Genomic DNA, 57,671 nt, shown 5'->3' with positions numbered 1-57,671 from the left:
ATAATTCGAGAACACCAATTCCTTATGTATTACCTCCCGGAGTGCAAAGAGAACAATTAAATAATAATAATACTATAATTCGTCAGAATGAACAGTCCTTATCATTCAAAGTCGAGAATCTTGAGCCTCAGGACTCCCGGGGTGTGTTTAAAAATGTAAACATTGATATCCGACAATACAAAAGGTTAAAAATGTTTTTACATGCCGAAAAGATTGTGGATTCTGATTACTTGGATGATGATATACCTTTGGTGGCATTTCTAAGGATTGGTACAGATTTCTCAGAGAATTTTTATCAAATTGAAGTCCCTTTAGAATTTACACCATTTGGATCTACAACTGCGGAAGAAATTTGGCCCGCAATAAATGAAATGGATATTGCCCTGAGTGACCTCACTAAAATTAAATCTCAAGGTATTGCCGACCAATCCCTGAGTGAAATCAGTTTTTATGAAATAATTGATGGTGAAGTTGTTTCTGTTGATGAATTTGCTCCCAGAGTATTAGGGCAGATTAGGTATGGAATCAGAGGAAACCCCTCTTTGGGTACCTTGCGGAGTGCCATGCTGGGAATAAAAAATATTGATAATCTTCCAGCACGTGGTGAAGTTTGGTTTAACGAATTGCGAATGGCTGGTTTAGATAATAACGGTGGCTGGGCCGCACTGGCAGCGGTTGATGCAAACATAGCTGATTTTGCTAACGTCACTGCCACGGGAGGTAAAAGTACGCCTGGATTTGGTTCAGTTGATCAAAGGCCAAATGAACGTTCCAGGGAGGATGCAGTAGCCTACGATATAGTAACTAATGTGTCTATTGGACAACTTCTTCCTAAAAAGTGGAATGTTCAAATTCCTTTTAATTTTGGAATTTCGGAGCAATTAATAACCCCCGAATTTGATCCGGTTTATGACGATTTAAAGCTAAAAGACAGGATAGATGCTGCAAATACTCAGGCCGAAGAAGAAGACATAAGAGAACAGGCAGAAGACTATACTAAAAGAAGAAGTGTCAACTTTATAGGAGTGCGTAAGAATCGGGGTCCTGAAGCAAAACCCCATATTTATGATATTGAAAATTTTACTTTTAATTATTCTTATAACCAGACAGATCATAGAGATTTTGAAGTTGCGAGATTAAAGGATCAGGATGTAAAGACAGGCTTTGTCTACAATTATAATTTCAAGCCCGCATCAGTAGCACCTTTTGAAAAAAAGGATTCTTTATTTACCGGGAGCTACTTAAAATTGTTGAAAGACATAAATTTTAATCTATTGCCCACCAGTTTATCAGTTCAGTCTGATTACAATCGTCAATTCAACCAGCAGCGGTTTAGAGATGTCCTGGAACCTGGAGTCGAAAAACTTGCATTGCCATTGCTCCAGCAAAGAAACTATCTTTTTAATTGGCAATATGCCCTAAACTATAGTTTGTCCAAATCATTGCGTCTAAATATCACGACCTCCAACAATAATATTGTACGAAACTATTTTGAAGAGGATGGCAACCCTAATTCAGATATTAACGAAAACCTGAATCTTTGGAATGGCTTCTTTGATATCGGAGAACCCAACAGGCATGCCCAGCAGTTTCAGTTGAATTATGATATTCCACTTAACAAAATACCTATCCTGGATTTTATTAATGCGCAATATACTTACACAAGTAATTTTGATTGGCAACGAGGTGGCGACGCCGTAAATGAAGTGGTTCAGGACGCCCTTGGCGATCCTAATGCTGTTATTAACACTGTTCAAAATGCCAATACACATACGATTACCACTGCTCTAAGCATGCAACGTTTTTATGATCAAATAGGCCTTAAAAGGAGAGATGGCAAGGGCAATGTTGGGAATGCTCCTGTTCGCCGTGATAAAGCCGGAAACCCGGCGGCTGGGGAGGAAAAAACAAAAAAGAAAAGTAGTGCTGCGTTCAACACTTTTGTTGATATAATTACAATGGTAAAACGTATTAACGTAAACTACAGAGAGAATAACGGTACGGTTTTGCCCGGATATACCCAGTCTATTGGATTTATTGGAACTACAAGACCATCATTGGGCTTTGTCTTCGGAAGCCAGAAGGATGTACGTTATGAAGCAGCCCGTAATGGATGGCTTACCCCCTATAATGAGTTTAACGAACAATTTATAAAACGAACTAACAAACAGCTGAATATTACCGCCACAGCGCAACCTGTTCGCGATTTGACCATTGATTTATTGGCAGACAGGCAATTTTCTAGCAGTTTACAGGAGAATTTTGAGATCAACGCAGGTGAGTATATACCCCAAACACCTAACACTTTTGGAAACTTCAGTATTTCAACAATAATGATTGGTACAACATTTAGTAAAAGTGATGAATTTGAATCAAAGAATTTTGAAACTTTCAAAAATAATAGGATAGTTGTTGCAGATAGGTTGCAATCAGACAGGTCGAGTCCGGATGAAGGCGTAGATGAGAATGGATATCCTTTAAGATATGGCCCAACAAGCCAGGATGTGATTTTACCGGCTTTCTTTGCCGCCTACACCGGCCAGGACGTAAACAGGGTTAATTTAGATGCTTTTAGAGATATTCCCATACCCAACTGGAATATTAAGTATACCGGGTTAATGCGGATTAAATCCTTTAAAAAGAAGTTCAAACGTTTTTCATTGAGCAATGGTTACCGGTCTGCTTATAGTATAAATACTTTTCAAACCAATTTAGAAAGATCCCAGCTTGTCAATGATAATCTTCCGCCAATTAATCCGGAAACACAGGATAATCTTCCGGAAAACGTTATTAATAATGTTGTTCTTACAGACCAGTTTAATCCTTTAATTAGAGTAGATTTTGAAATGCAAAATTCGCTAAGTGTCCTGGCAGAAGTAGGTACAGACAGAGCCTATTCTTTTAGCTTCGACAATAATTTGCTTACAGAGATTATTGGTCAGGATTATACTCTGGGACTGGGATATCGTTTTAAGGATGTAAAATTTGTAACAAACATTGGTGGCCAGAAGCAACGCTTGAAAGGCGATTTAAACCTAAAATTAGATTTTACGCTAAGAGATAATCTTACTATTATTAGAAATCTCAGCTTAGAAAATAATCAAATAACTGCAGGGCAGAATTTATTGTCTACTAAATTTACCGCAGACTATGCCCTAAGTAAAAACCTGAACGCTTTATTCTTTTTTGACTATTCATTCTCACAGTTCGCTGTTTCTACGGCATTTCCTCAGACAACTATCAATACAGGGTTTACCATTCGATATAATTTCGGAAACTAAAGACATTTTGAATATTTATTAGAAAAGGAGTCCAAATAATATTTTTTTGGATATTGTTTTCATAAGTTATCCGCGCATTTAAGGATTTAGCCTCTTATCCGGCCTGTTTTTTTTGAAAACCAACAGATTATCTACTACATTTGCGGGCAAAACAAAATGAAATAAAATGAATATACCATCCGAATTAAAGTACACCAAAGATCACGAATGGATAAGGATTGATGGCGATATCGCCACCGTTGGCATTACAGATTTTGCACAGGGGGAACTTGGCGATATAGTTTATCTTGAAGTTGAGACTCTGGATGAAACTTTAGAAAAGGATGAGGTTTTTGGGACTGTTGAGGCCGTAAAGACTGTTTCTGATCTTTTTCTGCCACTAAGCGGTGAGATCATTAAATTAAACGAATTACTGGAGGATGAACCGGAAAAAGTAAATACTGATCCCTATGGCGATGGTTGGATGATCAAAATAAAGATAAATGATGCCTCGGAGATCGACAGTCTTATGAGTGAAGCAGATTATAAGGAGCTTATTGGTGTTTAAACGTTATAGTTTTACTATTGGCTTTATCTGCTGGATTGTAATTATTACTGTACTTAGCCTATCCTCATTTGAAGACTTTGACACCCAGGGTATAAACATCCCTCACCTGGATAAATTGGTTCATTTCTTTTTCTATTTTGTTGCTGCTATCCTGGGAGTACTGTTAATTAGGGAACAGACTAAAGGCCATCTAAACTTATACAGATCTATTATTATTTCTACCTTATTCGTTATTGTTTATGGTATAGTTATTGAAGTAATTCAAAGTACTTTTATCCAGTATAGAAGTGGAGAATCATTTGATGTCCTTGCCAATAGCATTGGTGCATTTTTTGGCGCAGGCTTAATAATTATACTTTTTTCTGGTAAAACGCCGTTAAAATGGAAAGATTAATTGCTTTTTAATCAAATTAATAGTTAAATTAGCGAATATTAAAATTTTAGAAGATGGAACTAAAAAAGAATCCAAAAGCCGATTTAAGAAAAAATAGCGGACTCTATTTTGTTTTAGGATTGGCAGTTGTTATGTTAATTGTATGGGGTGCATTTGAGTGGAAAACTTACGATAAAACTAGTGAATATGACATTTCTTTGAATGTTGAGGATACTATAGATGAGGAAGTTCCCATGACGGAACAGATCAAAACACCTCCGCCACCTCCGCCACCATCTGCTCCTGAAGTAATTGAAGTTGTAGAAGATGAGGAAGAAGTAGAAGAAACTGTTATTGAATCAACAGAGACGAGCCAGGAAGAAGAGGTTATAGAAGTTGAGGATGTTGATGTTGATGAAATGGAGGAAGACGTGGATGTTCCTTTTGCCGTAATTGAAGATGTGCCAATATTTCCAGGTTGTGAGGGAGCCAGCGATAAAAGAGCATGTTTTAATGAAATGATGCAAAAACATATTCGCAAAAACTTCCGTTATCCGGAAATAGCTCAGGAAATGGGTATTCAGGGTAGAGTAAATGTTATGTTTACAATTCAAAAAGATGGAAGTATAGGAAATATCAGATACAGAGGTCCGGATAAGAACCTTGAAGCAGAAGCACTCCGAATTATTGAAAAACTTCCCAAAATGACGCCTGGTAAGCAGAGGGGAAGAGCGGTTAGGGTACCTTTTAGTATTCCAATTACCTTTAAATTACAATAAGCTCAAAAACCAGAGATATATTTAAACCCTGACCAGTTAATGGCAGGGTTTTTTTTGCTCTAAATTATTGGCTCTTTAAACTCTTATAAAAGGTCTCCCGCATGACTTCTGGCTTAATATAGCCATTGCCATGAGTGCTATCATAGGCCACACTGATGCTGGTGTCGGATTTTATTTCTTCAAGGCTTTTTCCTGCCTCAATAGCAGCCAGAATACTTGTCTTTATATCTTCTAACATAGCAACATAAATTTCCAGCTCTTTTTTTGTGGAATGCCTTCCATGACCCGGAATTATTTTTGTCTCATTACCTATTATCATTAGTACTTTTTTATGAGCATCAATATAACCCTGTAAACTACCACCACTATTCAGATCAATATAGGGATACCTCCCGGCAAAATAAGTATCTCCCATATGTATAACATCATTATTAACAAAATAGACTATGGCATCGCCATCTGTGTGGGCATTGTGAACATGAAATGCCATGATAGTTTCATCTTGGTCATAAAAGGTTATATCCTCCGAAAAGGTAACTTCCGGCAGCATTTTATCATAATACTCTTTGGTAATCTTTTTATCCTCTAATTTTTTTTGCTGACCTGCCATAACTCGTTTTCGTACATTATTATGCGCTACCAGAGTGGTAAGGTCTGTGTTAAAACTTGCATTACCTCCGGTATGGTCACCGTGCATATGTGTATTAAATAGAAATGTAATGGGCTTATCAGTAAGTGATTCAATTGCAGCCTTTATTTTATTACTCAAACGATCAAATTGGTCATCAATCATAATGACATTTTTCTGGCCTATGTAGATACCTATGTTACCGCCTTGCCCTATAAGCATATAAACGTTGTCTGAAAGTCTCTCGATGCTAATAACCACTTCCTGGTCTTGTGCAGATAACAAAGAAATACAAAATGTTGAAATGAAGATCAGAAGCTTAACTTTAGTTTTATAAAAAGCCATAGATTTATATATTTATTAGCGAGGGCTTTAAAGATAATATAAACAAACATAATTCGTTGCAGGGATATGTAATGGGTCTTATCTTTGCCACCTCATAAAAGCGAACATTTTACTTCGCTTTCTATACATTAACGATTTCAAATGAAGACGGCTGTAGGAACGGCAAACAATACAAAAAGCTTATTGACTTTTGCTGATTTTAAGGAGATTACCAAATCGAGACTCGCACTTAGCGTTGTCTTTTCATCTTTGGCCGGCTATCTTTTAGGGGCCTATGAGGTTAACCCTTTATCACTTCTTTTGTTGGCATTTGGAGGTTACTGCATGGTAGGTGCGTCAAATGCTTTTAATCAGGTTATTGAAAAAGACCTCGATGCTCTGATGAATAGGACAAGGAACAGGCCTATTCCGGCAGGTAGGATGTCTAGCAATAAAGCCATGATCCTGGCCATACTGATGACAATTTTTGGGGTGGTTAGCCTATATATACTCAACCCCAAAACGGCTATGTTTGGGGCCATATCAATATTCATTTATACTAGTGTTTATACTCCTTTAAAAACAAAAACACCTTTATCGGTTTTTATTGGTGCAATTCCTGGAGCAATTCCATTTATGCTCGGCTGGGTTGCTGCTACTGATAACTTCGGAATAGAACCGGGAACACTTTTCATGATCCAATTTTTCTGGCAATTTCCTCACTTTTGGGCGTTAGCCTGGATGCTGGATGAAGATTATAAAAAGGGAGGGTTTAAATTGTTACCTACCGGGAAAAAGGATAAGGGTACCGCAATTCAGATAATAATGTATACAATTTGGATGATAATTATTTCCGTAATTCCGGTTTTTGGAATAACAGGGAGATTACATTTATCTATTCCGGCTGCCATAATAATCCTTATAATGGGATTAGTAATGTTGGTTTTTGGCTTTAGATTATTTGAAAAAAGAGATAATAAATCGGCCAGGAAACTTATGTTAGTAAGTGTAAGCTATATTACTCTTATGCAGTTGGTTTATGTTATTGATAAATTTTTATAATTCATATGGATCTTACACAAGGGACAAGGAAAGAAAAGAATGCCAGGGCAAAGAAAATGATGCTGTGGTTTGGAATAGTGAGTCTGCTAATGGGATTTGCAGGATGGACCAGCGCATATATCGTTAGTAGTTCCCGTCCAGATTGGCTTAAAGGCTTTGAACTCCCATCGGCTTTTTTATATAGTACTGTAATTATTATACTTAGCAGTGTTACTTACATCCTGGCAAGTAAAGCGATTAAAGCAAATAAGAGCAGCCTGGGCACCAAATGGTTGCTGCTTACACTGCTGCTCGGCATTGCATTTATTTTTATTCAGTTCTCAGGATTTTCACAACTGATTAACCAGGGTTACTATTTTACCGGTCCTGCCAGCAATATTACAATGTCCTACATTTTTTTAATTGCGGCTGTTCACATTGTTCATGTCATTGCAGGACTTATTTCACTTTTAGTAGTATTGTACAATAACATTAAGAATAAATACTCCGATACTAACATGTTGGGAGTTGAACTAGGGGCAACTTTTTGGCATTTTTTAGACCTGTTATGGGTCTATCTTATACTGTTTTTTTATTTCTTTAGATAATAAATGAATACAAAACTAGATTTGTATCCTAATTGGGCTTTTCTAGTGTTGAAAAAAATGTAAATTTGCCTTTATTCTTATAACACGATATATTTGTTTATGGATTCAACGGTAGCAACGAGTACAGAAGAAAGCGTTTGGGGGGGTGGGAACCGACCTTTAGGAGCAAGTTATGGAAAACTAATGATGTGGTTCTTTATAGTTTCCGATGCTTTGACGTTTTCGGGATTTTTAGCCTCTTATGGTTTTTCTAGATTTAAGTTTATAGAAACTTGGCCAATAGCCGACGAGGTATTTACTCATGTTCCATTTTTTCATGGAAATTACCCAATGTATTATGTTGCATTTATGACATTTATATTAATTATGTCATCAGTAACAATGGTACTTGCAGTTGATGCTGGCCACAAGATGATGAAGAATAAGGCCATTATCTATATGTTCCTTACCATTATCGGAGGGGCCATCTTTGTGGGCTCGCAGGCATGGGAATGGGCTACATTCATAAAAGGCGATTATGGTGCGATAGAAACAAGAGGTGGAAGAATTTTGCAATTTGTAAAGGCAGACTCCGGTGAAAGGGCTGCACTATCAGATTTTGCCAAAACATTGCCATCTGAACGTGTTGATCACGAAATGAAAAATGGAATATGGTTTTACCAGGGTGAAGCGCTTCCCTCTTATTCCGTTAATGAAGTTATGGAAGGATTAAAATCAAATCCAAATATCCTGATCAGAACGGAAACTATAGATTCAGAAGGAGAAAAAACACTCTTGACAAGAGAAGAATCGTTAAATAAGATCAAAGATGCAGAATTAGTAGTTGAGGGAGCTAATTTAATTAGGAACGAATATGGTAGTCGACTTTTTGCTGATTTCTTTTTCTTTATTACAGGCTTTCACGGATTCCATGTATTTTCAGGTGTAGTTATCAATATCATAATTTTCTTTAATATTATCCTGGGCACCTATGAGAGAAGAGGTCATTATGAAATGGTTGAAAAAGTAGGGCTTTATTGGCATTTTGTAGATTTGGTTTGGGTATTTGTTTTCACCTTTTTCTATCTGGTTTAATAAAAACAAATAAAGAAGTAATAAAAGAATATCATAAATAATATAACATAATTTAAAATGGCACACGCGCACAAGCTGGAGATTTTTAGAGGACTAATAAAATTTAAATCCAACACTCAAAAGATTTGGGGAGTATTGGTCTTTCTGACCATAGTTACCGGAATAGAAGTAGCACTGGGGATTTCGAAACCACATATTCTGGTGGCCAATACTTTTTTAGGGATGAAAATTCTAAATTGGATTTTTATAATCCTAACCCTGGTTAAGGCTTACTATATTGCCTGGGATTTTATGCATTTGCGTGATGAGAAAAGTTCCTTGCGAAGGGCTATCGTGTGGACACCAATTTTTTTGGTAGCCTATCTTATTTTTATACTCTTGTTCGAAGCAGACTATATTTACAATGTCTTTAAAGATGGATACGTAAGATGGGATTTCTAACAAGGAATTAACAGAGCTTAAAGACGGTATAACAGCCGTCTTTTTTATTTTTGTAATGTCTAAATAATGACCAATGAAAAAGACATTCGTCTTAGTGGTACTTTTTATCTTGCCATTGGTTGCCTATTTGTTTTTTGCATCAGGGGTAAACAATTTTGGGAAACTCCCTATTCTAACCGAGGGGGTTTTAGATATTCCTGAAAATATAGATAAAATTACCTTCAAGGATAAGATTACTGTTTTGGGTTTTTTGGGAAATAATGTTGAACTTAAAAAAGGCAATGCATTTAATCTGAATCAAAAAATTTACAAGCCATTCTATGAGTTTAATGACTACCAAATGCTTATGATTATGCCTATCGGAACTGAGGACAAAATTGATGAATTAAAGGCAGAACTAGGTAATTTGGTTGATATTAAGAACTGGAAATTTATATTTCTTGAAGATGAAGAAATTAAGTCTGTTTTCAATTCATTAATGACAAATCTTAGTCTTGATGAAAACTTAGGCACCGATTATGTTTTTATTATTGACAAGAAGAAAAATCTCAGGGGCAGAACAGACGATGAAGAGGAGGTTACAAAGTACGGCTTTAAGGCCACCTCTGTTGCGGAGCTTAATAATAAAATGGAGGATGACGTCAAAATCATTTTAGCGGAGTACCGTATGGCCCTTAAGAAGAACAATGCAGATAGATCTAATCAATGAGAAATAAATACACTTATGTCTGGGTATCACTTGTTATCCTGGTTTTTGGGATCATTTTTATTCCCAAAATCATTGAGCGAATAAAGACAGGTACAATTACACAACATGATCGTATGAATCTTGCCGGCAACGATGAAGCACTTGGTTTTATCTATTTGAATAATGAGAAAAGAAAGGTTCCAACTTTTGCATTTCTAAATCAGGATAGTCTGTTAATTTCTCAAGAAGACTACGAGGGAAAAGTATATGTAGTTGAGTTTTTCTTCACAACTTGTCCTACAATTTGTCCGGTTATGAATTCGAATCTGGTTGAAATTCAGGAAGAATTCAGGAATTTTGATGATTTTGGCGTTGCCTCCTTTACAATTAATCCAGAATACGATACGCCAAGGGTGTTGAAAGAGTATGCCGAAAAATATGGTATAAATGATATGGATTGGCACTTAATGACCGGGGACCGTCAGGAAATATATGACCTTGCAAATATTGGCTTTAATATTTTTGCTGCGGAAAATTCAGGAGTCCCGGGTGGATTTGAACATTCCGGCTTATTTGCGCTAGTAGATAAAAATGGATATCTCCGCTCAAGAACTGATGATTTTGGAAACCCAATTATTTATTACCGAGGAACAATAAGCGAATCTCAGGGAGAAAATGCTGAGGGAGAAAAACAAGAAATTAGTATTTTAAAGGAAGACATAAAAAAACTTCTAAGTGAATAAACTAAACAAAACGGTAAAGGAGAGGAAGTTTAACAAGATAATTACCATAATATCAATTTTGGTTCCTTTGGTGGTAGCGGTTTTATTTGGTGTTAAAATCCCAAATTCTGAACCTTTAGAATTTCTGCCTCCTATTTACGCCTCCATTAATGGACTTACAGCAGTCTTACTTATTTATGCCGTTTGGGCTATTAAGAACGGTAATAGAGTTTTGCATCAGAATATTATGAGTGCTTGTATTATCTTGTCTATACTATTCTTACTCATGTATATTGCTTATCATATGACCGCAGATTCAACATCTTATGGAGGCGTGGGTGTAATTAAGTATGTTTATTATTTTATTCTTATTTCGCATATAATTTTATCTATTGTTATTATACCCCTTGTTCTTAAGACTTATGCCCGGGCATACTTAAAAGATTTTGAACGCCACCGTCAACTTGCTAGAATTACATTCCCTATCTGGTTATATGTGGCCGTTACCGGAGTCATTGTTTATTTAATGATTTCACCATATTATGATTATTAGAAGTTTTATTATAATAGTACCTTAATATAATAAAATAGTAAATTGAAAATTAAAGACCTTATACTCGCAATTCTAATCTTTGTGCTACCATGGCTGTCAACAGCTCAATGTGCAATGTGCAGGGCGGTTCTGGAAAGTCAGGAAGACAATTCTATGGCTGAAGGTATTAATAATGGGATTGTTTATTTAATGGCGCTTCCTTACATTTTGTTAGGTGTGATTTTTTACTTTGTTTACAGGAAAATGAGATCATAAAACTATAGGTTCAACTTTAACAATATTTTACGGTTCTCACTGTAACAATTCCGTATTCTGGTAGTCTTATTTATTAGAAGTTTAAACTTTAATCAACCAACTCCATGTTCGATCTCGAAAGATGGCAGGAAATTTTTGACACGATCCGTAAAAACAAATTACGGACCTTCCTTACTGGTCTGTCTGTGGCCTCTGGAATTTTTATACTGGTAATTTTATTGGGTTTTGGTCAGGGGATGCAAAACGGCATTGCCAATGAATTTGAGCAAGATGCGGCTACCAGTGTATGGGTTTGGCCCGGAGTTACATCTAAAGAGTTTAAAGGACTTAATCCGGGTAGGAGTATTCAACTGAAAAATGAAAATTATGAGTCTTCCCTGGCCTTGTTTGGAGATGAAGTTGAATACAAATCACCTCGGGTATTTGTTCGTAATGTACAGGTTAATTACGGAAAAGAGGCCCTGGTTTATGGTATACAGGGAGTTTCCTACGATTTTCAGTTTATTGAAAATGCAAAAATGTCAGAGGGACGTTTTTTGAACTATCAGGATGTAGTAAGTACAGCTAAGGTCGCTATTATAGGAAATAAAATTAAACACGACGTATTTAATGATGTAGAAACCCCTCTGGGTGAGTTTATTAATATATCCGGCGTATTGTTTAAAATCGTCGGGATATTTTCAGAGAGAGAGGATCGGGAAGAAGAGCGAATATATATCCCTGTAACTGCCGCTCAGCAAGTATTTAACGGTGGAGACCGAATTAATAATATGAGCTACACTATGCCAGTAACGGAAAACTTTGACGAGGCGGTGGTTCAGGCTGTAGCTTTTAAGGAAAATTTACAGGCGCACCTTCAGAAGGCTCATACAGTGGCACCTGATGATACCGGGGCAATACATGTATGGAGCGCCTTGGAAGAAGCGAAGCGCTATTATAGTCTAACAGGAAATATTAAATTCTTTTTCTGGTTTGTAGGGATCTGTACGATCATAGCCGGGGTAGTGGGCGTAAGTAACATTATGCTGATTGTTGTGAAGGAAAGAACAAGAGAAATAGGAATCCGTAAAGCCTTAGGAGCAAAACCTTGGTCGATTGTAGGAATGATTTTGCATGAGTCTATTTTTGTAACAGCCATTTCCGGCTTTGCAGGACTTATATTTAGTATGGGGCTTTTGGAAATAGTTGGGCCATATATAGAAGTGGATTACATCCTTAACCCTTCGGTTAATTTTAATGTTGCTATTTCTACTGTTCTGGTTCTGATTTTTGCAGGAGCAGTTGCAGGATTTTTCCCTGCATGGCGGGCGGCAAGTATTCATACTATCGAGGCCTTAAAAGACGAATAATATATTGAGCATATGTTTAATAGAGATCGTTGGAAAGAAATTTTAGAAGTACTGACCACTAATTGGTTCAGAACTCTGCTTACCGCTTTTGGCGTTTTCTGGGGCATACTAATATTAATTATTTTACTTTCTGCAGGAAAAGGCCTGGAAAATGGTATAAAAGCTGATTTTGGAGATATTGCTACAAATACCATGTTTATGTGGACACGCAGTACAACAAAAGCGCACATGGGCTTACCAATTGGAAGAAGATTTCGATTTAAAGTAGAAGATGTAAAGAGCATAAGTGATAATATTCCCAATCTGCGGTTTATATCACCCAGAAATCAATTAGGGGGCTTCGGGAATGACAATAATGTGGTAAGAGGTTTAAATACCGGAGCATATAACGTATATGGAGACTATCCTGAGATAATCAACCAGGATCCCATGACCATTACAGAAGGACGTTTTATAAATCAGAATGATATAAGGGAAAAACGGAAAATAGCAATTATTGGAGCCGGAGTTAGAAATGAACTTTATGATAAAGGTGAGGCAATAATGGGAAGTTATATTAAGATTCAGGGGGTAAATTTTATGGTAGTGGGTACCTATAAGAAGAAGAGTAGTGATGGTGATGGGGAAGAGGGCCAAAAAGAAATATATGTACCCTTTACTTCTTTTTCACAGGCATTTAATATGGGAAATGACGTGGGTTGGATGGCTATTACAGCCCACGATGGAACCTCAATTTCCAGTTTAAAAGAAGATATTGTTAATTTAATGAAAACCAAACACAAAATAAATCCTGAAGATACAAGGGCAGTTGGTTATTTTGATCTATATGAACAGTATAACAGAGTAGAAAGCTTATTCGGAGCAATGAGTTTTATCGCTTATTTCGTGGGAATTTTAGTCTTATTATCCGGAATTATCGGAGTGAGTAATATTATGTTGATTGTGGTTAAGGAAAGGACCAAGGAAATAGGAATACGCAGGGCATTAGGTGAGGATCCCTGGTCTATTAAAAAGCAGATTCTTTTGGAGTCAATTTTTCTTACAATTATATCCGGTATGGCGGGAATTATTATTGGAGCTTTATTTATTTATGGTGTTAATGCCTTATTAGATGCTAATGGCCCTGTGGATATGTTTTTAAATCCCAGCGTCAGCTTAGGAGTAGTTACTGTGGCCCTATTCATTCTGATATTGTCAGGATTACTTGCAGGTTTTATTCCAGCTCAAAGTGCTATAAAAGTAAAGCCAATAGATGCTTTAAGAACAGAATAAATTTGAAACATCAATCATTTAAACTATAAAAAATGAAAAAATCAGTAACGATTATCATTCTAATAGCCATTTTTTTGGCTTTCGGAGGTTCTATGTATTACCTCTATCAAAAGAATGAACAAGATCCAATTGTATACGAAACCGAAAAACCTTCTACCCAGACCATTATCAAAAAAACAGTGGCTACCGGCAGCATATTACCATTAGAAGAAGTCCTGATAAAACCCAATATTTCGGGCGTTATTGAGGAAATATTTGTCGAGGGGGGAGATTTCGTAAAATCTGGTGACTTACTGGCAAAAATAAAAGTTGTGCCAAACCTTAATGCACTTAATGATGCTAAAAATAGTATTGATGAGGCTAAAATTTCATTGGATAACGAAAGGCGAAATTTTGATAGGCAAAGTAGTCTTTTTAACAAAGGGGTAATCTCAAAAGTTGATCTGGAAAGAGCACAGCTAAGTTTTGACCAGGCTAAACAAGCCTATAGTGCGTCAAATAAAAGATATGATATCGTTAAAACAGGAACTACCAAAGGTTATGGTAATGCCGCAAACACCTTGATAAGGTCTACTGTTACCGGAATGGTTTTGGAAGTACCTGTAGAAGTAGGTAATCAGATTATTGAAAGCAATAATTTTAATGAGGGAACCACTATTGCAGCTATTGCTGACGTAAATAAGATGATTTTTGAAGGAAAGGTAGATGAATCTGAGGTGGGAAAGATAAAGGAAAACCTGCCATTGGAAATTACTGTTGGAGCACTTGAAAATGTAACTTTTGACGCTATTTTGGATTATATAGCTCCAAAGGGGAATGAGGAAAATGGAGCTATTCAATTTGAAATTAAAGGAACCTTAAAGAAACAGGATTCAGTATTTATTAGGGCGGGTCTAAGTGCAAATGCATCAATAATACTGGGTAGAGCAGATAGTGTTCTTTCTATAAAAGAAGCGCTGGTCCAATTTGACCCGGAAACCAAAAAACCATTTCTGGAAATTGCTACCGGGGAACAGCAATTCGAAAGAAGAGACATAGAATTGGGAATTAGTGATGGAATTTATGTAGAAGTGAAGTCTGGATTGGAAAAAGAAGATGAGATAAAAGTATGGAATGAGGTGAAACCCGATGAATTTGAAGGATAGCTTTTTAACAAAATATTTGGAAGATTATTTGTAACATTTTTACAACTTACCTGTCCTATTAACGGATTTGAATTATTATAACTTAAGACACTAACCATGATTGAAATAAAAGATTTACACAAATCCTATAAGATGGGCAGCAATGTCCTGCATGTTTTAAAAGGAATAAATTTTTCTGTTAAAGAAGGCGAATTGGTTGCAATTATGGGCTCATCCGGTTCTGGAAAATCTACCTTGTTGAATATTCTTGGGATGTTGGATGTAGCTGATTCTGGTGAATACACCTTGGATGGTGTCCCTATAAAAAATCTTAATGAGACTAAAGCTGCCAATTACAGGAATAAATTTTTGGGCTTTATTTTTCAATCTTTTAATCTTATAAATTATAAAAGCGCACTTGAGAATGTGGCTTTACCCCTTTATTATCAGCGAGTTCCCCGAAAGGAACGGCAGGCGAAAGCGATGAACTATTTGGAGCAAGTGGGGTTAAAGGAATGGTCGCACCATTTGCCAAGTGAACTTTCAGGGGGTCAAAAACAGCGGGTAGCAATTGCCCGCGCCATGGTTGCTGAACCCAAAGTCTTACTGGCCGATGAGCTTACCGGAGCGTTGGACAGTACTACATCTTATGAAGTCATGGACCTAATTCAGAAAATTAACGATCAGGGAAATACCATTTTGGTAGTAACCCATGAAGATGATATTGCGCATATGTGTAAAAGGATCGTATATCTGAAGGATGGAGTTATAATGAAAGACGAAAAAGTAAAACAGATTAAGGCATCAGCGTATGTTTAGCCGGGACACCTGGAACGAGATATTTGAAACTATTCAAAAAAATAAACTTAGGACCTTCCTTTCAGGTTTTACAGTAGCCCTGGGGATTTTAATTTTTGTTTCTCTTTTTGGTCTGGGAAACGGCCTGATTAACACTTTTGACAAATTTTTCCAGGAAGACGCCACCAATGTACTCTATTTATTTCCCGGAAAAACGACACTCCCATATAAAGGGTATAAATCATCGAGGCGAATTGAATTTGAAAATAGCGACCTAGCCGACATTAAAAAAAATTTCCCAATGTTTCTTGAATATGTAACCCCCAGAATTACAAGAAACAAATTGGTAAAATTCAAGGAAGAATCTGACAATTATAATATTACCGGGGTAGATTGGGGCTACCAATTTGCTGAGAAGACAATTATCATGAAAGGCCGGTACTTAAATGTGGAGGATATTAAGAACAAGACAAAGTATGCAGTGATTGGACGTTTAGTGGAACAGGACTTATTTGGATCTAAAAATGCGATAGGTAAATATTTGGATGTTGGTGGAAGTGTTTTTAAAGTCATTGGCGTTTTTCAGGACGATGGAGGTGACAGGGAAGAACGAGGAATTTATATTCCTTATAGGACGCTTCAACTAATTGAAAAAAACACAGATAAAATAGACCAGATGGTTGTGGCCTTTAAACCTGAAATGGGATATATGGGAGCCATGGCCTTCGAACGTAGTTTGGATAAGTTCTTTAAAGACAAGAAATTCATAAACCCGGAAGATCAAAATGGAATTTTCATCAGAAACGTTGCAGATCAATTACAGCAAAATCAACAATTTGCAAGGGTACTGCAAATTATAGTAGCTTTTGTAGCTTTTGGGACCATAATTGCAGGTATCATAGGTATAAGCAATATCATGGTCTTTGTCGTTAAGGAACGTACTAAAGAACTGGGCATACGAAAAGCTTTGGGTGCCACTCCAAAAGCAGTTATCAGCACTATTTTATTGGAGTCGGTTTTTATTACAACCATATCAGGCTTTACGGGAATGCTAATTGGAATTGCACTCCTTAGTTCCTTAGGAGAGAGTTTGGCGGAAGACTATTTTATCACCAATCCATTTATTAATACGGGTGTGGCTATTTCTGCAACCCTACTTTTGATAATTTTTGGTGCAATTGCGGGCTATATTCCGGCTAAAAGGGCAGGCCGTATTAAACCTATAATAGCTTTACAAGATGAATAGTATTCGTTTTCTATTTGATAAAAATACCTGGCAGGAAATTTTCGGATCTATCGGAAAGAATAAAACCAGGACTATAATTACTGTTATAGGAGTGCTATGGGGAATTTTTATCTATATCGCTCTGGCTGGGGCCGCAAAAGGAATGGATAACGGATTTGAAAAAAACTTCGAAACTGTTGCCAAAAATAGTATCTGGGCCTGGTCTCAAAGTACGAGTATACCTTATGCCGGGTTTAAAACTGGTAGGCAGTTGCGACTAAAAGTCCAAGATGCTATTGTCTTGAAAAACCGAATTCCTGAAATACAATATATAGCACCGGTAAATACAAAAGGAGCATTTGGAGGAGCATCCGCTTTAACAGTAAGGGGAATTAAATCCAATAGCTATGCGGTATATGGCTATTTTCCCGAAATAGCGAAGATTGCTACGCAAAAAATTTATGACAACGGAAGATTTATAAATGATGAAGACATCGCTCAGGCGAGAAAAGTTTGTGTTATTGGTGATCGCACCCAGCAAGAGTTATTTGATAAAGAGGAGGATCCTATAGGCGGTTATATAAGGGTTGAAAATATTTATTTTCAGGTAGTTGGGGTACATAAATTTACACAGACTACGCCATTTGGCACAGACGGAGATATCTTTATTCCCTTTACAACTTTCAAAAAACTGTATAATACAGGGGATGATTCTCAGTTTTTCACAATAGCGGCATATGACGATGCCGATGTTGTTCAGGTGGAAAAAGATATTAAAGCTGTTTTACGAAGTATTCATAAAGTTCACCCGGAAGATGAGCGTGCATTTGGGGCCTTTAATCTTGGAGAAATATTTAATAAGATTATGGGCTTTGCCGACGGGATAACCTTTTTATCCTTAATTGTTGGAATTGCCACCATCTTGGCAGGAGTAATTGGAATTGGTAATATCCTGCTAATATCTGTTAAAGAGCGTACCAAGGAATTAGGAATTCGCCGGGCTTTAGGCGCAACACCAAGGGAAGTGCGTTCTTTGATTATTTTGGAATCTGTATTTCTTACTATGATTGCCGGGGTTATAGGTATTATACTTGGGGCAGGGGTTTTAAGTTTGATCAATAACCTCACCAAGGATATTAATTTTCCATATACGAATCCAACAGTTCCTATACCATATGTACTTGGAGCTTTAGCCATAATGATAATATTGGGAACTCTAATAGGTTCAATTCCTGCACAGCGGGCTGTGAGTATTAAGCCCATAGATGCTTTAAGAGAAGAATAAAAAAACCATTAACTATAACTAACACATTAGATTAAGATGAATAAAATTGTAAAATATGTATTGATTGGGATTGTAGGGCTCGGAGCATTGTGGGCTGCTGCTTTTTTTATAAAATCCAATAGCAAATCAGCCATAACATACGAAACAAAAAAACCATTTACTTCAAATATTGAGAAGAAAACGGTAGCAACAGGTAAAGTAATCCCTGAGGATGAGATTGAGATCAAACCTCAAATATCTGGAATTATTGAAACCATTTACCTGGAAGAAGGCGCTCAGGTTAAGGCGGGCGATTTAATTGCCGTAATAAAAGTGGTACCCAATGAGCAATCCTTGAATCAGGCCCGTGGAAGAGTAAGAAATGCAGAGATTGAATTAAGTAATTCCGAAATTGAATATAAACGGAATAAGGCCATATTTGATAAAGGGGTTATTTCCAGCCAGGACTTTAACATCTTGCAATTAAGATATGATCAGGCCACTCAGGAATTGGGTAATGCCCGTGCAGATTATCAGATTATCAGAAGAGGCTCTGCCGGAGGTTCTTCAAGTGCGAATACTAACATTCGGGCGACGGTTGCCGGCACATTGTTGGAAATTCCGGTAAGGGAAGGAGATCAGGTAATTCAGAGCAATAACTTTAACGATGGAACAACCATTGCTACAATTGCCGATTTGGGTAAGATGATTTTTGAAGGAAAGGTTGATGAAGGGGAAGTAGGGAAACTAGAGCTAGGTATGCCACTTGAAATTAGTTTGGGAGCCATAGAAGATGAAAAATTTGAGGCAAAGTTAAAGTTCATCGCACCAAAAGGAATAGAAGAGTCAGGTGCGGTACAATTCAAAATAGAAGGCGATGTGGTTGTGGAAGGAGATTTTATGATCAGGGCGGGATATAGTGCTAATGCATCGCTGGTTCTTGAGAAGAAAGACAGTGTTATGGTAATACCCGAAGCACTCCTGCAATTTGATAAGGAAACAGATGAGCCCTATGTGGAAGTTGCCGTTGGTGATCAGAAATTTGAGCGCAGAGAAGTTGAAATAGGAATTTCCGATGGGGTTAACGTAGAAATTATCTCGGGCATAACCGAAGAAGATGAAGTAAAAGTCTGGAATAAAACCGAGCCGATTAAAAAAGGTGAAGACGAAGAGGAGGAAAGTGAAGAAGAAGATTAATTAACCTAAATACGAATAGTCAATCAATTATAATTATCAAAAAACGACAGATGAAATTTAAAGTTACAGCACTGTTATTCCTGTTTTGTATTGGAATGGTAATGGCACAGAAAAAGATATGGACCCTTGAAGAATGCGTTACTTACGCGGTAGAAAATAACCTCTCCATTCAGCAATTCGAGTTGGACCTGGAAAATGCTACAATTGACAAATCGGATGCCATTGGCGCCTTTCTTCCCGATTTAAATGGGGCGCTGAATGGTCAAAGGAATACTGGTCTCTCGTTTGACCCAACAAATAGTCAACCGGTAAATACGACACAAATAACCTCTTCCGGAAGTGTTACCTCCTCAGTACTTTTATTTGATGGAGTTAGAAATATACACAGGCTTAACCGGGCCAAACTTAACGCAATTGCAAATCAATACCGTTTGGATAACCTGGTAAATGATATACGTTTAAATGTGGCCATAAACTATTTAAGTATTTTGTCTAATAAGGAAGCGGCTAAAGTTGCTAAAGCATTGTATGCCGTTACTGAACAGGATTTAAATAAAACCAGGGAATTAGTTGAGTCAGGTGTCGTCGCCAAAGGAGACTTGTTGGAAATAGAGGCCACTGCAGCAACCCGTGAACAACAAATTATAAATGCCGAAAACGACGTGCTCATATCACGTATTAATTTGGCCCAATTACTTCAGATTACAGACTACGAAAATTTTGATATTTCTGATGCAGAATTTGAGGTGCCTGCTGCAGACATATTGAAGAATTCACCCAGGGTTATTTTTGATAAAGCCATGTCTTACTGGTATGAGACCAAATTTTTTGAGACCAATGTGGAATTGGCTGAAAAAGATTTATCCCTGGCTAAAGGGGCATCTTATCCAACACTTAGTGCATTTTTTAACTACAATACTCGCTACTCGGATCAGTTTTTTGATCCAATAACAGGGCAGGTAATCCCTTTTAAAGATCAATTATGGATAAATGATGGTATTGCTTTTGGGGCACAAATTAGTGTACCTGTCTTTAATGGTTGGAGTACGAGAAACAATATTAAACGATCACAAATTAATGTCAAAAAGGCCGAACTAGACCTGGAGCAGAATAAATTGGATCTGGAAACAAATATAAACCAGGCCTATGTGGATGTAGTTAATAGCTCAAAAGCCTATGAAGCCGCCCTTAAGACAAGGGAAGCGAGGGCATTGGCTCTGGAATACTCTAGAGAAAGATTTGATGTTGGTATTTTGAATTCATTTGATTATAGTCAGGCACAGGCCAGGGTAGACAATGCAGAGGCTGAAGTGATACGCACTAAATACGACTATGTTTTTAGAATTAAAGTACTGGAATTCTACTTTGGACTGCCTATAGTAATTGATTAAAGAAAAAATATATTTTAGTTTAGACCTGTTGAGTTGTTTATACCTAACAGGTCTTTTTATATTTGCTGCACAGTTATGGCAATAATTTTAAATATTGAGACTGCGACAACCAATTGTTCTGTAAGCATTGGTAAAGATGGTCGCACGATTTCATTAAGGGAACAGAATAGTGCTTCCTATTCCCATTCTGAAGACTTACACTTTTTTATAAAGCAAGCTCTAAAGGAGGCTTCCCTCACTACTGATGATCTCGATGCGATAGCCGTTAGTAAAGGCCCGGGTTCTTATACCGGATTGCGGATAGGAGTTTCTGCGGCAAAAGGACTTTGTTTTGCCTTAGACCTTCCTCTTATTGGGATCTCCACTTTAGAAAGTATGGCATCTCAGCTTAAAATAAAGGATGGCGTTGTGATTCCTGTTCTGGATGCAAGACGCCTGGAAGTGTATTCTGCAGTATATAATTCCAATTATGACAGAATAAGGGAAACCAGGATAGAGGAGATAAAACCAAATTCATTTGCACAATTTGCGTCGCAGGGAAAGGTATATATTATTGGAAGCGGAGCTGTTAAATGCAGGGAAATATTGGAACACCCGAATTTTGTATTTGACGATTCCACAGTGCCTTCGGCCCAAGAAATGAGTCAACTGTCCTACATGAAATTTAGGGCGAATAAGTTTGAAAACACCGCTTATTTTGAACCGGATTATTTAAAGGATTTTGTTAGTCAGCAAAGCAAGAAGTAAAAATCTTTCTCAGAACTAATGCTTAACAAAATTGAATGTCGATTCTAATCCGGATTATGAACCACTCTTTGTGGAAATGGAATTTCGATTTTTGCTTCATCAAATCTTCTTTTGAGCTCTTCGATTACAAAAAAATGAGCTGCCCAAAAATCTTCATTTTTAGCCCAAAAACGCAAAGTTAGATTTACAGAACTATCACCCAATTCGCCGACAAATACTTGTGGCTCAGGTTCTTTTATTATTGTAGCTTGCTCCGCGCATATTTCAAGTAAAATGTCCTTAGCTTTTTTAATATTGGAACTATATCCTATGCCAACATCAATTTTATCCCTTCTTGTTTCTTCCGCATTGTAATTAATAATGTTATTGTTAGAGAGTTGTCCGTTTGGAATAATAGCCACCTGATTTCCAAATGTATTAAGTTTGGTAGTGAAAATGGAGATTTCCTTTACCGTACCGTCTACACCCTGGGCGGAAATAAAATCCCCTATTTTAAAGGGTTTGAAAAATAATATTAAAATTCCACCTGCAAAGTTGGCTAAGGAACCCTGCAGTGCAAGGCCTATAGCAAGTCCGGCAGATCCTAAAACAGCAAGCAGGGAAGAAGATGCCACTCCTAACTGTGTAACGACCACAACAAAAAGAATGACCTTTAGCCCTACATTAATCAATTGCATAAGAAAAGACTCCAGCGCGATGTCATAATCTTTACGCTCGAAAAATCTTCGTGTTAAGCGGTTAATAAATTTAATAAGCCATATACCAACTATTAAAATAATTAGTGCAGTAATCATATCTGGTAAAACATCCCATAACCAGTTTATGGCATTTTCCACGTGTTTGTTATAATTAGATAAATCTTTCATGGGTTCTTTTATTTAGAGTAACAAAATTAAGACATTCCTAATACTAAGCAATGCGGTGAAAAAAAATATTGAGAAATTAGTAATTCTATTTAAGCTGATTTAATACATGCTTAATATCTTCAGTTGGTAACTTGCAGGACCCATGTTCACAGAGGTAAATAAGAGTACTATTTGCCACAAATCTGTTTTGAATTAATGACAACTTGCTCTCTTCTTTAGCACCTGCAAATACCGCGTTGGGTAAATAGGATTTCTGCATTGTACTGGCTGTTTTCATATAGTCTTTCCCTACTATACTTATTTCATAAAAAGGTTTTTGAAAATACAATACCAGATGAAGCCAATTGGCATAACTGGCCGTGTCTTGCTCAAAACTTTGCTGCAGATTCATGACCATTTGTTGTGCAATGTTTTCATAATTCTCATCCGGAAAATATCTGGATAATTTAAATAGATTTTTAGCCATAATTGAGTTTGATGACGGAATAACGTTATCTGCCTTTTCTATGGTTCTCCTAATAATAAATGAATCTTGTTTTGGAGTAAAGAAAAACAAACCACTGTTATCATCGGTAAAATTGGTAATACAATAATCCGACAATTTTTTTGCCTCATTAAGCCAGCCTTCTTCAAAGGTAATTTCATAGAGTCCAATAAATCCATCTATCACCGAAGCATAATCTTCCAGATAACCATTGATGGTGCTTTTACCATCTTTATGATTATGGTAAAGGCTGCCATCTTTCCTTATAAATGTTTCCTTAATAAATGTGGCATTTTTTAAAGCCAGATCCAGATAACTATCATTTTTAATAAACCTGTAGGCATCTGTCAATCCCTTTAGCATTAATCCATTCCAGGAACAAAGGATTTTATCATCTAATCTGGGGCGATTTCTATTTTCCCGGAGTTTATTTAATATTTCTTTACACTCTGAAATAATTTCATTGACTTCAGAAACAGAAAGTTTGTGTTTTTTAGCTATTGTCTCGTCTGATTCATCCCTTATTAATACGTAGTTACCATGCTCCCAAAGCCCAAAATCGTTTATGTTGTAATAGTCCTTGAAAAGCTCAAATTTATCAGCAAGAAGGGATTGTAATTCCGATTTTTGCCAAACGTAATATGCCCCTTCTTCCAATTCCCCGGTTTCATTCAGGCTATCGGCATCCAGTGAAGCGTAAAAAGCATTGGTGCTGTCCATAAGCTCCGAGGTAATAAATGCGATAGTTTCTTCCACTACTTTCTTGTATAATGGGTTTTGAGTTACGGCATATGCTTTGGAATATAAACTTATTAATTGACCATTGTCATATAACATTTTTTCAAAATGGGGGACATGCCATTTCCCGTCTACAGAGTATCTCGAAAAACCACCTGCCAAGTGATCGAAAATTCCTCCATAAGCCATTTTCGTTAGTGTCAAATTTACATATTCCAGGAGGTCATCATTTTTTCTTGTAATGGCATAATGCAATATAAAATCCAGGTTACCGGGCATCATAAATTTTGGAGCCCGGTTATAACCCCCATAATTATGATCAAAATAGCGAGACCACTTTTTAACCGAATCATCTAATTGATCTTCAGTTAAAATCTGGGAATTTGCACCAACTTCTACAAGATTAATTGCCTTAATCCCTTCAGCGAGATCTTTGGCATATCCATTTATTTTATCGGGTTGTTCCTGGTAAAGCCTTGTGAGTTCTTTTAAAACCTTCATCCAATCATCTTTCTTCACATAAGTCGCTCCCCAAAATGGACGTCCGTCTGGCAAGGCAACTACATTTAATGGCCATCCGCCTCTTCCAGTCATCATTTGAACTGCATCCATATAAAGATGGTCAATATCCGGACGCTCTTCCCTATCTATTTTTATATTTATATAATGTTTGTTCATTAAATTTGCCACTTCTTCATCTTCAAAGCATTCTTTTTCCATAACATGGCACCAATGACAGGCTGCATAACCTATACTTATAAGAACTAATTTATTTTCATTTTTGGCTTTTTCCAGAGCATCTTCACTCCAGGGTTCCCAGTTTACCGGATTATGAGCATGTTGCAACAGATAAGGGCTGCTTTCATTTATAAGAGCATTGGTATGTTTATATGACATGGTTTCTTTTTTTTGAGAGCAACCATTTAAGGTAACTAATACTAAAAGTAAAGTGTACTTAAACTTAGACATATTCAAAGTTACTACTAATTAAAGAGCATAAAAAAAGCGCCTTTATGGCGCTTTTAATTTTTTCAGACAGATTACTTAACTTCAAAAGTGATTTTAACATTAACCCGATAGTCGTCTATTTTACCATCTTTCACTGTAGCACTTTGTTCATTTACATATACCGAACGTATATTATTTACGGATTTGGATGCATGAGCAACTGCTTTTTTGGTAGCGTCTTCCCAATTTTCATTGGAATTTGCCATTACTTCAATAACTTTTAAAACTGACATAATACTTCTTTTTAGTGTTACGTTAAGGTAGCAAATAAAAAGGGAAGGGACAATAATTTAATGCGAAATTATCCGTTCAGCGCGACCACTTCGGATACCTTATCTCCCAACATATTTTTCAGCATTGTCTCTATACCATTTTTCAAAGTATAAGTAGAAGAAGGACAACCACTACATGCACCCTGTAGAATAACATTTACTGTTTTGCTTTCTTTCTCATAAGACTGAAAAAGTATATTACCGCCATCACTGGCAACCGCTGGTTTTACATATTCTTCAAGAATGTTAATGATCTCCTGCGAAGTACTATCTAATGTTTCGTTCTCTGTTTGTGGATTAGATGTGGATACAGATTTAACAGCAACTTCTTCACTGGAGATTACTTCATTTCCATCGGCAATAAAATTCCGGATTAATTCACGGAGTTCCATGGTAATCTCATCCCAAGTGGCGACTTCATATTTAGTGACGGAAACATAGTTTTCATCCATAAAAACCTCTTTAACATAAGGAAGGTGAAATAACTTTTTAGCCAGATCAGAACCTTTTGCTTCATCAAGATTTTTAAATTCAAACATGGCAGGAACTATTTTTCTATTTCCTACGAATTTCATTACAGCCGGATTTGGCGTAATTTCTGCATATATGGTAATGGCTACTTTCTTAGTATCATCCTCTTCATCAACAATAGGTTCCCCGGAGTTTAAGTATTCAACCAACTGTTGTGCTACCTCGTCCTTAACTGATGGCCAATCTATTATATCAAAGCGTTCCAGAGCTATGAAATTCCCTGAAATATATACCGTTTTTATAAATGGAAGGTAAAACAATTGCTGAGCCAGAGGAGATTTTTTGGCATCATCTATATTACTGAATTCGAAATTACTCCCATTTGTTAGAAAATGATTAGTCTCAAATTTTAAAATGGCCGGGTTGTTTGTTTCCACTACTGTAATAACGTATTCTTTCATCGTATTTGTTTTCAGCAAAAATACAACCATTTTCCATTCCTATGCATATATAATAATGTTGTATTTCATCCGTTATACTTTATATTTGAAAGAAACTGCATTAAACACGCCCTATTCTTAGATGAGAAAACTCCTGTTGATTTTGTTTACATATGTAGCTTTTTCCAGCTCTTTAACCGCACAGGAGGGTATTCCTGTGTATTTTGATTATTTGGCGGACAATTACTATTTGGTATTCCCCTCTATGGCAGGTATTAGCGAAGGCGGTAAAATAAGACTTACGGCCAGAAAGCAATGGTTTAGTGTGGACGAGGCTCCAAGTTTGCAGACACTTAGCGCAAACTACAGGATTCCTGAGAGTTCAAGTGGGGTAGGTATTATCATATTTAACGATGCCAATGGTTATCACTCTCAAACCGGCGCAAAGCTAACATACGCCCATCATTTACAGTTAGGACCTGAAATAAGAATATTAAATCAGTTGTCATTTGGGCTGAGTGCAGGCTTTATTCAGAGTAGTCTTGATGAAACAGAATTCAGGTCGGTTATCCCGGATCCAATTATTACAGGAGGGAAAAATAGTGTTGGCTATTTTAATATAGACTTAGGGATGTCCTATAACTACATGGAATTCTATGTAAATTTCGCAGCCTTAAATATTTTGGGTACCGGACGGGACCTTTATACAGCTATAGAATTTGATAATTTAAGGAGGTATTTAATTAATGCTGGTTATATATTTGGAAAAGGATTGTGGAAGATTGAACCTTCTATTCTTTTTCAGTTGACAGAATTTACTGAAGAGAAAACAGTAGACTTTAATGCCAAAGTGTATAGAGAAATGGGTTGGGGTACCCTTTGGGCAGGTCTCTCTTACAGAAGGAGTTTTGATGGTGCCCAATTCCAGGTTGATGGTACTTTTGGTGAACAGAGACTTCAATTGTTTACTCCAATCGTAGGCATTAATTATAACCGGTTTATGTTCTCCTATAATTATTCATATCAATCCGGAGATATTAGATTAGACAATGGTGGGTTTCACCAGATTACCCTGGGTTATGATTTTGGACCCACTCGGGAAAACAGATACGACTGTTTCTGTCCAAGCGCAAACTAAAAATGGGCTTAACAAGTTTTATTGTTAAACCCACTTCTAATAGAACTACAATTTATGTTTATTCCCATGTAAACTTTTTTACGGCAGCCTGTCTTTTTATAGCTTTTAGCATAGCATTTTCAAGCTCTCCTTTTTCCTGTTGGGCATGTTCGCTAATATAGATCTCCCGTTTGGCATTTTGTTGCTGTATTTCCTTTTGTATCCTTGTTCTTTCGGCCTTTTTCTCACCTATAAATGCAGTAAGCTCTGCCTGAGACTTATCTCTTAATGCTTTGGGTAATTCCTCTTTTTTTACTGCTGCCACATCAAATTCATCATCTTCAGCTGCATCTATAAGATCCCATGAAGAATTCTTATACATCCCGGAACTTTTACTAACTGCCCGTTTCACAGCTACAGCCTCTTCCAATTCCATGGCGTTGTTGTCTTGTTGGGACTGTAATTCCAGTTTTTTACTTCCCATGGCGCCATATGAAATATAGGTGCTGTTCAATTTTGAATTTAGTTTAATGATAACATCATCATAAGGAGTATTTATATGAACAATCTGCTTATTATGATCTATCGCCATATATTCTCCTCCGGTTAGGGTAGCACCCTTTTTCCAATCTGTGTTAATGCCTTGCTGATAGTTACCGCAAAATATGGTATTTACAATGATCTCTTTTTCTCTGGCATTAGTCACTGCGTCCCTGTAATTAAGCTTCCCCTGAGTAAAAGGCTCATTTCCTGCAATAAATATCATTTTTAAATTATCAGGGTTTTTACCCCAGTCTAACTGACGTAAAGAAGTTTGAATAACTTCCCCGCAATATTCTTCCCCGCCATTTGTGCTGAGTGAAAAAAGTTTTTCAGAAATCTCATCCAGATCGCTGCTGAATCCGATAACCTGTTGAATATAACCTTCCCTTGAAGATAGTCCGTCATTTCCATATTGGTACAAGGCAATTTGCAAACCAGGCCTGTGTCCGTTTCCACATTTTGCATAAGAGAACTGATTCACAATATCCCATAGCTGAGCTTTGGCCTGATTAATTAACCCGTCCATACTATTACTTGTATCTAACAGTAGTGCGATTTTTACAGTGTTGTTGTCCTTATTTTTTTTGCCAATTAAAAATTTTTCCGTCTGGGAGTTATTTATTTCCTCCTTGCTTTGTGGGACATAACCGAATGCCGTTCCAAGAGTCAGACCTAAAAGAATAAGACCAAAAGTGTGTTTTAAATTTTTCATAATGTTATTTTTTTAATGATAATTATTCACTAAAAGTAGGTCTGAACTTTTTAACAAAAAATGAGGAATGAGCCAAATGACCCCCTGATTGAGTGAAATGGTACAATGATTGCGTAAAGCCTGCTATTCAGGGATAAACAGACCAGGATTTGAAATAGTTGTATTTTTTAATACCGTATAAATCAAGTAAGTTTATCCTTATAAATGCAAATCATGCAAAAGAATAGGTACCTGTTTATAGCTTTTTATCTTGTCCTTTTTGTTGGCTTTTCTCAGGCTCAGAAGAAGGCTGAAGATTCAGGGGAAACTTCCTATGCGGTTTATTTAGATTCAGCCAAATTTTATAAGAAAGCCAATATTGCGAAAAGCATTGATTTTATCGCACAGGCTATTGGAAGTCTCGGGCAAAATGCTAATAAGCAGGAACTTGCTTTGGCACTTACAAATTTGGGAGAGGTGTATCAATATCATAAGCAATACGATCTTGCTATTTCTAATTTTAAGGATGCTCAGGAAGCCAATAAAACATCCAGTACAACTTTGCTACTGGGGAAGGCCTACATTCAAACAAAGGATTACAAAAATGCCGCAGCTGTATTACATCCTCTTGAGGACATAAAAGGTTTGGTGCCCTATCAAAGAATTGAATTATATGAATTATTAGGCGATGCGTACAAGGGGTTTGGTGAAACTAATAAGGCAATAGCCTACTATGAAGAAGGTTTGAAAATTGCTAAAAAAAATCAGGTTAGCCCAAAAATGCCCGATTTAAATTCTAAAATAGCGGATGCCTATGCCCAGGATAACAGGCTGGCGGAAGCAGAAAGTTATTACGGCAATTCATTAGAGCTTTCTAGTCAGCAGGCTCCCCAAAGAGCTATTCAGGAAAAAGAAAAAGTCGCGGATTTCTACAATAAAAAAAATCAGTATGACGATGAAATAAAATTGAGAAAGAAAAGCCTGAATGAATTACAGTCACTGCCCAGGGTTTCTGCAAAAACAGCCGGAGCTCCTATTGAAGCAGATTCAATAACAGCACAAAGTATTAATTTCAAAATTGCCAATGCTTATGTCGCTCAGGATAAATACGATGAAGCCATACCCTATTTGGAAGAGAGTATTAAGGAAGCAAATATTGAAGATGACCTGATTGTTCAAAAAGATGCTACTCGTAAACTTTCTGAGGTATACAGGGATAAAGGTGATTATTCAAAAGCCTTTGAAACCTATCAGAAATACGTTGCTATCGTGGATACTCTTTATCTTCGAAAAGAGCAGGAAATATCTCAGGCTTCCAGATTTAACAGAGAAATTGCTGCCAGTCAGGGCAGAATTACCGGCCTGGAAAAGGAAAGGGAACTTACACAGAGTAAATACGATCTGGCAGTAACGGAACAACAATTGGCCCTGGAAAGTAATAAAAGGCAAAAATGGATAATTTATTCACTTGTACTTGGAATGTTGCTTACTGCCCTGGCTGCCTACTTTTTTTACAGGAGTAACAGGCAACAGCAATTGGCTAATAATTTATTGGCGCTAAAGTCATTGCGTTCCCAAATGAATCCGCACTTTATCTTTAACGCCCTGAATTCTGTAAATAATTACATAGCTAAAAATGATGAACGTAGTGCTAATAGGTATTTAAGCGAATTCTCCACATTAATGAGAGCCGTTTTAGAGAATTCCGAAGAAGATTTTATTTCACTTTCCAGGGAATTGGAGCTATTGGAACTTTATGTGAAATTAGAACATTCGCGTTTTCCGGAGAAGTTTGATTATAACATAAATTTGGATGAACAGATTGATACGGAGGCCTTCCAAATCCCTCCCATGTTACTACAGCCTTATATAGAAAATGCCATTTGGCACGGACTTAGATATAAGGAAGAAAAGGGATTCTTAAACATTGAAATAACGCAGGAAGAATCAGATGTAATTCAAATTCGTATTACGGACAATGGGATAGGAAGAAAAAGATCCCGGGAAATAAAAACAACTAATCAGAAAAACCAAAGTTCTAAGGGCATGGGAAATATTAAAAAACGAATCGCTATTCTCAATACCATGTATAAGGATAAAGTGACAGTTTCCGTGCAAGACCTGAACGAAGATGCGACTGGTACCAGTGTGATCTTAAATTTAAGAAAGGTGGTATGATACTAAAGGCAGTTATTATTGAGGACGAAAGCAGCAGCAGGGAAATTTTATGTAATTACCTGGCCAAATATTGCAAAAATGTAAATGTACTTGGTGAGGCAGCCAGTGTGAAGGAGGGGTTGGAGCTTCTTTCGGGGACACAGCCGGATGTTGTGTTTTTGGATGTGGAAATGCCTTATGGAAATGCTTTTGATCTATTGGATCAAATGCCCGAAAGATCTTTTGAAACCGTATTTGTAACGGCTTATAATACCTATGCTCTGGAAGCATTAAACAATCATGCAGCTTATTATTTAATGAAACCTATAAATATTGATGAGCTTATTAAATCGATTTCTTATGTAACTGAGATAAAAGAAAAGGAAAATGCCCTGGAGGACCGGATTCTTAAATCAAAATTGAATAAGGCCGAAGGCAAAATAACACTGCCGCAACAAGATGGATTTTTGGTATTAAATATATCTGATATCCTCTATTGTAAGGCTGATGATAATTACACTGAAATTTACCTCGAAAACAAAAAATTACTGGTAAGCAAGACTTTGAAGTATTTTGAAGAGGCTCTTGCCGATTATCCTTTTGCCCGTATCCATAAATCTTACCTGGTAAACGTAAATGAGGTAATAAAATATAGAAAAGGAAAAGGGGGTAGTGTGATAGTTTCCAACGGAAAAGAATTATTGGTTTCCGCTTCTAAAAAGAAACAATTATTATCGTATTTTGAGTAACTTTCGGGCCCTTGTAGGTTTCTAAAAATTTCATCTTATTATGATTATTAAAACTGTAAATGGTAAAACACCACAGATAGGAGACGATTGTTTTATCGCAGAAAATGCTACCATTGTGGGCGAAGTCACCATGGGAGATCAATGCAGCATTTGGTTTAACGCCGTGGTTAGGGGTGATGTGAATTATATCACCATGGGGAACAAAGTTAACGTGCAGGATGGAGCCGTTATTCACGGCACTTATCAAAAATTTGCCACGACCATAGGAAACAATGTTTCAATAGGTCATAATGCCCTGGTACATGGTTGCACCATAAAGGATAACGTATTAATAGGCATGGGCAGTATAGTCATGGATGGTTGTGTGGTAGAAAGCAATAGCATTATTGCAGCAGGTGCTGTAGTAACCGCGGGAACACATGTACCGGCAGGATCTGTTTTTGCCGGAATGCCTGCTAAAAAGATCAAGGAGATCAGTGTGGAACTGAGTTCTGGTGAGATAGACAGGATTGCAAATAATTACGTGAAATATTCAGCTTGGTTTAAAGAAGACTAGTTTTTAGAACGCAATTATGATTATTTTTGCTAACGAAAAAATTGATTAAAATGAATGCATTTATTTTCCCCGGGCAAGGGGCGCAGTTTTCCGGAATGGGTCTCGATATGTATGAAAAGTACCCTTTGGCGCAGCAGCTATTTGAAGAAGCCAATGAGATACTTAAATTCAACATTACCGATATCATGTTTGAGGGTACTGCCGAGGACCTAAAACAAACAAAAGTTACACAACCGGCTATTTTTTTACACTCAGTAATTTTGGGTAAAATAATGGGAAAAGATTTTAAGCCCGATATGGTTGCCGGGCATTCATTAGGTGAATTTTCTGCATTGGTATCCAATGGTGCCTTAAGCTTTGAAGACGGTCTTTCATTAGTTTCACAAAGGGCAAAGGCAATGCAAAAGGCCTGTGAACTAATTCCAAGTACCATGGCGGCAGTATTGGGACTGGAAGATGAGGTGGTTGAAAAAATTTGTGAGGCAACAGATGGTATTGTAGTTCCGGCAAACTATAATTGTCCCGGGCAATTGGTGATTTCCGGTGAAATAGAAGCGGTAAATCGTGCCTGCGAGGCATTAAAGGAAGCTGGTGCCCGCAGGGCTCTTGTATTGCCTGTGGGCGGTGCATTTCATTCACCTCTGATGGAGCCTGCCAGGGAAGAATTAGCAGCAGCAATAGAGAATACGAAATTCAGTAAACCCAGCTGTCCCATTTATCAGAATGTAACAACCAAGGCAGTAGTAAATGAAGAAGAAATTAAGCAAAACCTGATCTCGCAACTTACGGCCCCGGTTAAGTGGACACAAAGCGTACGGCACATGGTTGCAGATGGGGCAACGCTGTTTACAGAGGTAGGTCCCGGGAAGGTATTACAGGGGCTTGTTAAGAAAATAGAGCCGGCGGCAGAAACCACTTCAGCTGTAGTTTCATAGAAGAAAAATCCTTGGAATTTGTATTTCAACCGAAAAACTCAGTTTTAGCCCCTTTTATTAGTCAGAAGACTACATTTTTAGTAATATTGGGTCCCTATTTTACCTAACCTGCATTACTCGCTATGGTTTGAATTTTAATGAATTCAAAGGACAAGCTATGATATTGAAAAAAAATACTACACGGTTTGCAACCATACCTATATTTCTTAAAGGTTTTCTTTCTTTTATAGTACTTCTTCTTTTTCATACTCAGGTGAGTGCCCAGGACGACTGTAATGTTGCTCCCACCTTAATTACTAATGCAGATACTATTTGCGATATTGTTTCTATAGATTTAGATGATTATGTAACCAATGTGCCATCTGGTGATGGAATGTTAGTCTGGAGTACAAACCCGGCACAAGGAATGAATTTGTTAGTAAGTTCAACAGTATCTACGTCTGGCACTTATTATGCCTGGTATACAGGCCAGGCTGGGGGAGCGGAGTGTTATAACCCATCTCTCATGGCCACTGCAGCAACTACCCTGGCACTGACATTTAGTACTTCGCCTTCAATTACGGCGACGACCCCCGGACAACGTTGTGATGCAGGGACAGTAACATTGGGAGCCACTTCTAGTTCAGGAACTGCTACCATAAATTGGTATGCCGGAGCTACAGGAGGCATTAGTTTAGGGTCTGGCACTAGTTTTACCACACCCAGCATCAGTACTACCACGACATATTATGTAGAGACAACAGAAAACGGTTGTACTTCTACACCACGGATAGCTGTTATAGCTACTGTAAATCTCTCACCAACAATTACATCAACTACGCCTGGTGAACGCTGTGATGCAGGAACAGTAACATTGGGAGCTACTTCCAGCTCAGGAACTGCTACCATAAATTGGTATGCTGCAGCTACAGGAGGTACTAGTTTAGGGTCAGGCACTAGTTTTACTACACCCAGCATCAGTACTACCACGACATATTATGTAGAGACAACAGAAAACGGTTGTACCTCTGCACCACGGACGGCTGTTGTTGCTACGGTAACACCAACTCCAACAATAAACAGTACAACACCAGGAGAACGCTGCGGTCCTGGCACTGTAATCTTAGGAGCAACTTCCAGTTCAGGAACTGCTACCATAAATTGGTATGCTGCTGCTACAGGAGGCACTAGTTTAGGGTCTGGCACTAGTTTTACCACACCCAGCATCAGTACTACAACGACATATTATGTAGAGACAACAGAAAACGGTTGTACTTCTACACCAAGGGTAGCTGTTGTAGCTACTGTAAATTCATCACCAACAATTACATCAACTACGCCTGGTGAACGCTGTGATACAGGAACAGTAACATTGGGAGCTACTTCCAGCTCAGGAACTGCTACCATAAATTGGTATGCTGCTGCTACAGGAGGCACTAGCTTAGGGTCAGGCACTAGTTTTACCACACCCAGCATAAGTACTACCACGACATATTATGTAGAAACAACAGAGAACGGTTGTAGTTCTTCTCCAAGAACAGCCATTGTGGCCACCGTAACGGCAACGCCTACAATAAACAGTACAACACCGGCAGAACGATGTGGCCCGGGGCTGGTAACCCTTTCGGCAATTGCCAGTAATGGCACCATTAATTGGTATACTGCGCCCACAGGGGGCACATTAGTCGGTTCAGGTACAAGCATCACACCCAACGTTTCAGTGACTACCACATTTTATGTAGAAGCCACCGCTAATTCATGCGTGTCTGGCAGAACCCCGGTGGTAGCTACGGTATCTATAGAACCCTCTACCGGTGGTGCTCCAGATAACATTGGTGATGCAGCCTGTAATGTTAAAAATAGCAGTCTCCCGGAAAAGATAAAACTGGATGATTATTTTGATGGTACCCAAGACGATGGAGACTGGGTACAGGTTGGAGGACCGGAAACGGTAGATCCTAGTGGCGGAGATTCTGAAGTGGATTTTGACAAAGAACCATCGGGCACCTATATTTACACCTATACTACCACTACGGCGGTTCCACCATGTACGGACCAGACAGTCACGGTAACCATTACCGTATCGGATTGTTCTCGGGCATGTGATGTTGCACCACCTCAAATTATCCCAGGTGTACCTACTACATTTTGTGACCTAATACCCACTACACTTAGTTTAGATGATTATACTGATGGCAGCGCACCAATAAACACCATTTTAGTTTGGAGTAGGAATCCCACTCCCACGAGCGTAAGCGATCATTTAAATCAGGCCGAAAAAGATAATCCGACCCTTGGCACGTATTATACTTTTTTTTATGACGCGGTCAATGAATGTTGGAGTCCCTCTTCTGAAGTTACTATTGTGGTTAATGCCACACCAAATATTACAGCCACTACCGGCGAAACAATTTGCGGTCCCGGACCTGCAATACTTACTGCTGAAGGGGTCATTCCAAATAGTCCGGAGGCCCCCAATTTTAATTGGTATGCTACACAGAACAGTGTGGATGTTTTGTCGACTTTCGCTACTTATACGCCAGATATAACAGAAACAACCACTTTTTGGGTAGAAGCTACGGCAAATGGCTGTACTTCTGAACGTGAGGCTGTAACAGTAACTGTAAATATTGAACCAGCACCAGGAATCCCTACAAATGGTTCTGCATGTAATGTTGCCATCAACGGCCCAACAACTATTGATCTTGATGATCAGTTGAGCGGAGCCGATGCTGGTACCTGGGAGGTAACCACAGACCCGTCTGGAAGCGTAACTATTGATGGTCAAAACAGCGTAGATTTTACCGGACTTGCAGATGGAGATTATGTATTTACCTATACAACCACGGGAGCTATATTGCCCTGTACAAACCAATCCGTAGAAGTCTCGGTTTTTGTAAATGATTGTCGTGTAGATACGGACAATGACGGACTTACAGATGGGGAAGAAGCAACATTGGGAACAGACCCTAACAATCCGGATACCGATGGAGACACCATTAATGATGGAGATGAGGTTATGAATAACACAGATCCATTAGATGCCTGCGATCCTAATCTTACGCCCGAATGCAATCCAAATCCAATAGATCTTGAAATAACTAAAAGTGTAAACGCTCAAATTGTCATAATCGGACAGGAGGTGATTTTTACCATTACCGTAAACAATCTATCGGATAGCAGGATATTGAATGTACTTATCAGTGATGCCTTGGAAAATGGGTTTGAATATGTTTCTCAAACCACTTCACTTGGGACATATGACAATGTGCTTGGAGAATGGACAATTGGGGAATTACTGCCTTTGGCAAGTGCTACCCTTGAAATTACTGCGGTAGTTTTAGATCAGGGTAATTATTCCAATACTGCTTCGCTTGTAAGCTCTTTTCCTGTGGATAACAATGATACAAATAATGAGGATACTGTAACCTTAAGTATAGGTGCACCTGAAGAGGCAAACCTGTTAATTGAAAAAATTGTTGAGAGCGCAAACCCATTAGTGGGAGAAGAAGTTGTTTTTACCATTGTTGTTACCAACCAATCATTGGAGGGAACAGTATCTCAAATTGTGGTTGAAGATATAATACCGGACACTGTAGATACTGAGTTCTTATATGTGTCTCATACTGCCAGCATAGGCGATTATACGCTTGCTACTGGATTATGGGAAATACCTAGCTTACTGCTAAACCAGCAGGCCACACTGCAGATTACCGTAAGTGTTCCCAGATCAGGTATTTGGGGCAATACCGCAACCATACTTAGTCCTCCTCTGGTGGCCGGAGCCAATACGGAAGCATTTGCCCGGGTTAATGTAAGCGAACCAACAAATACGGAACCCGGCTTCCTTTTTAATGAATTTTCACCCAATGGCGATGGAACAAATGATTTGCTCAAGATTAATAACCTGGAGGATTATCCTGGCAATTCCCTTGAGATATTTAACAGATATGGTAATAAGATATTTGAAGCTCAGGGCATGACGGATGGGAATACCTGGGATGGAACAAGAAATGGTGAACAGGTACCCACAGGCACCTATTTTTATATACTGGATTTAGGAGATGGTTCAGAAATTAGTAAAGGCTGGATTCAGCTCATAAGATGATAAAAATAATGACTTGTACCTCAGGCAGATCTTTAGCTCGCAATGTCTTTTTATTACTTGGTTTTTTACTGGCCATGTTTAGTAAGAGTTATTCCCAGCAGGAACCACAGTACACCCAATATATGTACAATATTGGCAGTTTTAATCCTGCCTACGTGGGAACAGTGGAAAATATGGATATTACAGGTCTGTACAGGGCGCAATGGATAGATATTGAGGGCGCTCCCAGGACAATCAGGTTTGGGATTAATTATCCTTTTACCAATGAAAAGATGGGGCTTGGTTTTAATGTTCAAAGTGATCAGTTGGGCCCAACAACAAATACCTTTGTAGATATTTCATACTCATACCAAATAAATGTTTCATCAAATACGAAATTGTCTTTTGGTATTGATGTTGGGGGTTCATTTTTAAATGTCGATTTTTCTAAAGGAAGTTTTGAAAACCCCGGTGAGCCTATTTTAGGTCGGGATAAAATCAGCAATTTTTATCCTACAGTAGGGGCCGGTTTATTTTTATATCAGGACAAATGGTACCTGGGTGCATCAGCACCTAACTTTTTGCCCGGAGGCCTTTATAATGATGATGTAGTTCAGGTTGTAGATGATAAGCTGCAGTTTAATATCATAGGAGGTTATGTTTTTGATTTATCTGAAAAGCTTAAATTTAAACCTGCTTTTTTAGCAAATTTTATATCGGGAGCACCGGTAACTGCAAATTTATCAGCTAACTTTCTAATTAATGATGTGCTGACTGCCGGGGCTTCTTACAGGTTTGATAATGCTATAAGCGGTTTGGTAGGTTTTCAGATATCCAATAGCATGTTTGCCGGATATTCTTACGATTATAACACCAATCCAATAGGTCAATATAATAATGGTTCACACGAAATAATACTTAAGTTTTATGTTGGAAGAGGCAGTGGAACTAAAAAGGATAAAATTGAGAAACTTAAGGGCAAACCAAAACAAATAGATTCACCAAGGTTTTTCTAAACGCACAGGCAATGAAATATACATTCTTAATTCTGATTGCTTTTTTGTTTGTTAGCAGCTTTTCTTTTGCCCAGGATAAAAAATCAAAAGGAGATGACTTCTTTTTTGAGTACAAATACCCACAGGCAATTGTTGAATATAAAAAGGAGAAAAATGAAAAACCTTTAAGTAAAAGGCAATTACTAAATTTAGCAGATTCCTATTTACAAACGGGTAATTATAAAAATGCGACTGACACCTATCTTGAGATATATAAAGAAGATACTAAGATAAGTACGTATCATTTTAATAATATGTTGCAAGCCATGGCAAAAACTTCCGGTCAGGATAGAGTGAAGGCGTTTCTGGCAACAAAAACCGATGTTCTTTCCAATGAGCTATTGGAAAACGCGGAATTTAATTATGAACTTCAGGATTCTGAAAAGGCCAATGACCTGGATTATCAAATTTTCAATATCAATTCCAATGGTCCTGCTTCTGATTTTTCACCATCTTTCTACAAGAATGATAAATTACTTTTTACCAGTACCAGAAGTCTAAAAACAAGCAAAAAAAAGCCAAACCAGGAAAAAGAGTACCTGGAAATATTTGTAGCCAAAGTAGGGATTGATGGTCAGATCCTCAATCCCAATCCTTTTTTGGATGTTCCGGCATCAGAATTCCATCAGGCGACACCTTTTTATTCTGAAACCAAGGATGCTGTTTTTTATGTGAGCTCCAATGAAGAATATGATCAGTTAACTTTTGATGAAAATGGTAAGAATAGCCTGGCGATTATGATGACTTCCGGGGATGGAACCGCCCAATACCTATTAAGAGATCCCAGTACATCTTTTTACTATCCCTTCTATGATGCGACAACCAGCAGGCTTTACTTTGCAGCTAATTTTCCAGATGGATATGGGGGTACAGATATTTATTATGTAGATACTAATGAAGGAAAAATTATGTCTGCGCCCATAAATTTGGGCTCAAGGATCAATACGCCCGGAAACGAGGTCTCACCATTTGTTTTTGAAAATAGTCTTTACTTTGCTTCGGACATTTTTTACGGGATGGGAGGAATGGATATTTATAAGTCGGAAATGCAGGGTGATGAATTTTTCAGTATTCCGGTTAATTTGGGTTTAGGTCTTAATTCTGAAGAGGATGATTTTGGGTTCATTATTAAAAACAATAAAACAGAGGGACTTACCGGTTATTTTTCATCGAACAGGGCTGAAGGCAAAGGCAAAGATGATATTTATGGATTTAATGTGGATGAGAAACCAGGACTGAAAACATTGGTGCTAAGAGGTCAGGTAAAAAACTCAATCTCAAAAGAGGGTGTCTCAAAGGCGGCTGTTAGAATATATGATACTGACCAAAACCTGATTAGGGAAATTTATTCCAAGGAAGATGGGACCTACAGATTGGAAATTCCATGGAGAGAATCTCTTATGCTTGAGGTTTCCAAAGAGCGATATTCTGCTTCAATCCAGTCTTTTGATGAAACGGCAATCAAAGGTCTTGATGATAATAATATAGTGGATATGGAACTTCTGTTTCTGGATGATCTTGTTGAAGAAAAGGAGGATCAGACTGTAATAAAATTGAAGAAGTTTTATTTTCAAAAAGGTAATTATAAAATAACTCCTGAAGTGGCTGCGGAGCTGGACAAAGCTGTGATTGCCATCAAAAGTTTTCCTCAATTACAATTGCGAATAGAATCTCATACCGATAGTCGCGGTGGCGGAGCCACAAATTTTAGATTATCACAAAGGCGTGCAGATGCCATGAAGGACTACTTAGAGGAGCATGGTGTTTCATCTTCAAATATTTTGTACTCCATTGGTTATGGAGAGGATAAAATAATCAATATTTGTAAGAATGGGGTTTTCTGCCTTGAACAGTTGCATAATGAGAATGAGAGACAATTAATAGTTGTCTTAAATTACGATCTTATATTTTAAGTCTACTTCTTTATTGATAGTGGTCTTGTGCATGCTGTCCGCACTAGTTACATATATGCATGTAACATTTCTATTGGCATAACATCTCAACGGGCAAATCAAAAATTTTATTTTGCACACCCATTAATTATCGGGAATACCTATATTTAGACATAGAGATATATATAGTTATATAAGTCGTAATTCTAAAGCCAAAGGGCATTGAAAAAAAACCTACAGTACCTTTCAAATTAAGCCAGGCATTCGGTTTAGCCGTTGCCTCTTTTTTCCCAGCCATAGTAATGGGTATTTTTTATAAAAAGATTAATTAAAGAAGGTGCTCTGGCAGGTATGATCGCAGGTATTGTAGCCATGTTGTTTTGTATACCAAAGTTTAAATTCGATATTTTCAGGGGGGGGACATCAAAAGATTGGTGGTTTGGAATTTCTCCTGAAGGCTTTGGTACTGTGGCTATGTTGCTTAACTTTATAATATCTATTATTATATCCTTATTTACCCCGGATCCTCCAAAAGAGGTCCAGGATATTGTGGAGAAAATTCGAATACCTGGCGGTGTTATAGAAGCAAATTCTCATTAAAATATAGTTGGCATGAGTAATTATCACATTAAACATTTAGAAGAATATTTTCAGGTTTATCGTAAGTCTGTACAAAACCCTGAAGCTTTTTGGGAAGAAATAGCTGAAGAACATTTTGTTTGGCGCTCAAAATGGGATAGGGTGCTAAGTTGGGATTTTACAAAACCTGAAATTAAATGGTTTGAAGGTGCAGAGCTCAACATAACGGAGAACTGTCTGGATAGGCATCTGCCAACTAAGCGCAATACTACTGCGATCATTTTTGAACCGAATGATCCTAAAGAAGAAGCTCAGCATATCACTTATGGGCAATTGCATGAAAGTGTATGCAGGATGGCTAATGTACTCAAGGATAACGGAATAAAAAAAGGGGACCGTGTTTGTGTGTACCTACCTATGATTCCGGAATTGGCCTATACTGTATTGGCCTGCGCCAGGGTTGGAGCCATACATTCTGTTGTTTTTGCAGGCTTTTCTTCAAATGCTTTAGCTACCAGGATAAATGATTGTGACTGTAAAATGGTAATTACATCTGACGGATCCTATAGGGGAAATAAAACAATTGACCTGAAGGGTATTGTAGATGTGGCCCTGGAAGATTGTCCGGGGGTAGAAAAGGTCTTGGTGGCTCAGCGTACCGGAGGAAAAGTAAAGATGAAGAAGAACCGGGATTTGTGGCTAAAACCATTATTGGATAATGCTTATGCAGATAGTGATGCGGAACGAATGAAAGCTGAAGACCCCCTTTTTGTACTTTATACATCGGGGTCAACAGGGAAACCCAAAGGCATGGTGCATACTTGCGGAGGTTATATGGTATATACAGCCTATACCTTTAAAAATATATTTCAATACAGGGATGGTGATGTATATTGGTGTACAGCAGATATTGGATGGATTACCGGTCATTCCTACATTATTTATGGTCCCCTGGCAAACGGGGCAACTACGGTTATGTTTGAAGGGGTTCCATCATATCCGGACTATGGAAGATTTTGGGAGGTAGTTGAAAAGCATAAAGTAAATCAGTTTTATACTGCCCCTACTGCAATAAGGGCATTGGCAAAGGAAAACCTTGAACATGTTGAAAAATACGATCTCTCTTCGCTTAAAGTTTTAGGATCTGTTGGTGAACCAATTAACGAAGAAGCCTGGCATTGGTATAATAACAATATAGGACGCGGCAAAAGTCCTATTGTAGACACCTGGTGGCAAACAGAGACTGGTGGAATAATGATCTCACCTATACCATATGTTACCCCAACAACCCCAACATATGCAACCTTGCCCTTTATAGGGATACAACCTGCACTCATGGACGAGGAAGGTCATGAAATTATGGGAATTCAGGTAGACGGGCGGTTGTGCATCAAGTTTCCATGGCCTTCAATTGCAAGAACCATATGGGGAGATCATGACAGGTACAGGGATACTTATTTTACTGCCTATAAAAACAAATATTTTACAGGAGATGGTGCCCTGAGAGACGAAGTAGGATATTACAGAATAACCGGTCGGGTTGATGATGTGATCATTGTTTCAGGTCATAATCTGGGAACTGCACCAATTGAAGATGCGATAAATGAACATCCCGCTGTCGCTGAATCCGCCATTGTTGGTTTCCCACATGATATTAAAGGAAATGCACTTTACGGTTTTGTGATTCTAAAGGAAATTGGGGAGGCCAGAGTTAAAGATAATCTTAGGAAAGAGATAAACCAGCAAATCACCGAACACATTGGCCCTATTGCCAAGTTAGACAAAATACAGTTTGTTTCCGGCTTACCTAAAACACGAAGTGGCAAGATCATGAGACGTATTTTACGAAAAATTGCTTCTAAAGACACAGAAAACCTTGGGGATATTAGTACACTACTAAATCCTGAAGTTGTAAAAGAGGTTATGGATAATGCTTTATAGGTTAGGATTGCTTTCTTAAAAAAGAATCATCCAGCAATAATAAATTGCAAACAGCGAAAGAAATATTATTCCGGCGAAAGTCAGGACCTGTAACCCCTTACTGGGATGAAAATTGTTAGGAAGATCATGACTCATTACGTTCTTTAGATTCATATAACCGACAATCGGGGCAAAAACAAAAGAAACAAAAGTTGCAAGTGCTACCAGGGTACCCATATTCGCTCCAAAGGCTGTAATTACAATAAAATTAACGAGTGCCAAAAGGACAACCCCCGTAGCGTAATACTTCCTTCCGGTAAAATCTTTGTTCTTTGGGGTAAGCAAACCAACTATGTCAATACTTACCCTTGATATAGCGTCATGGGCAGTCATACAGGTGCTAAACATGGTCGCAAAGGCAGCTACAGCTATAAAAATATATGCCCAGCTACCAATATGGGTAGTAAACAATTGGACAACCTGATCTGCAAACGTAATGGCATTACCGCTCAATTCTGTATTTGTGCCATAAAGGGTCATCCAACCGATGATTAAAAAGAAAATAGCAAGTACCGCGGTCAGCAAATACCCGGAGTTAAATTCCTGTAATGCTTCTTTTAAGGAGGGTTTGACCTTATTTAATTTATATTTTTCCAGACTCCAAAGGCTGATCCAACTCGAAGCTTCAACAGCTGTGGGCATCCAGCCAATCAATCCAATTAAAAACAAGATACCCACCTCATTAAATATTGGAGGTCTTACAAAACCGGTAACCGGTTCTACCTGCCCTTTATAAATCACTAAAAATGTAGTAACAAGTAAAGCCATAAATAAAATAGAGATGACGAATTTTAAGGAGGTCTCCAGAAAGCGATAGCGACCTATGATTAGCAGGGTACTAATAAATATAAATAAACCAAGGGCAACCATGGCAACTGAAAGCTTTTGAACATTAAACAGGTTTATGAACAATCCGGCAGTCACCACGTAAAGTGCCGCAAGGATTGTAAATGTGGTTACCAGAGTAATAAAAGCATAAAGCCACAAATAGCCTTTACCACGATTGAGATATCCTTCTATCAGGGTTTTATTGGTTACATTGGTATATCGTATTCCAAATTCAAAAAACGGATATTTCAGAATATTTGCCAGGATGATTGGCATCACCATGACCCAGCCGTACTGCGCACCTGCTTTAGTAGATAATACCAAATGCGATGTGCCTATCGCCATACTAGCAAACAACAGCCCGGGGCCAAGGTTTTTAAGCAGCTTTTTAAACTTTGACATGTATGGTTGGGTTAACTTACTGTGACTAAAATAGGTTATTTTATACAAAAAAAGGCGGCGCCTATTTTATCTCTATTTTTTCACCATAAAACCGGGGTTGTGTATTTAAAAGTAGATCTATAAATACTTTTACCCTCGCCAAATATTCCCGAAACTGTACCTTAATGCCTTGTTTCCCGGAAATCCCTTTGGCATTAAAACCTATAGCCTTAAGGCCTTTTTTTTCGGCGATATAAATGGCTCGTTCATTGTGAAATTGTTGAGAGATTACCGTAACATTATCAAGGCCAAAGATATATTTTGCTCTTACCATAGAATCCAATGTTCGAAAACCTGCATAATCCAGATATATTTTATCAGTTGGTATCCCGCCTTCTACTAAGTCCTTTTTTATAGTAGTTGGTTCGTTATAGTAAATAGTTCCATTATCTCCACTTACTAAAACAAACTCTATTTTTCCTGCTTTATAAAGTGCAATGGTTGCGTCAATACGATGTGCATAATACGGATTTATACCTCCCTCCACAAGCATTCTTGAAGTACCTAGTACCAAGCCAACTTTATTTTTGGGCATACTTGCCAGATCAGTAAAGGTTTTTCCTCTGGCTGAAATTTCAATGGTAAAATTGGAAACTACTACAACGAGAATTGATAAGAGCAGCGTAATGGCTACTAAAAAACGATATTTCTTTTTAATCGATATTTTCATTTCAATTTTAAAGGTAAGGAAACGGCCGCTATCTTTTTGGGCATATGGACAAAAACAAAAAAATCAACTTCAACCTAAAAAATTGAACTTTTATATTATCTATTAGTTAATTTTAATGCCGTAATCATTACCAATTGGTTAACATTTTGGTAATCAATTCCTGAGTATTAGGATTTTTACGTAATTGGGATAAACAATTTTACTTATGACATTATTTATAGACATGGATGAGGTAATAGCGGATACCTATCGGGCGCATATTGCGTTTTATAATAAAGAATTCGGAGAAAACCTAACTGCAGAAGATTGTAGTGGAGGTGAAGTGTGGCAAAGTGTCCCTAAAGATCGCAGAAGCAGGATTCACAGGCACTGCCATGAAGTGGGCTTTTTTCGGGCCCTGCCTCCTATAGAGGGAAGTAAAGAAGTGATTAAGGAGTTAACCAAAGTGTACGACGTTTTTATTGCTTCGGCGGCCATGCAATTTCCAAATTCTTTGATTGAGAAACATTATTGGTTAGATGAACATTTTCCATTTATAGATTGGAAACGGCGAATATTATGCGGGGATAAACACATACTTAGGGGAGATATCCTTATTGATGACCGGAAATACAACCTGGAAAGTTTTGAGGGGAGATCCATAATTTTTACCTCACCACATAATATAAATACAAATGGGTTTGAGCGGGTAAATAACTGGCAGGAAGTAGCTGAAAAACTGCTGTAGATTTTCATTTAATATTCAGAATAGGACATATCTTATTGAATGCTAATCTACCCTTCTAAATCCGCCTTCTTTAAAACGATATCTCGCCATGAATCCCCAATTACTGGTGATAAAGTCAAAATCATTAGTTACAGCAAAACCGGGTCTCCAGTCGAATCCAATTGTCAATGGAAATTTAAAGGAATACTCTACCCCAAAATTGCCCACTATATTAAAATCAAAATCATTCTCGAAGAAAAATTCCGGGCCAACCCCGGGGTAAAATTTAAGACCCTCCGGACCATCATTGAGTGCGAAAAGCCAATCAAAATACGCACCTACACCAAAATTTTCTAAATAGACCGTGGGATGAAGCCTTGGAGAGATGCCAAGCGGAATAGTTCCGTCAATACCGATATTATCACCAATTCGTACACCTGCTTCAATGTTTGTCTGACTATACGAGATTGTGCTGAATGTCAAACATAAAACTGTTAGCGCAAACAGGATCCTGAATTTTTTCATTATGATTTAGTTATAATTTATAGACTGTTTAAAAAGAAGCAAAGTTACTTCATTTAAACCATTACAGCTAAATCTGGTGTCAATATTTACAAAAAGCTCTTTAATTATTGAGGACAGGTATTTACCCGAAATGTTCCGATATTAATTTATCTTTTGACACGAAGATTTTGAATTCAGTAATTAGCCTCTTTTGGCTTTTTTAATTCTTTTAGCTTCTTTTTTCTCTTTTGCAGTTAAGAGCGGTTCTTTTTTGACAGCTTTCTTGGAGTCTCTACCTTTTGACATAATATGATTTTCTTAGCAGGTTAAAGTTAGTGTTAATTGTTTTACGGAAGTAATTTTTTTAATAAGGAAATTAAAACTTTCATGAATTGGGGATTATTAGATAAATAAATCCGCCCATTGGGACAAGGAATGAACGGTTCTGTCACTCTCCATTTGCTTAAGAGACAAATATTGCGTAAAATAGAGTAACATTAAAAAAATGTTTCTGATTTGGACAAATTCACTATTTGCAGAATGTGTTTGAGTTTGTATTATGAACATGGTCTATTGCTAAAATTGAATTTAATTCTATATTACTTTTAAATGAACCACTTAGTTCTCAATTATTATAATTTTTTCGTAAATACCTTTTATGTTTTACAGGCTAGTGAAGCTCCGGTTGAGGGTTATTTCAATTATGATGGACTTAGTGAATTGGTTACAATACTTCTGCTTTTTTGCGTTACGCTGATTGTTGTAGTAACACCTCTTTTTTTAATATTTTGCTGGATTTACTATTCACGGGAATATGTAAAAAAATACAGAAACAAGGAAGGTTCAAAAGAATCAATAATGGAAAATGGGCTTCCTTCAAATGGGATAATTACAAAATCTGACAAAATTGAGTATAGCAAAACATACAGCAGAATGTTTGGGTTTGGTTTGAGTATTATAGCCTATGGAATTTCCAGCAATGTCTATATGTTCTATACGTTTAGTGAATTCAAGGATGCTCTGATTAATTATTTTAGTTTTCCATTTAGAATTTTCAGAAGCTTAAAGATATTGGAAAAAATTCCCACTAACAGTATACCACTTACAGAGGTATGGAGCGCAATGCTAATTATTGTAGCCATATCCGCAGCCGTATTTATTATTGGTTATTTTATTGGTAAAATAATTGTAGCCATGCGATTGGATGAGGAACCACAGGTAGTTTAAAACTTTTCCCATTCTTCAATTTAATTGATTTCACTTTAACGACTAATGTATTATTTGTTCCTAATGACTTAAATCATTTTAAACCATTAGTAACCAGTAGATATTTGTATGCCTATTGGTAATATCTGCCTTAAACGGTTATAAATGAAAGTACTTACCAGCACTATAGGATCGTGCTTATATTTTTGTACAAGATCATTACCAATGCTTAACAGATCACTATTATGAAAAAAAAGGAGAGCTATTCATTACCACTTATGCATGATTCTCAAATACCATTGGCCTTTTCCATTAATAAAAATACCGCTAATGTCAATGGCGTCATTTTAGCAGGTGATATTGGGGCAACAAAAACAAATCTGGCACTTTTTGAAATCCATAAAGGACTACTTACATTATTAAGGGAGAAATCATATCGAACAAAGGAGTATAATTCTTTTATGGAGATGGTGCGTTCTTTTCATAGGGATACTTCATCTGCTATAGATGGGATCTGCCTTGGTGTGGCCGGCCCTATAATCAAAGGCAAAGTAAAAGGGACAAATTTTCCGTGGGAAATAAATAGTGAAGAAATTAGCAGGGAACTCCAGGTTAGTTCGGTTACTCTTATCAATGATATGGAGGCCAATGCCTATGGTCTGGCGGCCCTTCGTAAGACGGACTTTGAAATTCTAAAAGAAGGATCAAATATACCTGGGAACGCTGTCATCATTTCGCCTGGCACGGGCCTTGGAGAGGCCGGACTCTATTGGGATGGGGCCCATTATCATCCCTATGCTACAGAAGGGGGACATTGCGATTTTAGTCCTCGTAACGAACTGGATTGGGAGTTATGGAAATACCTGCATAAAAAGTATGGGCATGTAAGTTGGGAACGAGTCGTATCCGGCCCTGGTATTTATGGTATCTATCAATTTTTAAGGGATTTCAGGGGAATGCCGGAACCCAAATGGCTTCAGGACAAAATTCAACAGGGCGATGCCGCTGCTGTTATTACCACTGTTGCCAATGAAAAGAGGGACCCGATTTGTATAGAAACCCTGGATTTATTTGTGCGCTATCTGTCTATAGAAGCTGCCCAGTTGGCCTTAAAGACCAAGGCTACAGGAGGAGTTTATATTGGAGGGGGGATTGTTCCAAAAATACTCAGGATGATAAACCGGGAAGTTTTTTCGGAAAACTTTGTTGCGGCTGGCCGAATGAATCCCTTGCTTCAACAAATGCCGGTACAAGTAGTTTTAAATGACAAGACACCTCTCCTGGGAGCCGCTTATTACGGTGCTATACACTTATGAAAAAGTTATAAAGCGTAATAAAGAGTGCCTTTGGATTTGCTTCAGAAACAAAAAAGGCCGGTAGAATTCTACCGGCTTTTACTAAGCATGTTATTTTCAGACTTAATATCTTAAAATCTAATAGGTAACCATCAATAGATAATTCTTCCAGCTGCATTATGGGTATATACGTCTATTGGATTCCCATTCTCATCTTCACTACTCATGTATACCCCATTGTTAATATACATGCGCCCTGTTGCTCCGTCAAATCTACCCGTGCTACCTTCTGTAAAATCAAAATAACCCATGTAGGTTGCAGAAAGGAAATCTTCACTAAAGATAAAGGTTAGCACCGATTGAGTGTGTAATTCATCTCCATTGGCTGCATAGATAATGTCTTCATCGGGGGCGGAGGTGAAAAGCCCAATTCCAGTTACAAAGTTTAAATCAAAAATTCCTGTCCCAACGGTTCCAGTAATTTTACCTAGGTGGGACATATTACCGGTGAAAGTAGTTGGTGATCCGTCTAACTTGTCAATACTGACAATGGAGTTCTTAATAGGCCGGTCCACTTTTTTACCAGCCCTTACGGCCGTAGCGGTCAAATCTTCTGTTGTGCCGTCTGTAACGCTTTCCTGCGTACAGGATAGGGCCAGTAAAACGGCCATAGTTAATACTGCTTTAAAAAATGTTTTCATAATTAATTGTTTTGGTGTTAGATTAATAATAGGATGCGCAAGCAATAACGGTGGTAATTATATCCGTCTTTTTTAAAGGCCGGATTGGGAAAGGAGATTGTCAGAAACCGAATAAATGTAAGGAACACCGGTACTTTTATTCAGGACTCCTTTTGATCAAATTAAATTTAAAGAAAAAGTGTAGGCAAAATAGTATTAAAGGACTAATGGCTGCTTTTAATGTCCGAATAACCCCTATTTTTTACCAAAGCTATTTGGAAGGTCATTTTAATTAAATACGAATAAGATGGTAGGGCAAACAAACGACGATGAGACAATGCATTCCGTTCTAATTTCAGAGAAGTTTAAATATTCAACGAATTTAGCCCATAGCTGATACAATCACCGGATTATTCAACAGGCACCAAACTTATAGCGGCTCCACCTCCGGGTGCCAGTTGAATAGTTAGAATGGTTGTATTATCCACATCTTTTTCCTGAATCTCAATATCGCCAGGGTTGTCGTTCCAATGCGCATTTTCTCCATCAGTATACACTATGGCTTTGTACTTCTTTGATGGTGGTAAAAAGTCCAGATTAATATTTACCTCACGTGCATTTTCATCAGTAATGGATCCGACGAACCATTTTTCTGTTCCCCGTTCTTGTCTCGCTATGGTTACAAAGTCGCCTACTTCCCCATCCAGTACTTTACTCTGTTCCCAGTCCACGCCCACCTCTTTTATAAACTGAAAGGCAGCTTGTCCTTCATAATTTTCGGGGAGATCCGCAGCCATCTGTACAGGGCCGTAGATTACCACATACAATGCGAGTTGTTGTGCCAGAGTAGTATTTATTTGATTATCAGGTTTATCCGGCGCCAGTTTTATCTTAAAAATACCGGGTGTAAAGTCAATAGGTCCGGAAAGCATACGCGTAAAGGCCACAATTGGCAAATGTTCCGGGGGATTACCCCCATCTGTCGCCCATGCATTAAATTCCTGGCCGCGTAAACCTTCCCGCGCAATGGCATTCGGGTAGGTTCTCCGAATGCCTGTAGCCTTAATAGGCTCATGAGCATTGATGGCCACCTTGTGTTCTGCCCCTTTTACCAAGGCCCTTCTGTAATGATTCACCATCCATTGTCCGTGGTGGTATTCCCCTTTCGGTATCAGTTTACCTACATAGCCAGTTTTGACGGAATGGATTCCCAGAGACTCCATTAAGTCATAGGCCGCATCCATTTGCTGATCATAAGTTCTTGGTGCTGCGGATGTTTCATGGTGCATAATCAAATCAACTCCCTTTTCTTTTCCGTAGCGTACAACTTCTTTTAAGTCATAGTCCGGATATTGGGTAACAAAATCAAATACACCTTCTCTGTCCTCAAACCCTATCCAATGCTCCCATCCTGTATTCCAACCTTCTACCAACAGTCCTTTAAGCCCGTTAGCGGCAGCAAAATCTATATACATTTTTGCATTTTCGGTAGTAGCTCCATGATTTCCAGTAGGTTTTGCATTTGCAAGATTTTCCCAGCTATTCATATCCTGAGTGCCTGCATAGTCCCATGTACTCCTCCCAAGGTGCATCTCCCACCATATACCAACATACTTCATTGGTTTTATCCAGGAAACATCGCCCAATGCATTAGGCTCATTAAGATTTACAATCAATTTTGACTCAATGAGATCACCGGCTCTGTCGGCAATTTGTATAGTACGCCAGGGGGTATTAAAAGGGGTTTCCCTTTTTACTTTATATCCGGTAATGTCTGATCCTACCAGCTCACTTTGCATCGAAAGATTTACGGTATCAACTTTTAAAGTCATCCCGGCATAATCCGTAAGGTTGGCTTCGTGAAAACTCAGGTACAAGCCATCTTCTGTTTTCATAGTAACAGGGGTATTCACGGCATTTTCCGGAATATAGGTAGCCGCCAGATTGGGGTGGTTCCGTTTACTCGTGGCATCTATCTTATTGAATGGCGTGGTACTATACAGTTGCTCATAAATGTCCCAATCTCCGGGTATCCACCAAACCATAGGATTGCTGGTAAGCTGAAACTGCGTATTTTCATCTGTAATGATGACTTCTGAGAGCGCTTCTTGCTCAGGGAAATGATACCGGAAACCAAGTCCATCATCATAGACCTTGAAAATAACATCAAACTTTCTTTTTGGTGATTCTTTTTCTTCCAGATGAATCATCATCTGGTTATAATTGTTTGCCACTTCACGCTGCTCCCCCCAGGGCATTTCCCAGGTTTCATTTTGAGAAGCGCTTTCTGAACTTACTATCCTAAGTCCTTTGGCCAGAGCAGGCTGGTCTTTAAATTCAAAACTTAAATAGGAGGTATCGATTACGACCTCACCATGGTGAAGAACCTGATAAAAGACGCCACCTTCATTGTCTAATGAGAGTAGAACGTCATTACTTTCTGAGGGAGATTTTACTGATAGGGTTGAGGGAGATTGCTGGCATCCATATAAGATTGCGAGTGCAAGCAATAAGTTTAAGAATCTGATTTTTCTGGTCATACGGCAAGATAATATTTTATAGTTTTCAATCAAAGAGACTGAATTGCCTTTAAAAACAAATAGAAATACATTATTTAGATAGACTATTATCTAAAGTTATACTCATTTGGAAGCAAAAAATTTAAGAATAATTTGGTGTACACACCTTGTTTCCACTAACTTTTTTGCTAGTTTAGGGTGTTTAATCCTGATTCCTATGGCAACGCTTTTAACACTATTTTTGAAGCTTCGATGAAGACAATCTTACATGAACAATTTGGTATAAATGCTATAAAAGTTGAAAAACTTAGTGGCTTAGACAATGCCAACTACCTTGTTGAAACGCTTACAGAGAAATATATCTTCAAAACGTATCCATATACCCAGGATACACTGACATTGGTAGAGGCAGAAAACAACGCACTTCTATTTCTACAAAACGAAGGCCAGAGGAGCATACAAACTCCCATTCCTTCAAAGAACCAAAGATATACAGCTTTAGTAAATATCAATGGGCAGGAATGTATCTGTAGAATGTTATCCTATTTGGATGGTAAGTTTCTGGTGGAGGTACCGCATACAAAAAAGTTATTCCAATCTTTCGGTAAGTTTCTCGCCCAGTTAGACCTGAAACTTCAAGAGTTTACTGATTACAGAATTGCAGCCAGGAAATTAAAATGGGATATTCAGCACCTGCATCTGAGCAAAAAATACCTGGAAAATATTCCGAAGAATAAAGATAGAAGTATTGTTCATTATTATTTTAAACAATATGAGGAAAATGTCCTGCCTTTCCTCCCGGAGTTACGAACAGCTATTATCCACAATGATGCCAATGAATGGAATGTCCTGGTTGCACAGGAAGAAGTTTCCGGAATTATAGATTTTGGTGATATGACGCATACCTTTCTTATCAATGAATTGGCGATTGCAATCACTTATGCCTGCTATGATAAAGATAATCCATTAGAATGGGCCTCTATAGTACTAAAATCATATCATGAAATATTAGCTGTTCAAGAAATAGAATTAGAAGTACTTTATTATCTCATTGCTGCCAGACTTTGTATAAGTGTCTGTATTTCTGCTAATACCAGAGCAAAAAATGGGGATAATGAATATGCCTTTGTGAGCGAAAAAAATGCATGGCAAATGCTATATCGTTGGTTGGCTATAAATCCAATTGCTGCAGAAAATTGTTTTCGTGAGGCAGCCGGATTTCCGGCTAAAAATCCACCAGCTGTTGAAAAGATAATAGAGAAGAGAAATAAATATTTGAGTTCAATACTTTCTGTAAGCTATGACGCTCCTATTTACATGAAACGTGCTGCATTTCAATACATGTACGATGCCTATGGGAATACTTATTTGGATGCATACAACAACATTCCGCATGTGGGGCATTCTCACCCAAAGGTAGTGGAAGCCGGGCAGCGACAAATGGCAAAACTAAATACGAACACAAGGTATCTTTATGATTCTTTAAATGAATATGCTGAAAAGCTATTGTCCAAATTTCCAGACTCCTTAAATAAAGTTTATTTTGTGAACTCTGGAAGCTCAGCTACTGATTTGGCACTTCGTATGGCTAATATCCATAGCGGTCATGAAAATGTAATGATCATGGAGCATGGTTATCACGGGAACACCCTGGCCGCTATTGACGTGAGCTACTATAAGTTTAATAATCCGAAAGGGCGAGGAAAAAAAGAGCATATTTTAGTAGCACCTATTCCCGATACTTACAGGGGTAAGTATACTAATGATAATGGCAGTGCCGGAAGAAGTTATGCGGAAGAAGCCATTAAACTGGTTGAAAATTCAGAGACACCAATTGGAGCATTTATAAGCGAGCCTATTATTGGTTGTGGTGGGCAGGTACCTTTGGCAAAAGGGTATTTAAAACACCTGTATCCGGCTATAAGAAAGCAGGGAGGTATTTGTATAGATGATGAGGTACAAACAGGATTTGGCAGAACAGGGGATCATTATTGGGGATACGAAGCTCAGGAAATTATTCCCGACATGGTAATTCTTGGAAAACCCATGGCAAACGGACATCCTATGGGAGCTTTAGTCTGCACTTCAGAAATTTCGGCATCTTTTGAGAATGGAGTGGAGTTCTTTAGTTCATTTGGGGGTAACCCTGTGTCTTGCGAAATTGCCTTGTCGGTTCTGGAAGTTATTGATGAAGAAAATTTACAGGAAAATGCTAAAATTGTTGGGGAATATTACAAATCAATATTATCAGGGCTTCAAAAAAGGTATCCTTGTATTGGAGATGTAAGGGGTTCCGGATTATATCTTGGGGTTGAAATTGTAAAGGATAATAGTATGGTGCCCGATACCGGGCTGGCACATTATATTAAGAACGAACTAAGAAATCGACATATCCTTATTAGTACTGATGGTCCGAATAACAGTGTATTGAAAACAAAACCTCCTTTATGCTTTTCCAAAGAAGATGCATTTAAAACTGTTGAACAAGTAGATCACATATTGAAAATACACTATAAAACATAAGCAATATGAAAGTAGCCGTTTCAGGAGCAATGGGCCGATTGGGCAGTGTAATTGCACATGGTATTTCAAATACAAACGAACTGCAACTTACCGGTGCTTATGCACCAGGCCTTGCCGGTAAAACTGTGGCAGGGATTGAGGTCGATGATTCGCAAGAAAAAGTGGATGCTCAAATCATGGTTGAATGCACACATCCGGATGTGGTTATGGTAAATCTTAAGAAGTGGCACGCTAAGGGCATGTTTGTTGTTGCAGGGACCTCTGGTTTTACCGAAGTTCGAATAGCAGAATTAAAATCTTTTTGGGGCGAAGATGATCCAGCGTGTCTAATCGCACCTAACTTTTCAATAGGAGCAGTGTTGATGATGCGTTTTGCTGAAATGGCTTCACCTTATTTTGATTCGGCAGAGATCATAGAGCGGCATGAAGATTCGAAGCCAGATGCCCCGTCAGGTACGGCATTGGCCACAGCCATGCGAATAGGAAAGAACAGAACTTCGGCAGAACAGAAAGATAGCACAGAGGTAGTTAGCGGGGCACGGGGAGGATTGATTTCAGGGGTTCACGTTCACTCATTGAGAATGAAAGGTTTGTTGTCTGATCAGGAGGTTGCATTTAGTAATAAGGGAGAAATTTTCTCAATACATCATAGTAGTACTTCATATGAATCTTTTGTTAATGGAGCTTTACTAGCCATTCGTTATGTAAAAACAATAAAGGGAGTGGAAATAGGGTTGGATGCTGCTCTGGATTTTGAAGCAAAAAACATTTAGCTTGGTGGCTTTTTAAGGAATTTCTATGTGGGAATTACCTCTCCATATAGCTTCTGATTCCTAATACTATGGAGAAGGAGCTATCGGGATCGGTTTGTCCCGCCCTAACATTTTTTAAATGGAAAAGTAGATTGAGAAATTATACTCGAAGGATTTCCAGAAATAGCAGTGAGGGCTGTATGATGCTGTACTTAATTCCATGTGTGCGAGAATCTGCATCATTCCTAATCTCAAAGGGAAATACCCACTCTAAAATCAAGGAAGTTCGCTACATGACCGTGTGCTTTCAGATTGATACCTGCGTTTAGGGTTTTGTTGATTCTGAAAACCAGCCCGTATCTTTGATACAAATCTGAGTGCATGGGATTAGGATTGTTGAGATAGACTCCAAATTGCTGGCTGAAAAGAAACTTGCCAAGTAAGAATTCATGACCAATAGCCATTCCGGCCTTCACTGGACTAGCTTCATCTTCGTTCTGTTCAAGTACGTACCCGGTACCGTTATCATACATGACCTCTCCTCCGAGGGTATAGGCATTTACCCTGGCAAACTGCCTGCTCCATTTGATTTCTAGTCCGGGGGAAAGCAGGAATAGATTATCTCTCGGTTCTTCATAGGCAATAAAAAATGTAAAATCCAACCTTTTTTGAGGCGGGGCAATGTCTCTCCAGTTGTTGACAGCCCTTTTCTTAAATTCAAACTCTTTTAAATAATATGCGAGACCAACCCCAACCGAGGGCCAGTTAATACCCTTATTTGGTTGCCTGATACCCCCATTTGAAAAGTGGTTATACATCAGACTACCATTCAATAACCACCGGGAGTTTATTCTGAAATGTACTGTTCCTCCAAGCTGCAAGGGAAACGCCAGATAGGTGCTGTAACTTAAGTTGTTGGGATTTAAAAGGGAATCATATGGGGAGTTCTGATAAGATAAACCCAAACCCGCCCGAATGGAATAATTCACTCTTCCCTTAGTGTTAAAAACGGGTTCGATGTAAAAGAGTCCGGTTATCCCCTGTCCGAGCACTTCCTTATTGTCAAATCCCCAGTAGGTGAGAGCAATTCCAAGTTTAGGATAACACATGCATGACTCCCAGGCTTTTTGAGATATCTTATGCCACCCTAAATCTAATTCAATTCCGGTAGGGTAGGAATCTTTAATTGGTCTGAGCTCACGGCTATGAATAAGTACAGATCCTTTATGAAATTTGAGCCCAACCAGCTTCACTGAATTAAGTGAGTCACTTGTATTCTGAGAGAAAGAATATTCCGTTGAGGAAAGGAAAACTCCAATAAGTAAACAACAAATTCTCAAACTTAACCTCATCCGAAATTAATAATTGGTGTCTGAATGTATCTTCAGCCAATTTACGATCCATTTACCTTTTTTTTGGATAATAATCCTAAGAATTTGCAACTAGTCTTTGCAGCTTCCTTAGTTGGTAGTTAATCCTGAAGGTACATTTTTAGCACCGTCAACAATCAAATAAAGTTATTGTTTAATGGTTTTCTGTAGGTTTTCCGGAAATAACAATGCCTCCAACGGAAGTGCGTTTCGCCAGACGAAAAAGAGAATGCAGCAATAAGGGCAATTGCGGTTTTGGCGAAAGCCAAAAATTACCTCAAAACCTTCTTGATTTTTTGCTTCGTTTTGCATCAAGGCAAAATGAAGAGAAGTAATTATTAGAATTATTGCAACTTGGTGGAGATTTAATGGAGGGAATTGCTCGGCAGAGGCCTCGCGAGTCCCGCCCGAACATTTTGAACTTGAAAACGCCATCATTTTATGATGGTTTTTTAGTGCTAATGAAGTTTCTTTAACCTTTTTTTTGTAGTGTAGGTTATTTAATGTTTCTTCGTAAACAACTAGCAGAAATTAACTAATAAAAACGAAACCCAGTTTGGGCACCAGAAGCCTTACTTAATCCCTTACAAAATGAGTGATCAACACCAGGAATCCGCACACATTGAGAGTTACAATTTACCTCGGGTCATCTTTTTGGCTTCCGTTGCCGCGATAGGTGGATTTTTGTTTGGGTTTGACAGCGGAGTGATAAATGGTACTGTCGATGCCTTACAGGCCGCATTTAACTCCGATGCCGCGGGCACAGGATTTAATGTTGCCTCGGTACTCCTGGGTTGTGTTGCGGGTGCCTTTTTCGCCGGTACATTGGCTGACAGGTTCGGAAGAAAACCAATGATGTTGACCGCTGCTGTGGTTTTTATCATCAGTGCCTGGGGTTCCGGTATCTCTGAAGGTTCATTGGAGTTTGTTATTTATAGATTAGTTGGTGGGCTGGCTGTAGGTGCAGCCAGTATATTGGCACCACTTTATATCAGTGAAATTGCCCCTTCGAAAATCAGAGGCCGGCTGGCCACATTACAACAACTCATGATTGTAATTGGTCTGTTTTTGGCATTTATGAGCAATTATTTACTTGTGGAGATTTCCGGTGGTGCCGAAGAGGTACTTTGGATGGGATTTCAAACCTGGTCATGGATGTTTTGGGCGGAAATACTGCCGGCATCTTTATTCGTAATTGTGCTGGTTTTCATCCCTGAATCACCAAGGTATTTAGTGGCTTCAAACCAATCCGAAAAAGCGCTCAAAGTACTTTCTAAAATTAGCAATGCCATTGAAGCCACTGCCAAGGTGGCAGATATAAAATCAACGGTAAGAGTGGATAGCCGCCCCAAACTCGGTGATCTCATCAGTAAATATACCGGCAAAATTCATCCATTAGTCTGGATTGGTATCGGAATTGCCGTACTTCAACAGTTTACGGGTATTAATGTGATTTTTTATTATGGTGCTACACTCTGGCAGGCAGCAGGATTTACAGAGGCCGATGCGTTACTTACCAATGTCATTAGCGGAAGTGTTAATATATTTTTCACTATTGTAGCTATTATTCTGGTAGATAGGGTAGGCAGAAAACCTTTGTTGTTAGTGGGTTCTATCGGGCAGGCGGTAATGCTGGGAGTACTTGCCTATCTTTTTGGAACGGCAACCGTGGATAGTTTAAATAATCTTGTTTTAGAAGGAAATAACGGCACCTATGCATTATTAGCGGCTAATTGTTACATTGCCTTTTTTGCAGCCTCATGGGGTCCCGTAATGTGGGTTATGCTGGGAGAAATGTTTCCAAATCAATATAGAGGAGCAGCGCTGGCAGTTTGTGGAATAGCCCAATGGGGATCTAACTTTACTATTACCATGACCTTCCCCATTATGCTTAAAA

50 protein-coding genes and 1 pseudogene (1 of these 51 running past the window's edge) are annotated in these 57,671 nt (G+C 38.1%); 37 read left to right on the top strand and 14 right to left on the bottom strand.

Going from position 1 to position 57,671, the window contains the following annotated elements; genetic code table 11:
* From sprA to Q0X66_RS02375, 4 genes are all read left to right on the top strand, one after another.
* Positions 1–3,281, top strand: the 3' end of a protein-coding gene (sprA, locus tag Q0X66_RS02390; RefSeq protein ID WP_297702887.1) for a cell surface protein SprA. 3,907 nt of this gene lie to the left of the window's left edge; only the last 3,281 of its 7,188 coding nucleotides appear in the window; its start codon lies beyond the left edge, outside the window; the stop codon is at positions 3,279–3,281.
* A 166-nt stretch (positions 3,282–3,447) separates the two neighbouring features.
* On the top strand, positions 3,448–3,828 hold the full coding sequence (gene gcvH, locus Q0X66_RS02385) for a glycine cleavage system protein GcvH (RefSeq protein ID WP_297702886.1): 381 nt from the start codon (positions 3,448–3,450) through the stop codon (positions 3,826–3,828).
* The gene (locus Q0X66_RS02380) at positions 3,794–4,222 is read left to right on the top strand and encodes a VanZ family protein (protein WP_297702885.1); all 429 of its coding nucleotides are present in this window, start codon (positions 3,794–3,796) and stop codon (positions 4,220–4,222) included. The genes gcvH and Q0X66_RS02380 overlap by 35 nt, the downstream gene beginning before the upstream one ends.
* A 53-nt stretch (positions 4,223–4,275) precedes the next feature.
* Entirely contained in the window at positions 4,276–4,980 is a 705-nt protein-coding gene (locus tag Q0X66_RS02375) for an energy transducer TonB (protein ID WP_297702884.1), read from the top strand.
* A 64-nt stretch (positions 4,981–5,044) separates the two neighbouring features.
* On the opposite strand, the gene Q0X66_RS02370 is transcribed toward Q0X66_RS02375, so the two are convergent.
* On the bottom strand, positions 5,045–5,953 hold the full coding sequence (locus Q0X66_RS02370; protein ID WP_297702883.1) for an MBL fold metallo-hydrolase: 909 nt from the start codon (positions 5,951–5,953) through the stop codon (positions 5,045–5,047).
* Positions 5,954–6,094: 141 nt separating this feature from the next.
* Here Q0X66_RS02370 and cyoE point away from each other — a divergent pair, with 141 nt between their 5' ends.
* From cyoE to tsaB, 17 genes are all read left to right on the top strand, one after another.
* Positions 6,095–6,994 carry a heme o synthase gene (cyoE, locus tag Q0X66_RS02365; RefSeq protein ID WP_297702882.1) on the top strand — a complete coding sequence of 300 codons (900 nt, stop codon included), beginning with the start codon at positions 6,095–6,097 and terminating at the stop codon, positions 6,992–6,994.
* A gap of 5 nt (positions 6,995–6,999) precedes the next feature.
* Positions 7,000–7,581: a cytochrome c oxidase subunit 3 gene (locus Q0X66_RS02360; protein WP_297702881.1), complete on the top strand. Its 582-nt coding sequence runs from the start codon at positions 7,000–7,002 to the stop codon at positions 7,579–7,581.
* Between the two features lie 99 nt (positions 7,582–7,680).
* Positions 7,681–8,655, top strand: a complete 975-nt coding sequence (locus Q0X66_RS02355; protein WP_297702880.1) for a cytochrome c oxidase subunit 3 — start codon at positions 7,681–7,683, stop codon at positions 8,653–8,655.
* Positions 8,656–8,712: 57 nt separating this feature from the next.
* Entirely contained in the window at positions 8,713–9,096 is a 384-nt protein-coding gene (locus Q0X66_RS02350) for a cytochrome C oxidase subunit IV family protein (RefSeq protein WP_297702879.1), read from the top strand.
* 73 nt (positions 9,097–9,169) lie between these two features.
* A complete protein-coding gene (locus tag Q0X66_RS02345; protein ID WP_297702878.1) occupies positions 9,170–9,805 on the top strand; it encodes a hypothetical protein in 636 nt (211 codons plus the stop codon).
* On the top strand, positions 9,802–10,527 hold the full coding sequence (locus Q0X66_RS02340) for an SCO family protein (protein WP_297702877.1): 726 nt from the start codon (positions 9,802–9,804) through the stop codon (positions 10,525–10,527). The genes Q0X66_RS02345 and Q0X66_RS02340 overlap by 4 nt, the downstream gene beginning before the upstream one ends.
* Positions 10,520–11,059, top strand: a complete 540-nt coding sequence (locus Q0X66_RS02335) for a DUF420 domain-containing protein (protein ID WP_297702876.1) — start codon at positions 10,520–10,522, stop codon at positions 11,057–11,059. The genes Q0X66_RS02340 and Q0X66_RS02335 overlap by 8 nt, the downstream gene beginning before the upstream one ends.
* Positions 11,060–11,101: 42 nt before the next feature.
* Positions 11,102–11,314, top strand: coding sequence for a hypothetical protein (locus Q0X66_RS02330; protein WP_297702875.1), 213 nt, complete (start codon positions 11,102–11,104; stop codon positions 11,312–11,314).
* Positions 11,315–11,418: 104 nt separating this feature from the next.
* Positions 11,419–12,663, top strand: coding sequence for an ABC transporter permease (locus tag Q0X66_RS02325; protein ID WP_297702874.1), 1,245 nt, complete (start codon positions 11,419–11,421; stop codon positions 12,661–12,663).
* Between the two features lie 12 nt (positions 12,664–12,675).
* Positions 12,676–13,935, top strand: a complete 1,260-nt coding sequence (locus Q0X66_RS02320) for an ABC transporter permease (RefSeq protein WP_297702873.1) — start codon at positions 12,676–12,678, stop codon at positions 13,933–13,935.
* Between the two features lie 32 nt (positions 13,936–13,967).
* Positions 13,968–15,080 carry an efflux RND transporter periplasmic adaptor subunit gene (locus Q0X66_RS02315; protein ID WP_297702872.1) on the top strand — a complete coding sequence of 371 codons (1,113 nt, stop codon included), beginning with the start codon at positions 13,968–13,970 and terminating at the stop codon, positions 15,078–15,080.
* 96 nt (positions 15,081–15,176) lie between these two features.
* Entirely contained in the window at positions 15,177–15,878 is a 702-nt protein-coding gene (locus tag Q0X66_RS02310; protein WP_297702871.1) for an ABC transporter ATP-binding protein, read from the top strand.
* Positions 15,871–17,103, top strand: a complete 1,233-nt coding sequence (locus tag Q0X66_RS02305; protein WP_297702870.1) for an ABC transporter permease — start codon at positions 15,871–15,873, stop codon at positions 17,101–17,103. The genes Q0X66_RS02310 and Q0X66_RS02305 overlap by 8 nt, the downstream gene beginning before the upstream one ends.
* Complete coding sequence (locus Q0X66_RS02300; protein ID WP_297702869.1) at positions 17,096–18,367, top strand: ABC transporter permease; 1,272 nt, start codon at positions 17,096–17,098, stop codon at positions 18,365–18,367. The genes Q0X66_RS02305 and Q0X66_RS02300 overlap by 8 nt, the downstream gene beginning before the upstream one ends.
* A 36-nt stretch (positions 18,368–18,403) precedes the next feature.
* Entirely contained in the window at positions 18,404–19,543 is a 1,140-nt protein-coding gene (locus tag Q0X66_RS02295) for an efflux RND transporter periplasmic adaptor subunit (protein WP_297702868.1), read from the top strand.
* A gap of 50 nt (positions 19,544–19,593) precedes the next feature.
* Positions 19,594–20,934: a TolC family protein gene (locus Q0X66_RS02290; protein ID WP_297702867.1), complete on the top strand. Its 1,341-nt coding sequence runs from the start codon at positions 19,594–19,596 to the stop codon at positions 20,932–20,934.
* Between the two features lie 75 nt (positions 20,935–21,009).
* Positions 21,010–21,681 (top strand): tRNA (adenosine(37)-N6)-threonylcarbamoyltransferase complex dimerization subunit type 1 TsaB, encoded by a 672-nt coding sequence (gene tsaB, locus Q0X66_RS02285; RefSeq protein WP_297702866.1) that lies wholly within the window; start codon positions 21,010–21,012, stop codon positions 21,679–21,681.
* Positions 21,682–21,725: 44 nt separating this feature from the next.
* On the opposite strand, the gene Q0X66_RS02280 is transcribed toward tsaB, so the two are convergent.
* The 4 genes from Q0X66_RS02280 to Q0X66_RS02265 all read right to left on the bottom strand — a co-directional run bounded on the left by Q0X66_RS02280 (position 21,726) and on the right by Q0X66_RS02265 (position 25,981).
* The gene (locus tag Q0X66_RS02280) at positions 21,726–22,547 is read right to left on the bottom strand and encodes a mechanosensitive ion channel domain-containing protein (protein WP_297702865.1); all 822 of its coding nucleotides are present in this window, start codon (positions 22,545–22,547) and stop codon (positions 21,726–21,728) included.
* An 85-nt stretch (positions 22,548–22,632) separates the two neighbouring features.
* On the bottom strand, positions 22,633–24,666 hold the full coding sequence (locus tag Q0X66_RS02275; RefSeq protein ID WP_366938657.1) for a thioredoxin domain-containing protein: 2,034 nt from the start codon (positions 24,664–24,666) through the stop codon (positions 22,633–22,635).
* A 143-nt stretch (positions 24,667–24,809) separates the two neighbouring features.
* Positions 24,810–25,010, bottom strand: a complete 201-nt coding sequence (locus tag Q0X66_RS02270; RefSeq protein ID WP_297702863.1) for a dodecin family protein — start codon at positions 25,008–25,010, stop codon at positions 24,810–24,812.
* A 68-nt stretch (positions 25,011–25,078) separates the two neighbouring features.
* Positions 25,079–25,981, bottom strand: a complete 903-nt coding sequence (locus tag Q0X66_RS02265; protein WP_297702862.1) for a NifU family protein — start codon at positions 25,979–25,981, stop codon at positions 25,079–25,081.
* Positions 25,982–26,102: 121 nt separating this feature from the next.
* On the opposite strand from Q0X66_RS02265, the gene Q0X66_RS02260 reads away from it, so the two are divergent.
* Positions 26,103–27,098, top strand: coding sequence for a type IX secretion system membrane protein PorP/SprF (locus Q0X66_RS02260; protein WP_297702861.1), 996 nt, complete (start codon positions 26,103–26,105; stop codon positions 27,096–27,098).
* 58 nt (positions 27,099–27,156) lie between these two features.
* Here the strand turns inward: Q0X66_RS02260 and Q0X66_RS02255 are convergent, their stop codons facing one another.
* Positions 27,157–28,332 carry a VWA domain-containing protein gene (locus Q0X66_RS02255; protein ID WP_297702860.1) on the bottom strand — a complete coding sequence of 392 codons (1,176 nt, stop codon included), beginning with the start codon at positions 28,330–28,332 and terminating at the stop codon, positions 27,157–27,159.
* A gap of 204 nt (positions 28,333–28,536) precedes the next feature.
* Here Q0X66_RS02255 and Q0X66_RS02250 point away from each other — a divergent pair, with 204 nt between their 5' ends.
* From Q0X66_RS02250 to acs, 9 genes and pseudogenes are all read left to right on the top strand, one after another.
* Positions 28,537–30,489, top strand: a complete 1,953-nt coding sequence (locus Q0X66_RS02250; protein ID WP_297702859.1) for a histidine kinase — start codon at positions 28,537–28,539, stop codon at positions 30,487–30,489.
* Entirely contained in the window at positions 30,486–31,217 is a 732-nt protein-coding gene (locus tag Q0X66_RS02245) for a LytTR family DNA-binding domain-containing protein (RefSeq protein WP_297702858.1), read from the top strand. The genes Q0X66_RS02250 and Q0X66_RS02245 overlap by 4 nt, the downstream gene beginning before the upstream one ends.
* A 40-nt stretch (positions 31,218–31,257) precedes the next feature.
* Entirely contained in the window at positions 31,258–31,773 is a 516-nt protein-coding gene (locus Q0X66_RS02240; RefSeq protein ID WP_297702857.1) for a gamma carbonic anhydrase family protein, read from the top strand.
* Positions 31,774–31,823: 50 nt separating this feature from the next.
* Positions 31,824–32,708 (top strand): ACP S-malonyltransferase, encoded by an 885-nt coding sequence (gene fabD, locus Q0X66_RS02235; protein ID WP_297702856.1) that lies wholly within the window; start codon positions 31,824–31,826, stop codon positions 32,706–32,708.
* 157 nt (positions 32,709–32,865) lie between these two features.
* Entirely contained in the window at positions 32,866–36,795 is a 3,930-nt protein-coding gene (locus tag Q0X66_RS02230) for a gliding motility-associated C-terminal domain-containing protein (protein WP_297702855.1), read from the top strand.
* An 8-nt stretch (positions 36,796–36,803) separates the two neighbouring features.
* Positions 36,804–37,790 carry a type IX secretion system membrane protein PorP/SprF gene (locus tag Q0X66_RS02225; RefSeq protein WP_297702854.1) on the top strand — a complete coding sequence of 329 codons (987 nt, stop codon included), beginning with the start codon at positions 36,804–36,806 and terminating at the stop codon, positions 37,788–37,790.
* Positions 37,791–37,801: 11 nt separating this feature from the next.
* Complete coding sequence (locus Q0X66_RS02220) at positions 37,802–39,742, top strand: OmpA family protein (protein ID WP_297702853.1); 1,941 nt, start codon at positions 37,802–37,804, stop codon at positions 39,740–39,742.
* A gap of 230 nt (positions 39,743–39,972) precedes the next feature.
* Positions 39,973–40,321: pseudogene (locus Q0X66_RS02215) on the top strand (cation acetate symporter); the annotation flags it as partial.
* A 12-nt stretch (positions 40,322–40,333) separates the two neighbouring features.
* Entirely contained in the window at positions 40,334–42,241 is a 1,908-nt protein-coding gene (acs, locus tag Q0X66_RS02210; RefSeq protein ID WP_297702852.1) for an acetate--CoA ligase, read from the top strand.
* Between the two features lie 15 nt (positions 42,242–42,256).
* Here acs and Q0X66_RS02205 read toward each other — a convergent pair whose 3' ends face one another.
* Positions 42,257–43,510 (bottom strand): NRAMP family divalent metal transporter, encoded by a 1,254-nt coding sequence (locus Q0X66_RS02205; protein WP_297702851.1) that lies wholly within the window; start codon positions 43,508–43,510, stop codon positions 42,257–42,259.
* A 61-nt stretch (positions 43,511–43,571) separates the two neighbouring features.
* On the bottom strand, positions 43,572–44,219 hold the full coding sequence (locus Q0X66_RS02200) for an ElyC/SanA/YdcF family protein (RefSeq protein ID WP_297702850.1): 648 nt from the start codon (positions 44,217–44,219) through the stop codon (positions 43,572–43,574).
* Positions 44,220–44,424: 205 nt separating this feature from the next.
* Between Q0X66_RS02200 and Q0X66_RS02195 the strand changes: the two genes are divergently transcribed.
* Entirely contained in the window at positions 44,425–44,946 is a 522-nt protein-coding gene (locus Q0X66_RS02195; protein ID WP_297702849.1) for a 5'(3')-deoxyribonucleotidase, read from the top strand.
* A gap of 42 nt (positions 44,947–44,988) precedes the next feature.
* Here the strand turns inward: Q0X66_RS02195 and Q0X66_RS02190 are convergent, their stop codons facing one another.
* Complete coding sequence (locus tag Q0X66_RS02190) at positions 44,989–45,450, bottom strand: hypothetical protein (protein WP_297702848.1); 462 nt, start codon at positions 45,448–45,450, stop codon at positions 44,989–44,991.
* Positions 45,451–46,038: 588 nt separating this feature from the next.
* Between Q0X66_RS02190 and Q0X66_RS02185 the strand changes: the two genes are divergently transcribed.
* Positions 46,039–46,656, top strand: a complete 618-nt coding sequence (locus tag Q0X66_RS02185) for a hypothetical protein (RefSeq protein WP_297702847.1) — start codon at positions 46,039–46,041, stop codon at positions 46,654–46,656.
* 224 nt (positions 46,657–46,880) lie between these two features.
* Entirely contained in the window at positions 46,881–47,951 is a 1,071-nt protein-coding gene (gene glk / locus Q0X66_RS02180; protein WP_297702846.1) for a glucokinase, read from the top strand.
* Positions 47,952–48,082: 131 nt separating this feature from the next.
* On the opposite strand, the gene Q0X66_RS02175 is transcribed toward glk, so the two are convergent.
* Both Q0X66_RS02175 and Q0X66_RS02170 read right to left on the bottom strand, forming a co-directional pair.
* On the bottom strand, positions 48,083–48,631 hold the full coding sequence (locus tag Q0X66_RS02175; protein ID WP_297702845.1) for a hypothetical protein: 549 nt from the start codon (positions 48,629–48,631) through the stop codon (positions 48,083–48,085).
* Between the two features lie 389 nt (positions 48,632–49,020).
* A complete protein-coding gene (locus tag Q0X66_RS02170; RefSeq protein WP_297702844.1) occupies positions 49,021–51,150 on the bottom strand; it encodes a glycoside hydrolase family 97 protein in 2,130 nt (709 codons plus the stop codon).
* 231 nt (positions 51,151–51,381) lie between these two features.
* Between Q0X66_RS02170 and Q0X66_RS02165 the strand changes: the two genes are divergently transcribed.
* Complete coding sequence (locus Q0X66_RS02165; RefSeq protein WP_297702843.1) at positions 51,382–53,652, top strand: aminotransferase class III-fold pyridoxal phosphate-dependent enzyme; 2,271 nt, start codon at positions 51,382–51,384, stop codon at positions 53,650–53,652.
* Between the two features lie 5 nt (positions 53,653–53,657).
* Positions 53,658–54,425, top strand: a complete 768-nt coding sequence (gene dapB, locus Q0X66_RS02160) for a 4-hydroxy-tetrahydrodipicolinate reductase (RefSeq protein WP_297702842.1) — start codon at positions 53,658–53,660, stop codon at positions 54,423–54,425.
* Positions 54,426–54,655: 230 nt separating this feature from the next.
* On the opposite strand, the gene Q0X66_RS02155 is transcribed toward dapB, so the two are convergent.
* From Q0X66_RS02155 to Q0X66_RS02145, 3 genes are all read right to left on the bottom strand, one after another.
* Entirely contained in the window at positions 54,656–55,657 is a 1,002-nt protein-coding gene (locus Q0X66_RS02155) for an acyloxyacyl hydrolase (RefSeq protein WP_297702841.1), read from the bottom strand.
* 13 nt (positions 55,658–55,670) lie between these two features.
* Positions 55,671–55,808, bottom strand: a complete 138-nt coding sequence (locus Q0X66_RS02150; protein WP_297702840.1) for a hypothetical protein — start codon at positions 55,806–55,808, stop codon at positions 55,671–55,673.
* A gap of 113 nt (positions 55,809–55,921) precedes the next feature.
* Positions 55,922–56,212 carry a hypothetical protein gene (locus tag Q0X66_RS02145; RefSeq protein ID WP_297702839.1) on the bottom strand — a complete coding sequence of 97 codons (291 nt, stop codon included), beginning with the start codon at positions 56,210–56,212 and terminating at the stop codon, positions 55,922–55,924.
* A gap of 153 nt (positions 56,213–56,365) precedes the next feature.
* Between Q0X66_RS02145 and Q0X66_RS02140 the strand changes: the two genes are divergently transcribed.
* Positions 56,366–57,671, top strand: a 1,306-nt coding sequence (locus Q0X66_RS02140; RefSeq protein WP_297702838.1) for a sugar porter family MFS transporter, incomplete at its 3' end; no start/stop codon positions are given.

This window comes from uncultured Eudoraea sp., assembly GCF_947260015.1.
Taxonomy (GTDB): Bacteria; Bacteroidota; Bacteroidia; order Flavobacteriales; family Flavobacteriaceae; genus Eudoraea.
Note: the sequence above shows the minus strand (reverse complement) of the source record. Positions and strands in the feature narration are given on the sequence as shown.

What these genes read in the sequence shown, in the direction of transcription:
- gcvH (WP_297702886.1), top strand. Translation starts at nt 3,448, where the DNA reads ATGAATATACCATCCGAATTAAAGTACACCAAAGATCACGAATGGATA.
- Q0X66_RS02375 (WP_297702884.1), top strand. Translation starts at nt 4,276, where the DNA reads ATGGAACTAAAAAAGAATCCAAAAGCCGATTTAAGAAAAAATAGCGGA.
- Q0X66_RS02370 (WP_297702883.1), bottom strand. Translation starts at nt 5,953, where the DNA reads ATGGCTTTTTATAAAACTAAAGTTAAGCTTCTGATCTTCATTTCAACA.
- cyoE (WP_297702882.1), top strand. Translation starts at nt 6,095, where the DNA reads ATGAAGACGGCTGTAGGAACGGCAAACAATACAAAAAGCTTATTGACT.
- Q0X66_RS02360 (WP_297702881.1), top strand. Translation starts at nt 7,000, where the DNA reads ATGGATCTTACACAAGGGACAAGGAAAGAAAAGAATGCCAGGGCAAAG.
- Q0X66_RS02355 (WP_297702880.1), top strand. Translation starts at nt 7,681, where the DNA reads ATGGATTCAACGGTAGCAACGAGTACAGAAGAAAGCGTTTGGGGGGGT.
- Q0X66_RS02350 (WP_297702879.1), top strand. Translation starts at nt 8,713, where the DNA reads ATGGCACACGCGCACAAGCTGGAGATTTTTAGAGGACTAATAAAATTT.
- Q0X66_RS02345 (WP_297702878.1), top strand. Translation starts at nt 9,170, where the DNA reads ATGAAAAAGACATTCGTCTTAGTGGTACTTTTTATCTTGCCATTGGTT.
- Q0X66_RS02340 (WP_297702877.1), top strand. Translation starts at nt 9,802, where the DNA reads ATGAGAAATAAATACACTTATGTCTGGGTATCACTTGTTATCCTGGTT.
- Q0X66_RS02325 (WP_297702874.1), top strand. Translation starts at nt 11,419, where the DNA reads ATGTTCGATCTCGAAAGATGGCAGGAAATTTTTGACACGATCCGTAAA.
- Q0X66_RS02320 (WP_297702873.1), top strand. Translation starts at nt 12,676, where the DNA reads ATGTTTAATAGAGATCGTTGGAAAGAAATTTTAGAAGTACTGACCACT.
- Q0X66_RS02315 (WP_297702872.1), top strand. Translation starts at nt 13,968, where the DNA reads ATGAAAAAATCAGTAACGATTATCATTCTAATAGCCATTTTTTTGGCT.
- Q0X66_RS02310 (WP_297702871.1), top strand. Translation starts at nt 15,177, where the DNA reads ATGATTGAAATAAAAGATTTACACAAATCCTATAAGATGGGCAGCAAT.
- Q0X66_RS02305 (WP_297702870.1), top strand. Translation starts at nt 15,871, where the DNA reads ATGTTTAGCCGGGACACCTGGAACGAGATATTTGAAACTATTCAAAAA.
- Q0X66_RS02300 (WP_297702869.1), top strand. Translation starts at nt 17,096, where the DNA reads ATGAATAGTATTCGTTTTCTATTTGATAAAAATACCTGGCAGGAAATT.
- Q0X66_RS02295 (WP_297702868.1), top strand. Translation starts at nt 18,404, where the DNA reads ATGAATAAAATTGTAAAATATGTATTGATTGGGATTGTAGGGCTCGGA.
- Q0X66_RS02290 (WP_297702867.1), top strand. Translation starts at nt 19,594, where the DNA reads ATGAAATTTAAAGTTACAGCACTGTTATTCCTGTTTTGTATTGGAATG.
- tsaB (WP_297702866.1), top strand. Translation starts at nt 21,010, where the DNA reads ATGGCAATAATTTTAAATATTGAGACTGCGACAACCAATTGTTCTGTA.
- Q0X66_RS02280 (WP_297702865.1), bottom strand. Translation starts at nt 22,547, where the DNA reads ATGAAAGATTTATCTAATTATAACAAACACGTGGAAAATGCCATAAAC.
- Q0X66_RS02275 (WP_366938657.1), bottom strand. Translation starts at nt 24,666, where the DNA reads ATGTCATATAAACATACCAATGCTCTTATAAATGAAAGCAGCCCTTAT.
- Q0X66_RS02270 (WP_297702863.1), bottom strand. Translation starts at nt 25,010, where the DNA reads ATGTCAGTTTTAAAAGTTATTGAAGTAATGGCAAATTCCAATGAAAAT.
- Q0X66_RS02265 (WP_297702862.1), bottom strand. Translation starts at nt 25,981, where the DNA reads ATGAAAGAATACGTTATTACAGTAGTGGAAACAAACAACCCGGCCATT.
- Q0X66_RS02260 (WP_297702861.1), top strand. Translation starts at nt 26,103, where the DNA reads ATGAGAAAACTCCTGTTGATTTTGTTTACATATGTAGCTTTTTCCAGC.
- Q0X66_RS02255 (WP_297702860.1), bottom strand. Translation starts at nt 28,332, where the DNA reads ATGAAAAATTTAAAACACACTTTTGGTCTTATTCTTTTAGGTCTGACT.
- Q0X66_RS02250 (WP_297702859.1), top strand. Translation starts at nt 28,537, where the DNA reads ATGCAAATCATGCAAAAGAATAGGTACCTGTTTATAGCTTTTTATCTT.
- Q0X66_RS02245 (WP_297702858.1), top strand. Translation starts at nt 30,486, where the DNA reads ATGATACTAAAGGCAGTTATTATTGAGGACGAAAGCAGCAGCAGGGAA.
- Q0X66_RS02240 (WP_297702857.1), top strand. Translation starts at nt 31,258, where the DNA reads ATGATTATTAAAACTGTAAATGGTAAAACACCACAGATAGGAGACGAT.
- fabD (WP_297702856.1), top strand. Translation starts at nt 31,824, where the DNA reads ATGAATGCATTTATTTTCCCCGGGCAAGGGGCGCAGTTTTCCGGAATG.
- Q0X66_RS02230 (WP_297702855.1), top strand. Translation starts at nt 32,866, where the DNA reads ATGATATTGAAAAAAAATACTACACGGTTTGCAACCATACCTATATTT.
- Q0X66_RS02225 (WP_297702854.1), top strand. Translation starts at nt 36,804, where the DNA reads ATGACTTGTACCTCAGGCAGATCTTTAGCTCGCAATGTCTTTTTATTA.
- Q0X66_RS02220 (WP_297702853.1), top strand. Translation starts at nt 37,802, where the DNA reads ATGAAATATACATTCTTAATTCTGATTGCTTTTTTGTTTGTTAGCAGC.
- acs (WP_297702852.1), top strand. Translation starts at nt 40,334, where the DNA reads ATGAGTAATTATCACATTAAACATTTAGAAGAATATTTTCAGGTTTAT.
- Q0X66_RS02205 (WP_297702851.1), bottom strand. Translation starts at nt 43,510, where the DNA reads ATGTCAAAGTTTAAAAAGCTGCTTAAAAACCTTGGCCCCGGGCTGTTG.
- Q0X66_RS02200 (WP_297702850.1), bottom strand. Translation starts at nt 44,219, where the DNA reads ATGAAAATATCGATTAAAAAGAAATATCGTTTTTTAGTAGCCATTACG.
- Q0X66_RS02195 (WP_297702849.1), top strand. Translation starts at nt 44,425, where the DNA reads ATGACATTATTTATAGACATGGATGAGGTAATAGCGGATACCTATCGG.
- Q0X66_RS02190 (WP_297702848.1), bottom strand. Translation starts at nt 45,450, where the DNA reads ATGAAAAAATTCAGGATCCTGTTTGCGCTAACAGTTTTATGTTTGACA.
- Q0X66_RS02185 (WP_297702847.1), top strand. Translation starts at nt 46,039, where the DNA reads ATGAACCACTTAGTTCTCAATTATTATAATTTTTTCGTAAATACCTTT.
- glk (WP_297702846.1), top strand. Translation starts at nt 46,881, where the DNA reads ATGAAAAAAAAGGAGAGCTATTCATTACCACTTATGCATGATTCTCAA.
- Q0X66_RS02175 (WP_297702845.1), bottom strand. Translation starts at nt 48,631, where the DNA reads ATGAAAACATTTTTTAAAGCAGTATTAACTATGGCCGTTTTACTGGCC.
- Q0X66_RS02170 (WP_297702844.1), bottom strand. Translation starts at nt 51,150, where the DNA reads ATGACCAGAAAAATCAGATTCTTAAACTTATTGCTTGCACTCGCAATC.
- Q0X66_RS02165 (WP_297702843.1), top strand. Translation starts at nt 51,382, where the DNA reads ATGAAGACAATCTTACATGAACAATTTGGTATAAATGCTATAAAAGTT.
- dapB (WP_297702842.1), top strand. Translation starts at nt 53,658, where the DNA reads ATGAAAGTAGCCGTTTCAGGAGCAATGGGCCGATTGGGCAGTGTAATT.
- Q0X66_RS02150 (WP_297702840.1), bottom strand. Translation starts at nt 55,808, where the DNA reads ATGGATCGTAAATTGGCTGAAGATACATTCAGACACCAATTATTAATT.
- Q0X66_RS02145 (WP_297702839.1), bottom strand. Translation starts at nt 56,212, where the DNA reads ATGATGGCGTTTTCAAGTTCAAAATGTTCGGGCGGGACTCGCGAGGCC.